A 54,419-nucleotide genomic window follows, 5' to 3' on the forward strand; every position below is an offset into this window, starting at 1 on the left:
GATGCGTTCCTCGATGCCGACCAGGCCGAAGGAGCCGACCTTGTTGCGGCTGCTCTCGCGCAGGCCGACGCCGTTGTCGCTGATGGTCATGCTGAGCATGCCGCCGGCCTGGCGCAGCTCCACCCGCACCAGGCTGGCGCGAGCGTGCTGGATGATGTTGCTCAGCGATTCCTGCAGCACGCGGAAGAAGGCGGTGGCGCAGCGGTCGTCGATGCGGATGTCGCTCTGGTGCTCGATCAGTTCGCAGACCATGCCGGAGCGCTGGCGGAACTGCGCGATCTGCCACTCCACCGCCGCGTTCAAGCCCAGGTCCAGCACCGTCGGCCGCAGGTCGTTGATGATGTGGCGCACGCTCTTGATGGTGCTGTCGATCTGCTTGAGCGTGCTGCACGCGCGCGCGTGCAGGCGCGGGTGGTTCTGGCGGGTGCGCGAGGCCAGCAGGTCGGCCTCGATCCGCAGCACCAGCAGGTTCTGCCCCAGGTCGTCGTGGATTTCGCGCGCGATGCGCTTGCGCTCCTGTTCTTTGATCTGGTCGGCGTGGGCCGCCAGCTGGCGCAGCTTGTGGTGCGACTGCTGCAGCTTGGCCTGGCTGTCGCGCAATTCCTTGGTCATCGCCTTGGCCATCTTGATGGCGCGCAGGCGCGAGGACGACAGCGTGTGGAACAGCAGGTAGAACAGCAGCGAGCCGACGAAGCCGCAGGCCATCGACAGCCACGGCAGGAAGGCGTCGAAGCGGCTGTACCACACCGACTTGGGCGCGCTGAAATGGGCCGACCACTGGCGGCCGTTGAAGTCCAGCGGCAGCACGATGGTGAAGTGCTCGCCGGCGCGCGGCGAACGCCTGGCGCCGCTGCGGTTGTCGTACAGCAGCGTTTGCGGCGCGTTGCTGCCGTCGGCGTTCCTGCCTTCGTCGTACAGCATCAGGTGGACGTCGCGCACCTGCATCTGGTCCATGGCCGCGCGCACCAGTCGCGGCACGCTGAAGCCTATGCCCACCGAGCCGATGTAGGCGGCGCGCCGCTGCGCCACGTCGTTCAGCGGCATGTCCTTGCGGTACAGCGGCAGGCGCATCGCCAGCGCCCAGCCCTGGGCGTCGCGGGTGTTTTCGATCGGCATGCCGGAGGTGATCAGCTTGCCGGTGTCGCGCGCCGCCGCGATCGCGCGCGCCGCCTGCTCCCTGGCGCTGATGTCGACCCCGAGCCGGTGGCGGAACGGCGCCACAGGCTCGATCATGGTCAGCACCGAGTATTCGTCGCGTTGGCCCGGCGGCGTGATGGAGAAGTTCGGATAGCCGTCCGGGCGGCCGTCGCCGCTGCGGGCCGCCTCGCGCTCGAAGGCGGGGCGCTGGGCGGCCGTCACGTACTGCGTGAAATTGACGTTGTCGAGCGCCGGGAATTGCCGCTCCAGGTCCAGGCCGTTGACGTAGCGGTGAAAGCTGGCGCGGGTGACGTGGTCGCTGGCGTCGAAGAAGCTGGCGGTGCCGCGCAGCACGTCGGTGTAGGCGTTGATGCGCGAGGTGATGTTGTACTGGGCGTTGCGCGCCTGCTGCGTGAAGCGCGCGGCGGCGTCGTGTTCGATGGTCTTGTAGACCGGCACGTAGAATAGCGCGCTGATCCCGAGCGACAGCAGGACACCGGCCCACCAGACGGGCTTGGTCGGCGAGAACAACTGTTTTTGCGCGAGTAACGCTGTCATATTGATTGCTTGACGCAACTCCTGGCACCGGGTGTAGGCCGAATATAGGAAATTTTTGCGATGCTAGTCAAGTAATTTTATAAATTTGCTATTTGTCCTGGACGTTCAGCCCGCTGCGCGTCCAAACAAAAGGCCGGCGCCTCCGGGGGGGAGGGCGCCGGCCTGGTCGCTGGTCTAACTGTTGCGCTTACTTGGCGACCCAGCTGTCCTTCAAGGTGACGATGCGGTTGAACACCGGCTTGCCCGGCGTGGAATCGACGCGGTCTGCGACGAAATAGCCGTGGCGCTCGAACTGGAAGCGCTGGTCCGGCGCGGCCGCGCTCATGCCCGGCTCCAGGTAGGCGGTGACGACTTCCTTGGCGTTCGGGTTCAGCAGCGCGAGGAAGTCCTTGCCGCCGGCGTCCGGGTTGGCGTCGGTGAACAGGCGGTCGTACAGGCGCACCTCGGCCTCCAGCGCGGTGGCGGCGGAGACCCAGTGGATGTTGCCCTTGACCTTGTAGTTGTCCGAGCCCGGCGTGCCCGACTTCGAATCCGGGAAGTAGTTGACGTGCACCGCCACCACTTTGCCGTTCTCGTCCTTGTCGTAGCCGGTGCACTCGGTCACGTAGCCGTGGCGCAGGCGCACGCGGCTGCCCGGCTTGTCGTCGACCGGCGGATAGTAGCGGAAGTAACCCTTGCTCGGCACTTCCATGAAGTCCTCCTCCTCGATCCACAGCTCGCGCGTGATCGGGAAGGTGCGTACGCCCATTTCCGGGTGGTGCGGGTGGACCGGCGAGGTGCATTCCTCGGTCAGGCCTTCAGGGTAGTTGTCGATGATCAGCTTCAACGGACGCAGCACGGCGGTGGCGCGCGGCGCCTTCGGATCGAGATCCTCGCGGATGCAGCCTTCGAGCGTGCTCATGTCGATCCAGCCGTCGGCCTTGGTCACGCCGATGCGTTCGCAGAACAGCTTGATCGCCTCCGGCGTGTAGCCGCGGCGGCGCAGGCCGACGATGGTCGGCATGCGCGGGTCGTCCCAGCCGTCGACGATGTTCTCTTCCACCAACTGGCGCAGCTTGCGCTTGCTGGTGACCACGTAGGTCAGGTTCAGGCGCGAGAACTCGTACTGGCGCGGCACCGGCAGCTTGAAGAAGCCGCCCTCGGACAAGGTGGCCAGCAGCCAGTCGTAGAACGGCCGGTGGTCCTGGAACTCCAGCGTGCAGATCGAGTGGGTGATGTTTTCCAGCGCGTCCGAGATCGGGTGCGTGTAGTCGTACATCGGGTAGATGCACCAGGCGTCGCCGGTCCGCACGTGGTGGGCGTGGCGGATGCGGTAGATGGCCGGGTCGCGCAGGTTCATGTTGGGCGAGGACATCGCGTCCTCGCTGGTCTTGGCGCGCAGGATGTGCTCGCCGTCGGCGTATTTGCCGGCCTTCATGTCGCGGAAGATCTGCAGCGATTCGGCGGCCGGACGGTCGCGGAACGGCGAGTTCTTGCCCGGCGTGTTGAAATTGCCGCGGTTGGCCGCCATATCGTCGGCCGACTGGCTGTCGACGTAGGCGTAGCCTTTTTCGATCAGGTACTCGGCCATCGCGTACAGCTGGTCGAAGTAGTCGGACGCGTAGTGCAGGTGGTGCTCGACGCCGCCGTTCGCGGCCGGGTAGTCGTAGTCAAAGCCCAGCCATTTGACGCTGTCGATGATGGTGTCGACGTATTCCTGCTCTTCCTTGGCCGGGTTGGTGTCGTCGAAGCGCAGGTTGCAGCGGCCCTGGTAGTCGCGCGCCAGGCCGAAGTTCAGGCAGATCGATTTGGCGTGGCCGATGTGCAGGTAGCCGTTCGGCTCCGGCGGGAAGCGGGTGATCACGCTCGGCATGCCCTCACGGACGTGGGTGCCGGCCGCCAGGTCGGATTCGACGATGGCGCGCAGGAAGTTGGAGGTCAGGACGGGCGCTGGGCTGTTTTTGTCGTTGCTCATCTGAAAAGTTGGCTTTGCAAAAGTTCGAGTGAAGGGCATTTTACCGTATCCCCTCTATGACAGCGGCGGAAATGCTGCGTTGCGGCGGCCTTCGGGGAAATTGCACTGCTCACACGGGTATAATTCGTCTTTAATTGTTTCGGCATCACGGCCCGGAGTTTCCAAAATGGAAAATTACTACAACACACTGGGTATCGCGCCTAACGCCACCGACGACGAGATCAAGAAGGTGTACCGCTCGCTGGCGATGCGCTTCCACCCGGACCGCAACCAGGCGCCCGGCGCGGAGGCGCGCTTCAAGGCCATCACCAAGGCCTATGAAATCCTGTCGGACCCGGTCAAGCGCGAGGAATACAACCAGAGCGTGAACCACCGCATCATCATCGACCCGGAAGCGGAAGCGTACCAGTTGTGGCGTTCGGTGTTCAACCTGCACGGCACCGTGCTGCCACCGGCCTGAGCCGGTCACACATCAGAAAAAGAAAGCAAGCAATGTCGAGAAAAGTACACCCTGAGTTCGCCTATCAATCGCGCGAGCTCGAAGGCCAGATCGAGGGCATCCTGGGCGACCCTCCGGACCGCAAGAACTACCAGCGCATGATCGACGCGCTGGTCTCCGAGTACGCCAGCGGCGGCGGCATCGAGGACGTCAACATGCTGGCCTTCGCGCTGGTCGACCACCTGGAGTTCAACAATCCGAAAGGCCTGCTGGCCGAGGCCGAGGACTATGAGTTCGGCGACGCCGGCCGCGTGTTCGCCATGGCCTCGTGCAAGGGCGAGGAGGCGGCGCGCATGTACGCGGCGCTGGAAGAGAACCTGCCGGACCTGGCGCGCCAGGCCATCATCACCGCTTTCCTGTACAAGAATCCGCGCAAGTGGGACGACGACGACCAGTCGCTGGACCAGCTGTCGGCCAACGACGACGGCGACGATGTCGAGGACGAAGACCAGGCGACCGACGACTTCGCCCAGATGTTCGACCAGGATGGAGACTGACCATGACCGAGAAAAGTAATCTGCCGGCGCTGAGCAAGCAAGTGACCGAGCTGGTGCTGGCCGGCTCGCTGAGCCACGCCGAACAAGCCTTCGCCGAGGCGGCCGACCAGTTCGGCGACCTGGCGGTGGTGGAAGTGCTCAACAACATCCCGCCGCAGGTGACGGCGCTGCACATGGCCGGTTTCGACGGCGGCAAGATGTCGCTGGCGACCTTGCTGGTGCCGCCCAAGGCCTGGGCCGACAGCCTGGCCTTCTTCGCCGCGACCTGGCCGGACGACCTGATCGAGGACGACCCGGAGCGCATCGCCGAATCGCTGTTCGCGCACATCCACGGCGTGGTGTTCTCGACCGACGACGAGGAGCGCCGCCACGAGCTGCTGGCGGCCGCCTCGGCCACCGACCACGGCGCGACCGCGTTCGCGATCCTGTTCTCGATGGCGCCGAAGGAAATCCTGGAAGTGGCCGGCGAGATCATCTCCAAGGGTCCGTACCTGACCGGCCAGACCTCGTCCGACAACGACGTGGTTCCGCTGGCGATCGCGCTGGCGCAGGCGTCGGAAGACGGCTGGGACCGCGCGCTGTTCGAGTTGTTCCCGGAGTTCCGCCACAGCGCCGACCTGGCCGACGCCGAGTTCAGCGACGACCCGGACGACGAGCCGACCTTCCTGCAGCGCTCGACCAAGGAACTGCTGTACCGCTTGCGCAAGCAGGTGCCGTCCACGCGCAGCGCCGCCAAGCCCGGCTCGCGCCGCAGCCTGGGCACCGGTATTTTCTCGTGATGGGTGTCTGATACATGCTGCCAGCAATTGTCGTAGAAAATTTACCGCGCCTGACCCGCGCCATCCAGCAACTGGCCACCCATCCCGACGATGACGCCGCCTACGCATTGGCCGACGAACTGACCGGCATCACCGCCATGGTGGCCGAGAAGTTCACCAACGACCGCACCGCCGACGGCATCCAGAAGGCCATGCAGCTGACGGTGGGCGGCGTGTCGCTGGGGCTGGACCACGCGCTGATGCACGAGGGCGACCTCGCGGCCTTGGACTTCCTGGTCGAGCACGGCGCCGAGCACGCGTTCCAGATCGGCTTCCGGCTGATCAAGGAGCTGTCGGCGCTGCCGGAGGATGCGCTGGTCGGCGAGTACGATACCGATCCGGTGTACTCGGCGCGCCGCCTGCGCGACCTGTTCATCGACCTGTGCCAGACCGATCCGAATGAAAACTGGAACGGCCTGGAGCGCTACGAGGTCATGCTCAAGCAGCGCAAGGAAGTGCAGGCCGTGGTGCGCCTGGCCGGCTGGCTGCGCCGCCACCACAGCGAAGGCCCGGTCAGCGACACCGACCTCAACGCCGAGGGCGTGATCGCGCTGGCCGTCATCTTCGCCATCGAGGGCGGCGGGCGCGTGGTGGCGCGCACCGGGCAGAAGGAATTCGAGCGCTTCGTCAAGGCGGTGCGCAAGGCCAAGCCGGACTACGAGGAGGGCTGGGCCGCGCTGGTGGCCAAGGTGCCGGTGCAGCATCATCCGGTGCTGCTGGACCGTATCGCCAGCTACCGCAACAGCTGCACGGTGATCCAGAACATCAAGGGCCGCACGGCCATGAAGACCTTGTTCGCCGAGCTGGAGAACTACGCCGGCTCCGAGCTGGACGCGGACTACAACTAAGCGGCGGCGGCTTCGGTCGCCACCGCGAGGAAGGCCGCCACCAAAGGCGAGATCTCGTCCTTGCGCTGCGCCAGCAGCAGGGTGGTGGTGGCTTCCGGATCGGCCAGCGGGCGGTAGCAGACACCGCCCATCCGCATGATGCCGAACGAGGCCGGCAGCACCGAGATGCCGCAGCCGGCCGCCACCAGGCCGATGATGGTCGACGCTTCGTTCGCCTCCATCGCGATGGTCGGCATGAAGCCCGCCGCCCGGCACAGCCGGAAAATCTGATGGTAGATCCCGGTGCCGGCCGTCTTCGGATACATCACGAACGGCAGTCCCCGCAGGTCGCCGATGGCGACCGCCTTCTTTTTCGCCAGCGGATGGGCGATCGGCAGCACCAGCGTCAGCGGGTCGTGCCGCAGCACCGTCATGCTGACCGCGTCGGTCACCGCCACTTCGGGCGGGCGCACCAGTCCCAGATCCAGTTCCCGGTTGGCGATGGCCTCGATTTGCGGCACCGTCGACATCTCGCGCAGGGTCAGCGTCACGCCCGGATAGCGCTGGCGGTAGCGGTTGACCACGGTCGCGAACAGCGGCGTCAACGGCGTGGAGAAGGTGAAGCCCACGCGCAGCTCGCCGGCCTCGCCGCGCTCGGCCCGGCGCGCGGTCCGCACCGCCTGCTCGGACAGCGACAGCACGCGGCGGGCGTCGTCCAGGAACAGCTTGCCCGCCTCCGTCAGGCGCACCCAGCGCTTGCTGCGCTCCAGCAGCTGCGCGCCCACTTCGGCCTCCAGCATCTGGATCTGATGGCTCAGCGGAGGCTGGCCGATGTGCAGGCGTTCGGCCGCGCGCGTGAAGCTGAGCTCCTCGGCGACGGCGACGAAGTAGCGCAGGTGGCGGAGTTCCATTATCTTTTTTAAGTATGAGTAACGGCTTAAATATATATTGGACAGTGATTCGGCGCAATCCTAAGATGAAGACATCGTACCTCCCAAGAGATAGTCATCATGTCGTTGAGCGCCGCCGCACTACCCGCCACTTCCGCCCCTTGCCGTAGCGTGCCGCATATCGCCGCCGGCAGTGCCGAATTCAAACGCAGCAGCCGGGCGCTGTTCTTCGGCGGCTTCTCGGCGTTTGCTTTGTTGTACAGCGTGCAGCCGTTGATGCCGGTGCTGTCGCATGAGTTCGCACTGAGCGCGGCGCAGAGCAGCATGGTGCTGTCGGTGTCGACCGGGGCGCTGGCGGTGTCGCTGGTGGCGTCGAGCGCGGTGTCGGAGCGCATGGGGCGCAAGCCGCTGATGGTGGCGGCGATGGTGATCTCGGCGCTGCTGACCATCCTGTGCGCGTTCGCGCAGAGCTACCCGCAGCTGCTGGCGATGCGCGCCATGCTGGGCGTGGCGCTGGGCGGCATGCCGGCCATCGCCATGGCCTACCTGGGCGAGGAGATGGAGCCGACCTCGCTGGGCTTGTCGATGGGGCTGTACATCAGCGGCAGCGCGTTTGGCGGCATGTCGGGGCGGGTGATTGCTTCGGTGTTGAGCGACCACTTTTCGTGGCGGCTGGCGCTGGCGGCGGTGGGCGTGGCGGGGCTGCTGGCGGCGTGGGAGTTCTGGCGGTCCTTGCCGGCGTCGCGGCATTTCGTGCCGGTGCGCAGCGCGTGGCGCACCTTCCCGGCCGGCTTCAAACTGCATCTGTCCGACGCGGGTTTGCCTTGGCTGTTTTCGCTGTCCTTCCTGCTGATGGGGAGTTTCATCAGCCTGTACAACTACATCGCCTACCGCCTGCTGGCCGCGCCGTTCAACCTGAGCCAGAGCGTGGTGGGGGCGGTGTCCTTCATGTACTTGCTGGGGATTTATGGCTCGGTGTGGGCGGGGCGCCTGGCCGACCGCTACGGCCGCCGCCGCGTGCTGTGGGCGGTGATGACGATCATGATCGCGGGCTTGCTGCTGACCTTGTCCGATTGGATGCCGCTGCTGGTGCTGGGCATGGCGCTGTTCACCTACGGCTTCTTCGCTTCGCATTCGATCGCCAGCAGCTGGGTCGGGAGGCGCGCCGCCAGCAACAAGGCGCTGGCGTCGGCCTTGTACCTGTTCTTCTACTATCTCGGTTCCAGCGTCGTGGGATCGGCCACCGGCGTCATGTGGGGACGCGGCGGCTGGCCAGGCGTGGTGCTGGTGCTGGGTTGCGCGCTGACGCTGGCGATGCTGGTGGCGCTGCGCCTGCGCAGCCTGCCGCCGCTGGCGCAGGCCGAGCGTTAGTCACTTCGGACAGTTGGTGTAGGACTTCTTGCCGTCTGCATGGATGATGATGCAGTAGGTGACGAGGGCGGTGACGATCTTGTAGGTGCGTGTCTTGTTCTCGCCATCGGGTGTGCTCAGTTCTATTATTTTTGCGGGCTGGTACCACTTCGGTGGCACCGCGTCGTGGGCCGCGTCGATGCCGCGCTCCAGGCGCGCTTGCTTGCTGTCCGGTGGCGGCGCCGGTGCGCGCTCGGGGTAGGCGGCGCGCAATTCCTTGTCGATCTTTCTCACGTCCAGTCTGGCCTGGCTCAGGACGTCGCTGGCGCTTGGCGGACGCGGCGCAGCTGGTGCCTGGGCGAACGGATCGTCGGCAGGGCTGGCTGCGGGCGCCGTCGGCATTGCGGGCGTTTCCGGCGTTGTCGCGGGCGGGACTGGAATGTCGGCCGGCTTGGGCGGTGTGATGGATTTCGGCGCGGCCGCGTTGAGCTGCGGCGCGGGCTTGACCACCGGCTTGGGTTGGCTCTTGGCGTTTGGCTGCGTTATCGGCAGCAGCCACTGCATCGCCTCGCGCGGCGCGTCTGCTGGATGCTGGCGCTGCATGAAGGCGTAGATGATCGCCACGTGCAGCAGTCCTGTGATGAGCAATCCCGGCAGGTGGCGTGGTCGATGTTTGATCATGCCGGGAGAATAGCTTGCAAATTGGATATCTGTTGGTTTTGTCACAAGTCCTTACAAAGGCTGTAAGTTTGCCGGCTGCGGCGCGACCAAGGTGCATCGTTCATCACCCTGGAGTCGTCGTGAAGCATCTCATCCTGAGCGTGGCCGTTGCGGCCGCGCTGAATATTCCGCCGGCGTTGGCTGCGGGTTGCAGCGCGCAGAGTCCGGCTTACCGCATCGCCTTGCTGGAGTTGTACACCTCGGAGGGATGCAGCAGCTGCCCTCCAGCCGATCAGTACGTCAGCGGCCTGCGCGCCGACGGCATCACGGCGCAGCAGGCGGTGGTGTTGTCCGAGCATGTCGACTACTGGAACTACATCGGCTGGAAGGATCCCTTTTCCAGCAAGACCTTCACCGACCGCCAGCGTTGGCTGAGCGACCTGGCTGGCTCGCGCACGATCTACACGCCGGAGATTTTTGTCGGCGGCAAGGAGCAGCGCGGCTGGCCGCGCGGCGTGGCCGATGCGGTCAAGCGCACCAATGGCCTGGCGGCGCAGGCCGATATCGGCATCGCGCTGGATGCTGCTGGCGCTGGTGGGCTGGCGGTCAGCGTGACGGCCAAGTCGGCGCGTGAAGGCAAGCTGTTCGTCGCATTGGTCGAGAGCGGTGTGGCCAGTCAGGTGAAGGCGGGCGAGAACAGCGGGCGTCTGCTGCGCCATGACTTCGTGGTGCGCGAGTGGCTGGCGCCGGTGCCGCTGGTATCGGGCGGCGCGGTGGTCAGCAGGACGCTGGCCTTGCCCGCCGGCGCGGCGGCCGGCAAGCTGGGCATCAGCGCCTTCGTGCAGACCGACAAGGGCGAGGTGTTGCAGGCGCTGGTGCTGCCGGTCTGCGGCGGCTAAATTCGACGGCGCGCTGATCTGCATCAGCGCGCCTTTGTTTTGCGCGCGCGCCGCTGAAACTGGCGGCGGCCTCCACTGTCGAATCTGCACTGGCACGCCTGTGCCTGATCAACGGAGGAGGGCTACATCATGCTGCACGCGAACGATATCGAGCATCGGTTTCATTTATTGGAGCAAGCGATAGGGCAGGCTTCGCAAGCCTGCTCGGCGGAGCGCAACGTTCCCGGCGAACTGCGAGACAGCGTCCGGCGGCTGGACCTGCATTCGGATACGGCGAAGGAGGTGCTGCTGTCGCAGGACCAGCCGCGCATCAACAAGCTGATGCACGACATGGAGCGGCTGTCGGAGCGGGCTCGGCAGGTATGCATCAACGTGCCGCATCTGTCCGCGCACATGCGCGGCGCGGTGAGCTATATGCACGGACAGCTTATGGAACTTAAGCGGGATTTGCGTATCAATAATTAACAACTCAGAGGCGGGCCGACTTCGCCGCCGGCCCGTGATGACTATGGACCATAAGCAAGTTACAAGAAATCAAGTTGTTCGCCTGCTGTACAGCATCGTGTTCTTCCTGATCTTGACTACGACTGCCGTGTCGATGGATCTATTCTCGCAATGGATAAAGACTTTTGGGGTGGCGGAGTTCACGTATGACTTGATCGCATGGAGTGCACATGCCATGCTGGCGTTGGACATGCTACTATTTTTTATCTACCTGCTCTTTGCAGGCTGGGAGTTTGTGAAGGGGCTTCGAAAATGAATGATCCTGCGAACACTAAAGAAGAAAGCTACGCACGGCGCATGTTTCGGGAAAGTCTGCGCCGTTACTTCGCTCCGTTGACTGGAGCCATCCGGGCCATCAAGGCGGAAATGATCCGCTCCGAGCGGGAGCGGAAACGTTTAAAAGACTGAGTCCTTCGGTATCACATGCCTGAACGTCGGCTCGATGTTTTTGGCGTGCAGGTGGTGGATGATGTCTTCCAGCGTCGCGTCCTTCAACAGCAGGCCGGCCGGGCTGGCATGTGCCGCAGGCGCCGCCGCTTTGTGCGGGCGCTCCTTGCCTTGTGGCGGATGCATGATGTTGATCGCTTGCGTGAACTGCTTGTCGTCGATGCTTTGCAGCCCTTCCAGAAACGCTGCCTGCGCGGCGTAGGGCGGCATCATCTCCAATCCAATCTCATCGGCGAACGAGGCGCCCATGCCGGGATTGATGAACGCGGCCCACGTGTTGCTGGCCACGTGCAGACACGGCGGCAGCTCGGCCGTGGTGCTGGTCAGCGTGTCGGGGCGCAGGCCGATTTCCTCGTTCGGAATGTCCGGGAAGTAGGTCCTGCGCAGCAGGTGGAGGAAGTGCTGCGCCTGGTTCAGCGGCACCGGCGTCTCCAGCGACAGCCACAGCGAATAACCCGCGCCGCCGCTGATGCTCACCGCAGGCGCAGGCAAGCCCAGCTGATCCTGCAGCGCGTTGGCCACGCCGCATAACCGGTCCCAATGCTGCAGCGCAGGCGCGTCGCCCATGCGGTTGAAGTCGATGATCAGCGCGCGCACCAGGCCGTTGTCCGACACCAGGTTGATGGCGCTGGTCTTCTCGCCGCCCAGGTGCTGCGCCAGGATGTCCGGCGTCAGCGCGCCGGCGGGGAAACACTCCTGGTCGACCAGCAGGTACAGCCGTTTCAGTTCCGCGATCAGCTTGTCCATCACAGCACCCCCTGTGCGCGCAGCGCGGCGATGTCGTCGTCGCTTTGGCCCAGCAGGCCGCGCAGGATCTCGTCGGTATGCTGACCCAGCAGCGGCGGGGCGACCGCGTTGTCGGTCGGCGTCAGCGACATCTTCATTGGACTGCGCACCAGCTTCGTGCTGCCGGCGGTTGGATGCGGCACATCCATCACCAGCTCGCGCGCCAGCACCTGCGGATTCTTGTAGACGTCGTCGAGGTTGTTGATCGGGCCGCATGGCACGCCGACCGCTTCCAGTTTCTCGATCCAGAAGTCGCGCGGCTGCGCCAGCACCATGCCCGCCAGGATCGGCACCAGCTCGTCGCGGTGCTTCACGCGCAGCGGGTTGGTGGCGTAGCGCTCGTGCGTGGCGAGGTCGGCGCGGCCGCCCACTTCGACAAACTTCTGGTACTGGCCGTCGTTGCCGGTGGCGACGATGATGTAGCCGTCCGCGCACTGGAAGGTCTGGTACGGCACGATGTTCGGATGCGCGTTGCCCCAGCGCTTGGGCGGCTTGCCGCTGTTGAGGTAGTTGCTGCCCATGTTGGCCAGCATCGCCACCTGCACGTCCAGCAGCGCCATGTCGATGTACTGGCCTTCGCCGCTGCGGTCGCGGTGGGTGAGCGCGGCCAGGATGGCGATGGTGGCGTACATGCCGGTCATCAAATCGGTCAGCGCCACGCCGGCTTTCTGCGGACCGCCGCCGGGCAGGTCGTCGCGCTCGCCGGTGACGGACATCAGGCCGCCCATGCCCTGGATCAGGAAGTCGTAGCCGGCGCGGTGCGCGTACGGGCCGTCCTGGCCGAAGCCGGTCACCGAGCAGTAGACCAGGTCGGGCTTGATGGCCTTCAGCGATTCATAGTCGAGGCCGTAGCGCTTGAGCTGGCCCACCTTGAAGTTCTCCAGCACCACGTCGCAATGGCTGGCCAGCTCGCGGATCAGCGCCTGGCCGTCGGCGCTGGCGATGTCGATCGTGACCGAGCGCTTGCCGCGGTTGGCGGCCAGGTAGTAGGCCGCCTCGGTGGTGTCGTGGCCGGCGGCGTCCTTGGCGTAGGGCGGGCCCCAGGCGCGGGTGTCGTCGCCGCTGCCGGGCCGTTCGATCTTGATGACGTCGGCGCCGAGGTCGGCCAGATTCTGCGAGCACCACGGTCCCGCCAACACGCGGCTCAGGTCGAGGACGCGGATATGGCCTAGCGCTTTTGGAGCTGTCATGATGTGTGTAACCTTTTGAGTAATCCGATCAGGCCGCTAGTGTAGTGGCTCGGTCGGCGCTTGCACATAATTTTTTTGCAAGGCGGCGGCCAGTTCGCGCGCGGCCTGCCAGCGCAATTGCGGCGACGGGTAGTCGGGCTTGCTGCGGCGGGGCGAGACGCTGCCCCGGTATATCTTCTTGAAGTAGCCCGCCAGTTGCGCCGCCGGCCAGCCCGCCCGCCAGGCCAGCAGCATGCCCTCGCGGTCGGCTTCGACCTCCTGCTCGTAGTTGGTGGGCGCCAGTTGATCCATCAGGCCGCTGTCGTTGTCGACCGCGTGCTCCAGTTCCAGGAAGGGGCGGCCGGCCCAGCGCGGGTCCAGCCGCAGCGCCTGCTGGTATTCCCTCAGGTTGTGGCGCAGCGCGGCGTGTTCGATCTCGTGCGCCAGCAGCATGGCCAGTTCGGCGTCGTTCAGTTCCAGCCGCTGGACATAGGCCAGGCTGACCAGGATTTTGCCGCCGGCCATGCAGTCGGCGTTCTGGTCGGGGGTGTTGGTGGTGTGGACCTCCCAGGCCCAGTCCGCCGTTTCCGGGTAGTCGCGCCGGGCGCGGGCGATCAGCGTGGCGGCGATGGCGTTGACGCGGGCGGTGAAGCGGGCGTCGCCGTCGAGCACGTGGTCGTTCAGGCGCGCGGCGTACACCTCGGCGGCGCGGGCGATGACCATCTGCTGCGTCAAGGCGGCGGCATCCTGCGCGACGGCGGGCGCGGCGGCGAGCAGCGCGAGCAGCAGCAGGCTGCCTGCCCAGCTATTTGACGCGCCCCGCATTCGTGGTAGTGTTGACATCGTTTCCATAACAGCTTTCGAGGCATCCACCATGTGGCCCTACCCAAAAATCGTTGCACACCGCGGCGGCGGCACGCTGGCGCCGGAAAACACCATCGCCGGACTGCGCGCCGGCCTGGCCTACGGCTTCCACGCGGTCGAGTTCGACGTCATGCTGTCGCGCGACGGCATCGGCATGGTGATGCACGATCCCGACTTCGGCCGCACGGTGGCGGGGCAGGGCAGCGTGGCGACCACCGACGCCATCGACCTGTCCGGCATGGACGCGGGCAGCTGGTTCGGACCGCAATTCCGCGACGAGCCGGTGCCATTCTTCACCCAGTTCATCGATTATTGCAAGCAGCAGCGTATCTGGATGAACGTGGAAATCAAGCCGGCCGACGGTTTCGAGCGCGAAACCGGCAGCTGGGTTGCAAAAATCACACGCGAGCACTACGCCACCGAAATCGCCGCCGGCGACCCGGCCGCCATGCCCCTGCTGTCCTCGTTCAGCTTCGAGGCGCTGGCCGCCGCCCGCGACGCGGCGCCCGAGCTGCCGCGCGGCTATTTGCTGGACACCATCCCCGCCGACTGGCAGGCGCAGGCGCGCGAACTGGGCGCGGTGGCCATCCACACCAACCAGAAGCACCTGACGCGCGAGATGGCGGCGCAGGTCAAGGCGGCCGGCTACGGGCTGTTTTGCTACACCGTCAACGATCCCGAACGCGGCAGGGAGATCCTGTCCTGGGGCGTGGACGGCTTCTGCACCGACCGTATCGATTTGATCGGCCCCACTTTCGCCTGAAGCCCTTTGGGCCGCGTGGTCATATATAATCAACCCTTTGCATCTGCCAGCTACCACTGCTTACGACATGAAATCATCTGAAATCCGCGACAAATTCCTCAAGTTTTTTGAATCCAAGGGTCATTCGATTGTCCGTTCCAGCTCCCTGGTGCCTGGCAACGACCCGACCCTGCTGCTGACCAACAGCGGCATGGTGCAGTTCAAGGACGTGTTCACCGGTACCGACAGCCGTCCGTACACCCGCGCCACCTCCGTGCAGCGCTGTGTGCGCGCCGGCGGCAAGCACAACGACCTGGAAAACGTCGGCTACACCGCGCGCCACCACACCTTCTTCGAAATGCTGGGCAACTTCAGCTTCGGCGACTACTTCAAGCGCGACGCCATCAGCTTCGCATGGGAACTGCTGACCAAGGTCTACGGCCTGCCGGTCGAGAAGCTGACCGTGACCGTCTACCAGGAAGACGACGAGGCCTACGACATCTGGGCCAAGGAAATCGGCGTGCCGACCGAGCGCATCATCCGCATCGGCGACAACAAGGGCGCGCGCTACGCGTCGGACAACTTCTGGCAGATGGCCGACACCGGCCCATGCGGCCCGTGCACCGAGATCTTCTACGACCACGGCGCGGACATTCCAGGCGGCCCTCCAGGCTCGCCCGACGAAGATGGCGACCGCTTCATCGAAATCTGGAACCTGGTGTTCATGCAGTTCAACCGCGACGAAGCGGGCGTGATGCACAAGCTGCCGAAGCCATGCGTCGACACCGGCATGGGCATGGAACGCCTGGCCGCTGTGCTGCAGCACGTGCATTCGAACTACGAGATCGACCTGTTCCAGCACCTGATCAAGGCCGCCGCGCGCGAAACCGGCGCCACCGACCTGGAAAACAAGTCGCTGCGCGTGATCGCCGACCACATCCGCGCCGCCGCGTTCATGATCGTCGACGGTGTGATCCCGGGCAGCGAAGGCCGCGCCTACGTCCTGCGCCGCATCATCCGCCGCGCGCTGCGCCACGGCCACAAGCTGGGCCAGACCAAGCCGTTCTTCTACAAGCTGGTGGCCGACCTGGCGATCGAGATGGGCGCCGCCTATCCCGAGCTGGAGGAAGCCAAGGACCGCGTGGCCCAGATGCTCAAGGCCGAGGAAGAGCGCTTCGGCGAGACGCTGGAGACCGGCATGAAGGTGCTGGAAGCCCAGCTGGCCAAGGACGGCAAGGGCATCGACGGCGCCACCGCCTTCACCTTGTACGAAACCTACGGCTTTCCGCCGGACCTGACCGCCGACATCTGCCGCGAACGCAATATCGAGTTCGACCAGGTGGGCTACGACGCCGCGCTGAAGGAAAGCCAGGAGCTGTCGCGCAAGGGCGGCAAGACCACCAAGGATGCCAAGGTCGAGTACTCGGGCGAGAAAAACAAATTCGTCGGCTACGACAACCTGACCCACAGCAGCAAGGTCGTGGCGTTGTACGCGGCCGGCACGCCGGTGCAGGAACTGAAGACTGGCCAGGCCGGCATCGTGGTGCTGGACACCACGCCGTTCTACGCCGAATCCGGCGGCCAGGTGGGCGACCAGGGCGTGATCAGCTCGGGCGCGGCGCAGTTCAGCGTCAGCGACACGCTCAAGATTCAAGCCGACGTGTTCGGCCATCACGGCGTGCTGGAATCCGGTTCGCTGAAGGTGGGCGACGCGGTCAGCGCCAACGTGGACGAAGCCAAGCGCGCGCGCACCATCCGCAACCACTCGGCCACCCACCTGATGCACAAGGCATTGCGTGAAGTGCTGGGCTCGCACGTGGCGCAGAAGGGCTCGCTGGTCGATCCCGACAAGACCCGTTTCGACTTCAGCCACAACGCGCCGCTGACGGCCGAGCAGATCGCCGAAGTGGAAGCCAAGGTCAACAAAGAGATCCTGGAAAACCAGGCGACCAAGGCGCAGCACATGTCCTTCGACGACGCGGTCAAGCACGGCGCGATGGCGCTGTTCGGCGAGAAGTACGGCGACGAGGTGCGCGTGCTGGACATCGGCTCGTCGAAAGAGCTGTGCGGCGGCGTGCACGTGCACCGCACCGGCGACATCGGCCTGTTCAAGATCACCGGTGAAGGCGGCGTCGCAGCGGGTATCCGCCGCGTCGAGGCCGTGACGGGCGAGGGCGCGCTGGCGCTGGTGCAATCGATGAACCGTCGCCTGCTGGACGCGTCGGCCGCGCTGAAGTCGACGCCGGAGGAATTGACCGCGCGTATCGGCCAGGTGCAGGACCACGTCAAGGCGCTGGAGAAGGAACTGGCCGCGCTGAAATCGAAACTGGCTTCGGGCCAGGGCGACGAGCTGGCCACGCAGGCGGTGGACGTCAACGGCATCAAGGTGCTGGCGGCGGTGCTGGAAGGCGCCGACGTGGCGCGCCTGCGCGAAACCATGGACAAGCTGAAGGACAAGCTGAAGACCGCCGCCATCGTGCTGGCCAGCGTGGCCGACGGCAAAGTCAGCCTGATCGCGGGCGTGACGGCGGACGCCACGTCCAAGGTCAAGGCCGGCGAACTGGTGAACTTCGTTGCACAACAAGTGGGCGGAAAAGGCGGCGGACGCCCCGATATGGCGCAGGCCGGCGGCACCGATCCTAGCGGTTTGCCAGCGGCACTGGCGGCGGTTCCGGCATGGGTGGGCGAACGCGCTTAAGTTGTCAGAAAGCCTTGTAATGCAGTAACTATGCGGCCTGCGTGTCTCACGCAGGCCGTTGTCGTCTGGGGATTGCTGTTGTATACTTGCCAGTTCCCGTTGCAAACTTGCAACGCACTACGAACTATTTTGGTGCAGCGCGTCATGCGATCCGTTTTGGAGTAGTATGACGACAGTCCTAACAAAACATGCGGGTTCTTGATGAGCGACACGATACTTGAAAACGAAATCATGGAATTCCACAAAGAACTCGACGCGCGCGGCCTGAACTGTCCGCTGCCGATTCTCAAGGCCAAGAAAGCCTTGTCCGAGTTGCAAAGTGGCGAAGTCCTGCGCATCATGGCGACCGACCCGGGTTCCGTGCGCGATTTCCAGGCATTTGCCAAGCAGACCGGCAACGCCCTGTTGTCGCATGTCCAGATCGGCCGCGAATTCGTGTTTTTGATGCGGCGCAAATAATCCCTCCGCGTCTTTTTTCCTAGAAACATCGTCTAACAGATTTATTTTTTAGACGATTTCTACTAGCTAAAAAACGCACGATCGTGCTTTATTTTCTTGTGCGCGCTGAATTTCTCATATAATCTAGCCCACATAATTTAGTCCCGAATTCTTACTTTTTCCAAAGGCATAGCTATGAAAGTCTTGGTACCCGTCAAACGCGTGGTCGACTACAACGTCAAGGTGCGCGTCAAGTCCGACGGCACGGGCGTTGATATTGCCAACGTCAAAATGTCGATGAACCCATTCGATGAGATCGCGCTGGAAGAAGCGATGCGCCTCAAAGAAGCCGGCAAAGTGACCGAGGTGGTCGCCGTATCGTGCGGCGTGACCCAGTGCCAGGAAACCCTGCGCACCGGCATGGCCATCGGCGCCGACCGTGGCATCCTGGTGGAGACCGCCGTTGAACTGGAACCGCTGGCCGTGGCCAAGCTGCTCAAGGCGTTGGCCGACAAAGAGCAACCGCAGCTGATCATCCTGGGCAAGCAGGCGATCGACGACGACTCCAACCAGACCGGCCAGATGCTGGCGGCGCTGCTGGGCTGGCCGCAAGCGACGTTCGCGTCGAAAGTGGTGCTGGAAGACGGCAAAGTCACCGTGACCCGCGAAGTGGACGGCGGCCTGGAAACCCTGGCGCTGACCCTGCCTGCCATCGTCACCACCGACCTGCGCCTGAACGAGCCGCGCTATGTGACGCTGCCGAACATCATGAAGGCCAAGAAAAAGCCGCTGGATGTGACCAAGCCAGAAGACCTGGGCGTCGATGTGACCCCGCGTCTGAAAACCCTGAAAGTCGTCGAGCCTGCCAAGCGCTCGGCCGGCATCAAGGTACCGGACGTTGCAACCCTGGTCGCGAAACTGCGCACCGAAGCCAAAGTCATCTAAAGGAACAATCATGGTCGCATTAGTTATTGCAGAACACGACAACGCTAGCCTGAAAGGCAGCACCCTCCACACCGTGACCGCCGCAGCCCAATGCGGTGGCGACGTGCACGTCCTGGTCGCTGGCTCGAACGCCGGCGCCGCCGCTGCCGCCGCCGCGCAAATCGCCGGCGTGTCCAAAGTGATCGTCGCCGACGCGCCGTACTTCGCCGACGGCCTGGCCGAGAACATCGCCGAGCAAGTGCTGGCGCTGGCCGGTTCGTACAGCCACATCCTGGCTCCGGCCACCGCCTACGGCAAGAACATCCTGCCGCGCGTGGCCGCCAAGCTGGACGTGGCGCAGATCTCGGAAATCACCAAGGTCGATTCGCCTGACACCTTCGAGCGTCCTATCTACGCCGGCAACGCGATCGCCTACGTGCAATCGTCGGACAAGGTCAAGGTCATCACCGTGCGCTCGACCGGCTTCGACGCCGCCGCCACCACCGGTGGTTCGGCCGCGACCGAGACCGTCGCCGCTGTCGCCGACCTGGGCAAGTCGGCCTTCGTTGGCCGCGAGCTGGCCAAGTCGGACCGTCCTGAGCTGACCGCCGCCAAGATCATCGTTTCCGGCGGCCGCGGCATGGGCTCGGGCGAAGCGTTCAAGATCCTGGAACCGCTGGCGGACAAGCTGAACGCCGCCATGGGCGCATCGCGCGCAGCGGTCGACGCCGGCTACGTGCCGAACGACTGGCAGGTTGGCCAGACCGGCAAGATCGTCGCGCCGTCGCTGTACATCGCGGTCGGCATCTCCGGCGCGATCCAGCACCTGGCCGGCATGAAGGATTCCAAAGTGATCGTCGCGGTCAACAAGGATCCCGAAGCGCCGATCTTCTCCGTTGCCGACTACGGCATCGTGGGCGATCTGTTCGAAATCGTGCCGCAACTGGTTGCAGAACTGGGCTAATTCACCCGTTATGAACACAGGGCCACGCTGATCCGGATGACCGGATTGCCGTGGCCTTTTTCTTGGAGACATAAGATGCCGTATCAAGCACCCCTGAAAGACATGCTGTTCGTGATGAACGAACTGGCCGACCTGGCCGGCGTGAACGCGCTGCCGGGCAATGAGGACGCGACCCCGGACACGGCCGAGGCCGTGCTGGAAGAAAACGCCAAGTTCGTCGCCAACGTGGTGGCGCCGCTGAACAATCCGAGCGACAAGGAGCCGAGCTGGTGGCACGACGGCCAGGTCACCACCTCCAAGGGCTTCAAGGACGCCTTCAAGGCCTTTGCCGAGGCTGGCTGGCAGGGTGTGCAGCATCCGGTGGAGTTCGGCGGCCAGGGCCTGCCCAAGCTGCTGGCGACGCCATGCATCGAAATGCTCAACGCCGGCAGCATCTCGTTCGCGCTGTGCCCGCTGTTGTCGGACGGCGCGATCGAAGCGTTGCTGACCGCCGGCAGCGACGAGCAGAAGGCCATCTACCTGGAGAACCTGGTGTCGGGCAAATGGACCGGCACCATGAACCTGACCGAGCCGCAAGCCGGCTCCGACCTGGCCGCCGTACGCACCCGCGCCGTGCCGCAGGGCGACGGCACCTACAAGGTGTTCGGCACCAAGATCTTCATCACCTACGGCGAGCACGACTTCACCGAGAACATCGTCCACCTGGTGCTGGCGCGCACGCCGGACGCGCCCGCTGGCGTGAAGGGGATTTCGCTGTTCATCGTGCCGAAGTTCCTGGTCAACGCCGACGGCTCGCTGGGCGCGCGCAACGACGCGCATTGCGTGTCGATCGAGCACAAGCTGGGCATCAAGGCCAGCCCGACCGCCGTGCTGCAATTCGGCGACCACGGCGGCGCCATCGGCACGCTGGTGGGCGAGGAGAACCGCGGCCTGGAGTACATGTTCATCATGATGAACGCGGCCCGTTTCGGTGTCGGCATGCAGGGCATCGGCCTGGCCGAGCGCGCCTACCAGAAGGCCGTGGCCTTCGCCAAGGACCGCGTGCAGTCGCGCGACCTGGCCGGTTCGGCCGGTCCGGTCTCGATCATTCATCATCCGGACGTGCGCCGCATGCTGATGTCCATGCGTTCGCAGACCGAGGCGGCGCGCGCGCTGGCCTACGTCGGCGCCGGCATCAGCGACGTGGCGCACAGCCACGCCGATGCCGAGGTGCGCAAGGCCAACCTGGCGGTGTACGAGTATCTGGTGCCGGTGATCAAGGGCTGGTCGACCGAGATGTCGCAGGACGTCACGCGCGACGGCGTGCAGGTGCATGGCGGCATGGGCTTCATTGAAGAGACCGGCGCTGCGCAGCACTATCGCGACTCGAAGATCCTGACGATCTACGAAGGCACGACCGCGATCCAGGCCAACGACCTGGTCGGCCGCAAGACCGTGCGCGACGGCGGCGCCGTGGCCAAGGGCATCATCGCCCAGGTGCGCGCGACCGAGGCGCAGTTGGCTGCGGCTGGTGGCGCGGACTTCAAGGCCATCCTGGCGCAGCTGTCGTCCGGCAGCAAGGATCTGGAGGCGGTGGTGGACTTCGTGGTGGCCAACATGAAGAGCGACATCAAGGGCGTGTTCGCCGGCAGCGTGCTGTACCTGAAGCTGGCCGGCCTGGTGCTGGGCGGCTGGCAGATGGCGCGCGCCGCGCTGGTGGCGCAGCAGAAGCTGGACGCCAACGAAGGCGACGCCAGCTTCTACAAGGCCAAGATCGCCACCGCGCGCTTCTTCGCCGACCACATCCTGTCGCAGTCGTCGAGCCTGCGCATCGCCATCATCGACGGCAGCGCCGGCGTGCTGGCCTTGAGCGAAGACCAGTTCTAAACCGGCCTTCCGTTTCCTTAAAAAGCAGTCTTGCAGGCTGCTTTTTTTTCGCCGGGGTTTAAGCGTTTCGTAGTCCGACCGTCGTCATTTCGTCATCCTTTACGTTGACGACGTTCGGGATACGCTAAGATGAAAACCCGGGAATTGATTGAATTATTGCTTGCGAATGGCTGGTTTCAGGTCCGGATGAAGGGCAGCCATCGGCAATTCCATCACAAGACATTGCCAGGCACAGTTACTGTGGCGGGCAAGCTAAATGTTGACGTCCCCGCTGGCACGCTCAACTCGGTCTTGAAGCAAGCCAGAATCGGAAAATAGGGAGGAGTGATGAAATTCCTGGTCATTGTTGAGGAAGGACCGAAATCCTTCGGTGCCTATGTGCCGGATTTGCCTGGTTGCGTTGCAGTGGGCGCCACCCGAAGCGAGGTCGTGGCGCTTATCCAGGAAGCCATCGAGTTTCATCTTGAAGGGATGAGGGCGGACGGCAAACCGATGCCGCGACCTAACTCGTCGGCGACGTCGGTTGAAGTAGAGCTTGCGTAGTCAGTTCCAGGCGCCATCGTCGAGGTTGGCTTTGACTTGCAGTAGCAGGCTGCGCAGCGTTTGCTGCTGCTCGGCGCTCAGGCCCTTCATGGCTTGCGTGTTCAGCGCTTCGGCCTGGCGCTTGATCTTTTGCTGGACGGTGCGGCCGGCGTCGGTCAGCGACAGGCAGGTGTTGCGGCGGTCGGCGGCGTCGGCTTCGCCTTGCAGCAGGCCGCGCTCGCGCAGGCCGGCGATCAGGCGCGTCAGCTGCGCCTTGTCCTTGCCGGTGCGCTTGGCCAGGTCGCTTTGCGTGCTGCCCGGATGGCGCGCGAAAAATCCCAGTACCCGTCCTTCCATCGGCGTCATCTCATGCTGGCCCTCGCGCAGGGCCTGGAATTGCTGCGAACGGAACTGGTGCATGATCGTATGCACGAGATCGAGCACGCCATCCAGGTTCGGATCGCGAGAATGGTTGACTTTGTCATTTGATTTCGGAATAATAGGTGACATTATCAATTATCTGGTCAGGGAAAGACATGAGTATAGACGCTCCAATCAGCCGTGTGCAGCGGGTTCGCCATGAACTCAAGGTTCGCGAGGTGGCGGTGGCCTCGGTGCAGGATATCGGCGCGCACTTTCGCCGCGTCACTTTCCGTGGCCCGGCCTTGCACGATTTTCACAGCGCGTCGTTCGACGATCACGTCAAATTCATCCTGGGGCAGGGCGAGGACGCGGTCAAGCGCGACTACACGCCGCGCAGCTTCGATCCGGTCGCCGGCGAGCTGTGCCTGGAGTTCGCGCTGCATGGCGATGGTCCCGCCGCGCGCTGGGCGGCGCAGGCGGCGCCGGGCCAGCGCGTGATCGTGGGCGGGCCGCGCGGCTCGTTCATCATTCCGGCCGATTACGACTGGCAGTTGCTGATCGGCGACGAGAGCGCCTTGCCGGCGATTGCGCGGCGTCTTGAGGAATTGCCGGTGGGCGTGCGGGTGATCGTGATCGCGAAGGTGGACGATGTGGCCGACCGGCGCGCGTTGGCCAGCGGTGCGCAGGTCGATCTGCGCTGGGTCGGCAGCGATGACGAGATGATCGCCGCAGTGCGCGCGCTCGCGCTGCCGGACGGTGACGGCTACGCCTGGTGCGCCGGCGAGGCGTCGGCGATGGCGGCGGTGCGGCAGGAGCTGGTCGGCGTGAAGGGCTTGGGCAAGCACCAGATCCGCGCCGCCGCCTACTGGAAGCGCGGCGGCAGCAACTTCCACGCCACGCTGGACGAATAAACGGGTGGGGTCAGATACCGTCTTGAATGGCAAGCCCTTTCGATAAGTAATTAGGATCGAAAGGCTTGTCATTGTGTATCACCCCATAAATCAGGTGAGCCAGTTTGTGCATGACTGCACCGATCACGGCTTTCTGTGCCATGCCAGTCGCTGCAAGCCGCTCGGCGAATTGGCGCAGGATGGGGTTATGACGGCGCGCCACCAGGCTAGGCATATACAGCGCAGCGCGCAATGATGTATTGCCTGTTCGACTGATGGTCGTTCGTCCCCTCACTGAGCTTCCGGAGCTGCGTTGCTTGGGCGTTACGCCAAGGAAGGCGGCGAAGGCTTTCGCACTGCCAAAGCGGCGGATATCGCCCAAACTCCCCAATACTTTGGCCGCCGTGGTCATCCCTACGCCGGGGATTGTGGTGAGCAACTCCGCATCGTGCTTCAGGCCAGGATGGCGATCGATGTGATCGTCGATGTCGCTTTCAAGCTTCTCAATTTCTGCGCTGAGCCAGGTGATATGCTGCCGCACGTGCTGCACCACCTCGTCCATTCCACCGATGGCTAACGCCTCCAGCCGGTTCTCTTCCTGCTGGCGGATATCCTTCAAGGCTTGAACGCGCTGTGTCCATGCCCGCAACTGGCGCTGTTCCAGCGGCGGCGGACTCCAGGGCGCAGGCCGCATTGCTGCGCAGTAGCGAGCGATCAGGCCGGCGTCGATGGCATCGTTCTTGTTGCGAATATTCTCGCTGTGGCCAAAGCCTTTGATGCAGGCCGGATTCTCCACGCTCACCATCAGGCCGGCCTGGTGCAACGCAAGCGCCACCGGCTCGGAATACACCCCGGTCGCCTCCATGCAAACGTGCAAGGCCGATAACGGCACCTTGGATTTGCCCAGCCAATCGAGCAGCGCTCGGTGACCTTCGATGGAGTTTTCCAGCACCTTGGTCTTGGTTTTTCCGTTGACCAGCAGTGCAATATCTAATTTTCTCTTACTGACATCAATACCTACTGCTGCGTATATCGCATCCATTTTTTGACCTTCCTCGTATGCAGGCTTACGCATTGACGCGATGGCCCAAGATACCGTTCGGACTTATCAAATGAAACAGGCAGAGGCACCTATCTGACCCACGTGCTCCATGGCACTAAGTCTGATCAGCGTCACTCCGCCCGGCCGCACTTACTTCGTTATTATCCGATGGAGATGCGGTACGCTCAATATACGAAGTCTGACATTCGGACACGAGCTCTGCGGTAGGCGCCAGCTACCGCAGAGCTCGTGTCCGAATGTCAGACTTGACCCCAATCTTGCATTACGTCGATGATGGCCTGGTAGACGCGCACCGGTTCTTCGGCGATGCGGTTGAGCACGTAGAGGAAGTGCTCGTCGCCGAACACGGCGTATTCGCGGGTGGGGAAGCCGCGTGCGTGCAGTTCGGCGATCTGCTCGGTGCCCAGGCCGATCAGCGATTCGAATTCGAACCAGCGCGGGTCGATCCGCTCCTCCAAAATCAGCGCGCTGAGCTCTTGCTGGATGCCGCGGTCGTGCGTGGCGATCGAGCACTTGTGCCCGCTCAGCAGCAGCTCCCGCGCGTGGCGGCGGTAGGCTTCCGCCAGCTCGGGGCTGTTGCGGTGGTAGGAAATCTCTTCCGGTTCCAGAAACGCGCCCTTCACCAGGCGGATGCGGCCGGGGAGCTTCATCAGCGAGGGCAGGTCCTGCGCGGTGCGGTGGCGCTTGGCCGGCACGGTGATGCCGACGTTGTGCAGGCCATCCTCCTTGTGCAGTCGCGCGTAGATGGCGTAGATGTCGTCGGCGCGGTCGGCGCCTTCCATCGAGATCATCGCTTCGCGGTTGATCTCGGCGGCGGCCAGCGCGATGCGGCGGGCGTTGCGGTAGCCTAGTTCCTTGTCCACCGTCAGGCCCACGTGCGACAGGTCGAACGATACCGAGCAGTTCAGGTTGCGCTGGCCGATGGCGCGGGTCAGTTCCATGAACACTTCCGTCTCGGCCATCGCGAAGCCTTCGTCGCGCACGCTCTCGCCCATGTACTCGGCCGAGGCCGCATGGCCCTGGGCGATGATGTGCTCGACCCGCCGCAGCGCGTCGCCCACGGTGCGCCCGGCCACGTAGCGCTGCGACACCTTGTGCATGTACGGCCGCAGCTGCGGGTCGTTGCAGAACTTTTCCTTGGCGCGCTCGTCGAGCGCGAGCGCGCGCAGGGTGGTGGCGGCCTGGTCGACCAGCGGCTGCCATTGGGCGGGGAAGGCGGGGTGGTGCACGGATTCTCCAGTGATAAAAAAACAGCCCGGAGGCTGTTTCGATGTGGGCCTAGTTGCGGACCAGGTTGCCGTTGTCGTTGCGGACCCGGTCGCCGCTGAGCATGCGCGGGTCGTGGTCGAAGTTGAAGCTGGCCTGCTTGCCGTCCTCGTATTGCACGTGCACGGTCCACTGCTTGGTGGACTTGGCGTTCTCTTCGATCTTCTTGCCGGCGTAGGCGCCGCCGGCCGCGCCGGCCACCGTGGCCAGTTCGCGGCCGTGGCCGCTGCCGACCTGGTTGCCCAGCAGGGCGCCGGCCACGCCGCCGGCGATCAGGCCCAGCGCGCTGCCTTCGCCCGCCTTGTCGGTGACCACGACCGAGGTCACCTTGCCGCATTCCATGCAGCTGCCCGGCTTGGCCGGGCTGGCCTTGAGCTGGGCCTTGGCCAGCGCCATCGATTTGTCGTATTCGGTCTTGGCGTCGCGCGTGCATTGCATGCGCGCGGCCGATTCGCCTTCCTCCGAGCACAGCTTCTTGTCTTCCGCGTAGCGCGTGGCGATGCGCTTCGATTCCGCGTTGAATTGCTCTTTGGGTGTTTGCGCCTGGGCGGCGGTGGCCAGGCCGGCCAGTGCCAGCGCCATCAGAATAGAACGGTTCATGCTTTGTTCTCCTTGTTAACCGTAGGAACCACCAGTGTACAACAAGTCAAACAGGCGGGAAATCGTGGCGATCAGGCTGCCGGCGCCCACCATCATGCTGGCCACCAGCACCACGGCCAGCGGCCAGTGGGTGTCCGACTGCCTGCCGGAGCCGGGGTTGAAGCGGGCGTCCCACTTTTCGTCGGACATCAGACCCAGCACCAGCGCCTCCAGGAAGCCGGCCAGGCCGGACACCATGATGGGCAGCAGCTTGTAGAAGCCGTCGGCGTCCGGCCACGCGGCGGACACGGCGGCCGCGGCCGGCAGGGCGGCCAGGTGCAGCCACAGCCAGGGGTCGCGGGCGCCGCGCAGGTACAGGCGCTGGAGGCCGAGGCCGCCGAACAGGAAGGCCAGCAGGGTGGCGAAGGTCTTGTTTTTGTGGGGAGTGTGGTGCGAAACAGTCATGTTTGTTCAGCAGTGGCCGGAAAACATGCAGTATCGGTCATAATACGGCCCCCGGCGGACCTTTTTTATGGTCGTGGCTATTGCCCCGCACGCCGGTTCGGGGGATAATCTTCGATTACCCCAACATTGCCCGATTATTTCATTAACGCTTGCTGCTTCGCGGCAAAGCGCGCTATAATTTGCGGCTTTTTCCGTCCTAGCACACTTTTTGGAAATATTATGGTCGTTATTCGTTTAGCTCGTGGAGGCGCCAAGAAGCGTCCGTTCTTCAACATCGTTGCAACCGACTCGCGCAATCGCCGCGATGGCCGTTTCATCGAGCGCATCGGTTTCTACAACCCGATGGCATCCGGTGGTGAAGTCGCTCTGCGCATCACCGCTGACCGTCTGGCTCACTGGCAGTCGGTTGGCGCGCAGCTGTCGCCTACCGTGGCTCGCCTGGTCGCTTCGAACAAAGCCGCCTAAGTCTGGTTGCTGGTTTGACCGATAAGAATGCATCCGGGGTGCAAGTCCCCGACGATCTGGCACAGGTAGGCTTTGTCTTCGGTGCCTACGGCGTCGCTGGCTGGGTGAGGATACGTCCTTTCTCGGAAGATGCGGATGCACTCCTCGCGGTGAAAACCTGGTGGATCGACAAGCCAGGCTTGCACGATGTCGATGTCAAGCAGTGCAAACTGCATGGTGGCGACGTGGTGGCGCAGCTGGTGGGAGTGACCGACCGGAACGTCGCAGAAGCGCTCAAGGGCGCCGCTGTCTCGATTCCGCGCAGTCGTTTCCCGGCCTTGTCCGACGATGAGTTTTACTGGGCCGAGTTGATCGGTCTGGATGTAGAGAATTTGCAAGGTGAGCACCTCGGTACGGTGACTGACATGATGAGCAATGGTCCGCAGTCGATCTTGCGCATACAGCCAGCCGCTCTGCCCGATGCCGACCCCGAGGTTGCGGCGCAGGAGCGCCTGATTCCATTTGTGGACGCGTTTATCATCAAGGTAGACAAGGCCGCCAAGAAGATCACTGTCGACTGGGGCCTTGATTATTAAAGAACATAAGGGCGGCCCGCCATGCAATTCGATGTCGTGACCCTGTTCCCTGAAATGTTCGCCGCACTGACGCAGTCGGGTGTCACCCGGCGCGCGTTTGAACAGAATAAATGTGGCTTGTCGTTGTGGAATCCGCGTGATTTCACCACGGACAATCACCGCACCGTGGATGACCGCCCGTATGGCGGCGGCCCCGGCATGGTGATGCTGGCCAAACCCCTGGAAGCGACGCTCAACGCGGCGAAGCAGCGCCAGACCGATGCCGGTCTGCCCGCGCCCCGCGTGGTGTTCATGTCGCCCCAGGGCAGGCAGTTGACGCATGAGCGTGTGATGCAGCTGAAGCAGGAGCCCGGTCTGGTGATCCTGTGCGGCCGTTACGAGGCGGTGGACCAGCGTTTGCTGGACCGCTGCGTCGACGAGGAAATCAGCCTGGGCGATTTCGTGCTGTCCGGCGGCGAGCTGCCGGCGATGGCCTTGATGGATGCCGTGATCCGCCAGATTCCCGGCGTGCTGAACACGGATGCGTCGGCGGTCGAGGACAGCTTCGTCAACGGCCTGCTGGATTCGCCGCACTACACGCGGCCGGAAACGTACGAGGGTGTGGGCGTGCCGCCGGTGCTGGTGGGCGGCAACCACGCCGAGATCGAGAAATGGCGCCGTCAGCGCATGCTGGAGGCGACCGCGCGCAAGCGCCCGGATTTGCTGGTCAAGGCGCGTGAGGCGGGGCTGCTCACCAAGCTTGACGAAAAGTTTTTGGCAGGTTTGTAAACCTGTTGTAGTAGCTAGCGGGCATGTCGCCCGCGTGTTTTAACCCCATCCTCTACTGGGCAACGAGCCTCGGCTCACAGCGCGCCAGCATGATGGTTTATGGAGTCATTAAAAATGAATCTGATTCAACAACTCGAGCAAGAAGAAATCGCTCGCCTGGGCAAGAGCATCCCTGACTTTGCACCTGGCGATACCGTGATCGTCAACGTTAACGTAGTCGAAGGCACCCGCAAGCGCGCCCAGGCTTACGAAGGCGTGGTCATCTCCCGTCGCAACCGTGGCCTGAACTCGAACTTCATCGTTCGTAAGATCTCGTCCGGCGAAGGCGTCGAGCGTACCTTCCAGCTGTACTCCCCGCTGATCGCTTCGATCGAAGTGAAACGCCGCGGTGACGTACGTCGCGCTAAACTGTACTACCTGCGTGATCGTTCCGGTAAATCGGCACGTATCAAGGAAAAACTGCCAAACCGTCGCCCAGTGGCGAAAGCAACCGCTGCTTAATAGCCGCGTTTGTGTTTGGATGGAAGGGGCGCCGTTGGTGCCCCTTTTTTGTATCTGGAGGGAGTATCTTGGCTAAGCCCCTGTTCAATCCGAAAGAACTTCCCGTAGACGCCATCGCCGGCGAGCCGGCCGTGTCGCCTGAGCGCCTGACGCCCGCGTGGCTGCGCGGCCGTTTCACGGCGCCGCCGTTGTGGACGCCCGAGGGCGCCGAAGAATCGCTGGGCAGCCTGTCGCAGCGGCCGACGCCGACGCCGGCCTCGGTGCTGATCCCGCTGGTGCCGCGCGCGGACGGCCTGACCATCCTGCTGACCCAGCGCACCGAGCACCTGACCGACCACGCCGGCCAGATCAGCTTTCCCGGCGGCCGCGCCGAGGACTACGACAGCGACGCGGTCGACACCGCGCTGCGCGAGTCGGAGGAGGAGATCGGGCTGGCGCGCCGCCATGTGGACGTGCTGGGCACCTTGCCGCGCTACCTGACCGGCACCGGCTATTGCGTGACGCCGGTGGTGGGCCTGGTGGCGCCGCCGTTCGAGCTGACCGCCGATCCGTCCGAGGTGGCGGAAATCTTCGAGGTGCCGCTGGCCTTCCTGATGGATGGGCTGAACCACCAGCGCCTGTCGGTGCAGTTGCCGGGCGGGCGGCGCAGCTTTTACGCGATGCCGTACGGCGACTATTACATCTGGGGCGCAACAGCGGGCATGCTGCGCAACCTGTTCCATTTCTTGCGCGCATAGAGACACTACGTTATCGTAGCGGGCATCAAGGCATCGCCGACTTAAAGGATCACTAATGACTTTTCTTTCCATTCTATGCGCGCTGCTGATCGAGCAGATGAAGCCGCTGCGCGCAGACAATCCGATCTACGCCGAAATCAAGCGCCTGGCGTTGCGGATGGAGACCTGGTTCAACGCCGGCGACTCGACCCACGGCCGCCTGGGCTGGTTCGTGATGATGGCGATCCTGATGGTGCCCACGGCCGTGATCTACTGGCTGCTGCGCCGCTACGGCTGGTTCGGCATGCCCTTCCTGTGGAACGTGCTGATCGTCTACCTGACGCTGGGCTTCCGCCACTACAGCCACTATTTCACCTCGATCCAGCTGGCCCTCAACGCCGGCGACGACGCCACCGCGCGCGCGCTGCTGGCCGAGTGGACCAAGCAGGACACGGTCGGCATGGAGACCTCCGAGATCGCCCGCATCGCGGTCGAGAAGTCGCTGATCACCACGCACCGCAATGTGTTCGGGGTGTTCTTCTGGTTCCTGATGCCGCTGGGTCCGGCCTGCGCGGTGATGTACCGCGTGGCCGAGCACCTGGCGCGCGCGTGGAACGAGCCCGAGCACATGCGCAACGAGGCCTTCGGCCAGTTCGCCGCGCGCGCCTTCTACTGGATCGACTGGATCCCGGTGCGCCTGACCGCCGTGGCCTTCGCCGTGGTGGGCAACTTCGAGGATGCGATCTACGCCTGGCGCAACTTCGCCCACCGTTGGGCGGACGAGGCGATCGGCATCATCCTGTCGGCCGGCGGCGGCGCCATGGGCGTGCGCCTGGGCACGCCGGCGGAGAACGCGGCCAAGCTGCTGCCGGCGGACGCCGCCACGGTGGACCTCGGCGACGAGGAGCCGGACATGCTGCCGGGCGAGGAGCCGAGCGTGCGCGCGCTGCAGAGCACGGTGGGCCTGGTGTGGCGCGCCTTGCTGCTGTGGATGATGTTGTTATTGCTGCTGTCCGGCGCGGTGTGGCTCGGAGCGACCCCTTAAGCGGGTACAATAGCGGCATTGCTGTGGTGCGGAAAGATGATCTTTCTGCACCAAAGTGGTTAATCGCGCTGAAAACCGGATAGAAATCAATGACTTACGTATTCAGGTCTTCTATAAGATATAATACGTAAGATTCTTACAGAATGATATCCGCCCGAGCGACCAGTCGGGATTATTCACGCATTCTTGTTACCAACAAGTATCTACTCCTAAGCAGCCGCCCATGGCAGAGTCAGCCCTCAAACCGTCAGAACAGCTGGATTCGTTCTTCATCCTTGGCCGCACCAGCAATGGCAGGCAGTTCCGTCCCAGCGACTGGGCCGAGCGCCTGTGCGGTGTGATGTCCTGCTTCAAGCCGGAAGGTTACGGCGGCGGCCGCGACTCCCATCTGCAGTTCTCGCCCTACGTGACGCCGACCGTGATCGACGGCGTCAAGTCGGTGGTGGTGAACGGCAAGCTGCGCCAGCTGGAGCCGCTGGCCTACCACTTCGTCATCTCCTTCGCCAAGGACAACGACCTGCAAATGGTCGACGCCTGCATCCTGCCCGAAAAGGCTTGATCTCCGTCATTTAAAATTCGCTTAATCCGCCACCCACGAGGGCGGGGTAGGGCGTATGCTGCCTGTTCCTCATTTTTTTTCGCGAGAGATCATGAACAACAGCCGCTTGAAACACGCCGCCGCCGCCAGCCTGATGCTGTGCGGCCTGTCCTTTGTCGCCACCGGCAGCGCGTGGGCGCAGGCCTTGCCGGCCGGCGTGGCCAAGGGACCGTCGGTCGAGGGCATCAGCGAGTACCGGCTGCCGAACGGCTTGAAGGTGCTGCTGTTCCCCGACGCCTCCAAGCCCACCGTGACGGTCAACGTCACCTACCTGGTCGGATCGCGGCACGAGAACTACGGCGAGACCGGCATGGCCCACCTGCTGGAGCACATGATGTTCAAGGGCGCGCCCAAGAACCGCAGCATCCCGCAGGAATTCGCCAACCGCGGCATGGAGTTCAACGGCACCACCTCCTACGACCGCACCAACTACTACGAGGTGTTCCAGGCCAGCCAGGACAACCTGAAGTGGGCGCTGGACATGGAGGCCGACCGCATGGTCCATTCCTTCATCGCCCGCAAGGACCTCGATTCCGAGATGACGGTGGTGCGCAACGAGTACGAGAGCGGCGAGAACGATCCCTTCTCGGTGCTGCTCAAGCGCATGCAGAGCGTGGCGTATGACTGGCACTCGTATGGCCGCTCCACCATCGGCAACCGCAGCGACATCGAGAACGTCCGCATCGAGAACCTGCAGGCCTTCTACCGCACCTACTATCAGCCGGACAACGCGGTGCTGCTGGTGGCGGGCAAATTCGATCCATCGCAGACGCTGGCCTGGATCAGCAAATCGTTCGGCGTGATCCCGAAACCCAAGCGCAGCCTGCCGCCGTTCTGGACGGTCGAGCCGACGCAGGACGGGGAGCGCAGCTTCGTGGTGCGGCGCAAGGGCGACATGCAGGTGATCGCGCTGGGCTACAAGATTCCGTCGGCCTTGCAGCAGGATAGCGACGCGCTCAGTTTCATGTCGGAGATCCTGGGCGACACGCCGACCGGCCGCCTGCACAAGGCGCTGGTGGAAAGCGGCAAGGCGGCGCAGGTGTTCAGCTTCGGCCAGACCGGCTACGCGCCGGGCCTGCAGATCATCGGCGCGGTGGTGAAGGCGGGCGAGCCGCTGGAGCCGGTGCGCGACGCGCTGATCGCGACGGTGGAGGGCTTCGCCAGCACGCCGCCGACGGCCGAGGAGATGGAACGCGCGCGGCGCAACTTCGCCAACGGCATCGAGAAGTCGCTCAACGATCCGCAGCGGGTGGGCGTGAGCCTGTCGGAGGAGATCGCGCTGGGCGACTGGCGCCTGCTGTTCGAGGGCCGCGACAAGCTGCCGAGCATCACGCCCGAGCAGGTGGCGGCTGCGGCGGGGCGCTACCTGAAGCGGGACAACCGCGTGGTGGGCAGCTTCGTGCCGGAGGATGCGCCGCAGCGCGCAGAGATTCCGGCCGCGCCTTCGGTGGCGGAGGTGATGAAGGATTTCAAGGGCAAGGACAGCGTGCTGACGTCGGAGGTGTTCGACCCGAGCCAGGCCAACATCAACGCGCGCACCGAGATCAAGACCATCGGCGGATTGAAGGTCGCGCTGCTGAACAAGAAGAATCGCGGCGAGGCGGTGTCGGTGGACCTGCAACTGCACTGGGGCGACGAGAAGAACCTGTTCAACACGGCCATCGTGTCGAACGCCGCCAACGAGATGCTGATGCGCGGCACCAGCAAGTACACACGCGAACAGTTGGCCGACGCCTTCGCCAAGCTGAAAATCTCGGGCAGCCTGTATCGCTTCGACACCACCGGTCCGAACCTGGACGCGGCGCTGCGGCTGGTGGCGCATGTGCTGAAGGAGGCCAGCTTCCCGGCGGCGGAGTTCGAGCAGTTGCGCCAGCAGTGGCTGGTGGCGATCGAGGCGTCGCGCAACGAGCCGCAGTCGCTGGCGCGCACGGAGGTGGACCTGTATTTCAACCACTATCCGAAGGGCGACGTGCGCGCGCCGATGTCGGTTGACGAGCAGCTGGCGGCGGTGAAGGCGCTCAAGCTGGAGGACGTGGTCGCGTTCCATCGCGACTACTACGGCGCCAATCACGGCGAGCTGGCGATCGTCGGCGATTTCGACAAGGCGGCGATCGGCAAGACCATCGCCGACAGCTTCGCCGGCTGGGACAGCAAGGTGGCCTATGCACCGGTCAAGTCGACCAACGAGGACAAGGCGCCGCTGTACAAGACCATCAACGCGCCGGACAAGGAGAACGGCTTCTACACCGCGCGCATGAACCTGGACCTGAACGTCGACGATCCCGATTATCCGCTGCTGGACCTGGCCAACTACATCTTCGGCGAAGGCGGTCTGAAATCGCGGCTGATGGACCGCATCCGCCAGAAGGATGGCTTGTCGTACGGCGGCGGTTCGGGCCTGCAGCCGGGCGAGATCGACCGCGCCGGCAGCTTCGGCATCGACGCCATCGCCGCGCCGCAGAACCTGCGGAAGCTGGAGGCGGCGATCCGCCAGGAGCTGGAGCGGGCGGTGAAGGACGGCTTCACGGCGGCTGAACTGGCGGGCGCGAAATCGGGCCTGTTGCAGCAGCGGGTGCAGAACCGGTCGAAGGACAATGTGCTGGCCGCAGGCTGGACGCGCAACCTGTACATGAACCGCACCTACAGCTGGAGCAAGGAGTACGAGGACAAGCTGAAGGCGGCCACGCTGGCGCAGGTCAACGCGGCCTTCCGCAAGGCGATCGATCCGGCCAGGCTGACGGTGGTGACGGCGGGCGACGAGGCCAAGGCGAAAGGCGCGGCGCCTGTCGTGAGCGCAAAATAATCTGCCGGGGGATGCCCCGGCGACGTCAGTGGATGTCGTCCAGCTGGTCGTGCGCGCGGCGGTAGCGCGGCAGGCGGCGTTCCAGCGTGTTCTGCGACTGGTGGTTGGCGTGTTCGACCAGCGTCAGCGCAGTGCTCAATGCGGCGCTCATCGCTTTGGCGGCGGCTGCCATCGCCTCCGCCGGCGTCAGGGGCGCCTTGGCTGCCAGTTCGTTCTGGCGGGCGCGCAATTGGGCGGCCTTGGTCCAGTTCTTCTCGCCGGGGAAACGTATCCAGAGCTCCAGCCAGGCGTTGCGGGCGTCGCCGCAGGTTTGTTGTACCATCTGATTCGGTGAGACCGCCTCGCCGCGGAAGATGAGGTCGTCGCCGATCACGTCGGCGCTCTGCCAGGTGTCGCCGCTGTGCACGCGCAGGCGCGTGCCGTCGGGCAGGAACAGCTGCTTCCATTGATAGCCGCGCACCGGGGCCGCGTCTTCGCGGCTCTTCGCTATCCATAGCTTGATGGCGCCGGCGATGGCTTCGGCGGGTGTCAGCGGGCTGCCGCTCTGGTGCAGGAAATCGCAGAGCTCGTCGTATGCGGCGGGAGGGACCTTGGGGGACGTTTTTTGAGACCTTGTGGTATTCATTACTGATTCTCCTGTCTGGTTTTTGCTGTCGCCTTCTATTTCTCTCTGTTGGACCAGCGCCCAAAAAAAGAGTTCGGAAATGACGAAAATAGAGCAAAGCAGAGAGCCAATTCAGTGAGGTCTGTCCAAGGGCCGTGCAGATAGGACCCCACCCTGTATTCTGTTGGAAATTTTGGAGGTGTCGTGATTCGACTGATGATAGAGGGACGTGTGCAGGGTGTCGGCTATCGCGCTTCGTTTGCGGAGCGGGCGAAGGCGCTGGGTTTGGCCGGCTGGGTGCGCAATCGGCGCGATGGGGCGGTGGAGGCGGCGGTGGAGGGCGAGGCGAAAGCCGTGGAGGCCATCATCGCCTGGGCCAGGCGCGGGCCTCCGGCCGCCATGGTGACGGATGTCGCCGTCGAGGAGACGATGGAGCGGGCCTCTCCGGATGGCGGCTTCAAGATCATGCCGACGCTGTAGGCCGGCCGCGCGGCGCTATTCGCTTGCCGCCAGCACGGCCTTCAGGATGTTTTCGGAGCGCAGTTGGCCGTAGCCTTTGCCGTAGGCGCTGGAGGTGACCACCACCACCGACCGCAGCGCGGGAACGATATAAATCTTATTGCCGCCGTTGCCGGATGCGAAGTACACAGGGATCTGGCGGCCGCCCACGGACTGGGTTTTGGCGTACCAGAAATAGCCATAGCGATCGGCGTAGCGGTCCCCCGGGCCGATGTCCACATGCGGGGCCAGCATGGCTTCGATCCAGGCGGCGCTGAGCACCCTGCGGCCTTGATATAAGCCTTGGTCCAACACCATCTGACCTATCGCGCCCAGGTCGCGCGTGCGCAGCGACAGGTTGCCTTGTCCCTTGACGTGGCCGGCCGCGTCGCGCCCCCAGCGCCAGTCTTGTATGCCGAGCGGAGCGAACAGGTTCGCGCGCGCGAATTGTTCGAGGTCCGTGCCGGTCGCATGTTCGACGGTCAGGCCGGCGAGGTAGGCGGTCATGGAGTTGTAGCGGTATTGCGTGCCCGGCGTGGTCTTCATTGGCGTGGCCAGGGTGAAGGCAACGGGATCGGCCGCTTCGTCCATCTTGTCTTCATTGCCGGACGAGGCGGGGTCGTCGTCGAACGCGTCCAATCCCGAGCGCATGGTCAGCACGTTATCGAGCGTCACGCCGGCGAAGGCCGATTGGCCGGCGGCCTTCCAGTACTGGGATACCTTGTCGGCCGGCGCGCCGATCTTGTGCTGGTCGACCGCGGCGCCCACCAGCAGCGCCGTGATGCTCTTGCCCGCCGACCGGACATCGTGCAGGGTGTCGGCGGTCTCGCCGTTGTAATAGCGCTCGGCGACGATGGCGCCGTTGCGCATCACCAGGATGCTGCGCAGGTCCGGGTGTTCGTCGTGGTCCCATGCCGCCAGGACGTTCGCGGGCAGCTGCTGCGCCGCCGCCTCGGCGGACAGGATGGCGGCCAGTACCAGCAAGGCGCCCAGGTGCTTATTCAGGTTCATCGACTGCTCCAGTGGGCGCTTGCGGGCGCGCGTTGTGCAATACGCCTTGCTTATGCGCGGGGATGTGGGCCGACGGGTCCTGTGCCGGATCGAACACGTAGTGCTGGAAGATCGCGCCCCATGCGGCGCGCAGTTCGGGCGGCTGGTGCTTCATGCTTTGCAGCGTGGCGATCAGCGCCTCGAAGGTGGTGCCGACGTCCGGCGCCGGCTGCTCGTTCTTCCACCAGTAGTTGACCATCATGTTCAGAATGCCGTTCGATTGCACGTGGTGCCACCACAGAGGGGGGATGAACAGCGCGTCGCCCGGCAGCAGGTCGGCCACCAGCGCGGCCTCCATCGCCTGCTTGAAGCGCGGGTGGCGCGCGTAATCCGGCGCGCGGAAGTCGACCATGCTGATGGGCGTGGGCGTCGGCGCGAAATCCAGCGGGCCGATATACAGGTTGCCGACCTGTTCGGGCGGGAACAGCGTGAAGCGCCGCTCGCCGCTGACCACGCAGGCCAGGTTGTACGATTCGTCGAAGTGCGCCGGCGTGGTGATGGTGTTGCCCAGCCAGAGGCGCGGCCGCACCGACGGCGGCAGCGCCGGCGCCACGTTGTGCGCCTCGAATCCCGGCAGGCATTCGTCGACCAGCGCGCTCTGGATCGCCACCGACGGCGGCGCCTCGAACTGCGAGTAGCGCGCCAGCTGCTCGATCACCTTCGATACCGGCACCTTGTTGCGCACGAAGTTGAAGCCCTCCATGTCCGGCTTGTAGAACAGCCGCCCGCGCTGGTCCGGCGGCGTCATCACCGCGTCCACCTCATGGCCGCTGTCGAACTCCATCAGGTACCGGCACAGCGCTTCCGGCGCCTGGCGCGCCTTGTGCACGGCCGGCCAGTGGCGCACGAAGCCGCGCAGGATGGCGGGCCGGTAGCCGCCGGCGATCTCGCTGTAAAAGCGCGCCGGGTCGAGGTCCAGGTATTCGGTGATCTGGTTCATGATTCGTATGATGGCATAAAAAAAACCCGCCAGGGCCGGGAGCGGCCGTGGCGGGAACAGACTACACAATGAAACGGTTACGAATTAATACTTGATGTGCAGGCCAGCGTAGTACTGCGCGCCGTTGGCGTAGAAGCGCGCCGGCTGGTCCTTGTTGTAGATGTAGTTTTTCAGGATCGGGTTGTTCAGGTTCTGGCCACTGAGCGTCAGCACGATGTTCTTGCTGATGTTGTAGTTGAACGAGGCCGACACCGTGCCCGAAGCGTCCTGGTACAGCGGCGTGCCGCGGTCCTGGGCAGCCAGGAAGGCCGAACGCCATGCGTAGCTCAGGCGGACGTTGAACTTGTCGTTTTCGTAGTACACGCCGGCGTTGGCCGTGGTCTTCGAAGCGCCCAGCATGTCGCACGGATCGCCGGAGGTCGAGGTCTGCATCGCCGGGCAGGAGCCGAAGTCCAGGTGCGAGTCGGCGAAGGTGGCGTTGGCGTCGAAGCCGTAGCCCATGCCCACCGGTACCTGCGCCGCCAGTTCCAGACCCTTGACCTTGGCGCCGACGTTGATCGGCGAGGTGATGCTGTAGGTCGCGAACACGGGCTTCTTCTGTTCCTGCGAGGCGCGGCTGTCGATGAAGGTGCCGGTGCTGACGCCGTAGCCGACGTAGTCGTGCAGGTCCATGTAGAACACGCCGGCCGACAGCAGGGCGCGCGGCGCGAAGTACCATTGCAGGCTGGCGTCCAGGTTGTTCGACTTGACCGGTTTGAGCGCCGCGTTGCCGCCGTTGCCGGTGTGGGTCTCGTCGGTCAGCAGCACCGCGCCGCCCAGCGCGCCGTAGTCGGGACGGGTCATGGTGCGCGACAGGCCGACGCGGGCCACCAGGTCGGAGCGCAGGTCGAACTTCAGGTTCAGGCTAGGCAGCGGGATGGTGCTGTTGTTGTCGATCGCCGTCTTCTGGACGAAACCGCCCCACGGATAGGCCGGCAGCGTGCCGCCGGCCGGCTGGTTCTGCAGGATCTGGTAGCCGTTCGAGGTGCCCTCGGTACGCACGACGCGCAGGCCGACGTTGCCGCTCCAGCCTTCGCCCTCCATCTCGCCCTGGACGTAGATCGCCTTGGTGTTTTCCTTCAGGTCGAACATGTCCTGGTAGTAGGTGCGCGAGACGTCGCGGTTCGAGTGCAGGTCGCCCCAGGCGTTGAGGATCGCCGGGTCCAGGATCCAGACGTTTTTAGGGAAGTCGCCGCCCAGGTCCTTGCCGAAGTTGCCCGGATAGGTGGTGCCGCTCCAGGCCGGGTTGGTGGTGTTTCCGCCGACGTCGGTGTTGGACCAGTTCGGGCCTTGCGCCACTTCGAAGTTGGCGCGGGTGTGGTGCGAGCCGCGCACGCCGAACTTGATCTCGCGGAACACGCCGCTGTCGAGCGAGAAGGCGGCGTCGATCTGGCCGTAGGTTTCCTTGTCGTCGGTGGTGGCCGGCGAGACGCCGAACACCCAGTCCAGCGGGGTACCGGTGAACTTGGAGACGTCGATGTTGGGGAACTTGACGTTGGCCGGACTGCCCAGGCCATTCAACTGGTAGCTGGCGCCGGAGTTGTTGACGTCGCCCTCGAACACGCCCTGGCTGGGCGTGACGCCCTTGCCCTTGGTCGAGCCGGCCTTGGCGGTGAACACCAGCTTGTCGGTGGCGCGCCATTTGGCGTCCAGGTCGAAGAACTCGGTCTGGGCGTAGGCGCCTTCGCGCACGATGTCGTCGACGATGCCGTAGCGCAGCGGCTTGGCGGCCGTGCCCTTGTTGGCGAACGAGGCCGACACCAGCGTGCCGTTGCGGATCACGTAGCCGGGATCGGGCGCGACGCCCGAGCCGAGCATGCCGGAGCCGTTCATGTCGGTCATGTAGTTGGTGTTGAAGTTGGACGCGTCCATCTTCGAACGGAAGTAGGTGGCCTCCAGGCTCAGGTCGCGGCTGGGCTTGAACTGCAGGTCGATCAGGCCGCCCTTGCGCTTGCGCTCCTGCTGGAACAGCGAGGAGCCGATCAGGCGCGGGAACCAGACGTTGGCCAGGTCGGGATTGGTCTTGACGGCGGCGTTGGTCGGCGCCACCTGGGTCCACTGCAGCAGCTCCTGGCCGTCGCGGCGCAGGCTGCGCTTCTCCGAGAAGCCTTGCACCATCAGGCCCAGCGTGCCGGCCTCGTTCTTCCAGTTGAACAGCGCGCTCACCTGCGGATCGGTCTTCTCCGGCAACGTGGCGTACACCGCCTGCACCGTGGCCTCCATCGAGATCGGCTGCTTGAAGTCCAGCGGATGACGGGTGCGGATGTCGATCGAGCCGCTCGAGCCGCCTTCGATCTGGTCGGCGGTCGGCGATTTGTAGACCACCACCTGGCCGACGATCTCGGACGGCAGCAGCGAGTACGAGGCCGAGCGGCCGACGGCGCCGCCCACCTGGTCCAGCACGAACCAGTCGCCCGAGGCGACGGCGTGGCCGTTGATCAGGGTCTGGGTCAGCGAAGGGGCGGTGCCGCGCATCGAGACGCGGTCGTTCTCGTCAAAGCCGCCCGAGCCCGCGCCCGAGGTCGAGATGTTCACGCCCGGCACGCGCTGCAGCGAGTCGGCGACGTTCTTGTCCGGCATCTTGCCGACGTCTTCGGCGGTGATCACGTCGACGTTGCTCGACGCGTTGCGCTTGACCGACAGCGATTGCTGCAGCGAACCGCGGATGCCGCTGACGACGACGACCTCCGGCTCCTTCTCCGCCGCGGCCTGTTGCGCCTGGGCGTTCATCGCGACGCTCAGTGTCAGGATGGCCGCAGCCGTCGCGATAGGCGTCAGCTTGGACATTTTGGTGTTATTTGAATTGTGATACATGTACCCTCCCGTTGATGAAGGCTCCGCCGAGCCAACTGATTGTTGATGTGTAATTCTTTTTTACTTCTTACCAAACCACCTACAAAACCAATCCAACGCCAATATACCCGTCTTTTAATACCAGATCACTACCACTTTAAAATTCTTTTTTGTTATGTTGTATGCGGCATACACAACGTGGCCTGGAAGGCAATCGAATACCGGCCATGTGGTGGTATGGCGGCCGCTTGTGTCAGGCTGCAACAGCCTGAAAGCCAGCATCCATGCGGGTTTGCGGCGGATGGTGCAAAATATTCGCGGTGCGCGCCGCGTGCGGTGGCGGCACGCTGGTCTTTTTTTGGTATTATCGATTGACAACGACAAAACAGGATGGCCACTTCGTCATGAGCAGCGATTCCACCACCGCACTGGTACACATCCGGGCGCACCTCAGTGAGACCAGTAACCTGCCGCTGTACCAGCGCCTGCAGCGGGCGCTGCGCTCGGCCATCGAGCAGCACCTGCTCAAGCCGGAGGACGCGCTGCCGGCCGAGCGTCAGCTGGCGGCCGACCTGGCGATCTCGCGCATCACGGTGCGCAAGGCCATCGACGGGCTGGTGGGCGAGGGCGTGCTGGTGCGCCGGCCCGGCTCGGGCAACTTCATCAACACCCGCATCGAGAAGAACTTCGCCAAGCTGACCTCGTTCTCCGAGGACATGCGGGCGCGCGGGCGCACGCCGCGCAGCGTGTGGCTCAAGCGCTCCGAGGGCACGGTCACGCCGGACGAGGCGATGCGGCTGCGGCTCAGCCCCGGCGCGGCGGTGTACCGCTTCCACCGCATGCGCTACGCCGACGACGTGCCGATGTGCCTGGAGTACGCGACCATCGTGGCGTCCTGCCTGCCGTCGCTGGAGGCGGTCGACGTGTCGATGTACGACGCGCTGGAGAAGGCCGGCAACCGCCCGGTGCGCGCGCTGCAGCGGCTGTCCGCGTTGCTGCTCAACGCCGAGCAGGCCGCGCTGCTGCAGGCGAAGGAGGGCGACGCCGGCCTGGCGGTCGAGCGCCTGGGCTTTCTGCGCGACGGTCGCGCGGTGGAGTTCTGCCGCTCCTACTTCCGCGGCGACATGTACGACTTCGTGGCGGAACTGAACGCCGGCTAACCTTGCAAGGAACTATGAACTCCCATCGCCTCAAACGCTGGACCCTGGCGGCCGCGCTGGCCGCCGCGCTGCCGGCCATCGCCACCGCCGCCGGCGCGCCGGAAATCGTCGGCTACTACCCCGGCTGGAAGTCGGACGCCTTTCCCGTCACCGCCGCCAACGTCGACGCCGGCCGGCTGACGATGGCCTTGTACGCCTTCCTCGACGTCTGCTGGAACGGCAAGCATGGCAATCCCGAACCCTCGGTCAACTACGTGGCGCCATGCCAGGACGCGGCCGGCGACGCGCAGTCGGCCAACGGCGCGCTGGTGTTCCGCGACGCCGCCAAGGACGGCGCCAACCTGCGCGCACTGGTGGCGATGAAGCGGCGGCATCCGCAATTCAAGGTGGTGGTGTCGGTGGGCGGGTGGGACTGGTCGAACCAGTTCTCCAACGTGGCCGACAGCGCCGGGGCGCGCGCCAACTTCGTCGCCTCGTCGGTGAAGCTGATGCGGCGCTTCGGCCTGGACGGCGTCGACATCGACTGGGAATACCCGACCGAGGCCGGCGTGCCTTGCGTGGCGGGCGCCGTGTGCGCGCGGCCGGCCGACAAGCGCAACTTCATCACGCTGGCGCGCGAACTGCGCGCGGCCTTCGACGCGGCGGGGCGGCAGGACCGCAGACACTACAGCATCACCATCGCCGCCGGCGGCAACGCCAACTACGTCAACGACGGCGCGGCGGGCGGCGGCTGGATCGCGGAGCTGGCGCAAAGCCTGGACTGGATCAACATCATGGCCTACGACTTCCACATGCCGTGGGAGAAGCGCAGCGGCCACCATGCCGCGCTGTTCGCCGACCCCGCCGACCCGGCGACGGCCGACGGCTTGTACGCGGCGGCGTCGGTGCGGCGCTACCTGCGGGCGGGCGTGGCGGCGGACAAGCTGGTGATGGGCGTGCCGTTCTACGGCTACGGATGGAAGGGCTGCGCGCCCGGCGCAGGCGGCGACGGCCAGTACCAGGACTGCGACGGCGGCGCCGCCGGCGGCGTGGACGGCGGCAACGCGTACGGCTACGGCCTGCTGCTCAAGCTGGGATACCTGACGCCGGGCCACGAGGGCGGGCAGGGCTTCAGGCGCCACTGGAACGGCGCGGCCAAGGCGCCGTACCTGTACCGCGCGGCGGACGGCGTCTGGATCACGTACGAGGACCCGGCCTCGCTCAAGGAGAAGGCCCGCCACGTCAAGGCGCTGGGCCTGCGCGGCGCGATGTTCTGGGAGCTGAGCGCCGACGGCGGCCAGCGGATGCTGCGCGCCCTGTCGGCGGCGATGCGCAAATAAAAAAACCGGCGCGAGGCCGGTTTTTGCTGGATTACTTGGCTTCCGGCTGTGGCGCCGGCGGGTTCTGGAACATGATCCAGTAGCGCGCCAGGTCGCCGCGGCCGTCGTTGCCGGTGATGGTCTCGAGCAGCTTGACCGATTCGTCCTTCTTGCCGGCGATGGCCAGCGCGTAGGCCAGGCGCAGCTTGGCGTCCTCGGGATTCTTGGCCACGCCCTTGGCGACGCCTTGCTTCATCAACTCGATGCCCTTGTCCTTCTGGCCCAGGGTCACGTAGTTGTAGCCCAGGTTGACCAGGCCGACGCCGTCCTTGGACTTCTGCGCGGACTCGATGCCCTTGTCGATGTTCTTGGCGTCGTCGGCGGCGCCCTTGTTGGCGCTGTCGCGGATCTTCTGCAGCGCGGCCTTGTTCTTGTCGGCCGGGATGGCGCCCGGGTAGCCCTTGTCCATGGCGATCTTGGCCTCGGTGAAGAAGCCGCCCAGCACCGCCAGCTCGGCGATTTCGGCGTAGTCTTCGGGTTCCATCTTGGACGGCGCGGCCAGCGCCTTCAGGCGGGCGATGTCCAGGTCCAGGCGCGGCGCGTAGCTCTTCTTGCCGCGGGTGCGGTTGAGCAGGTCGAACCAGTATTCCTCGGTCGCATAGTAGCGGGTCAGCTCCTCGACCGCCTGCAGATACAGCTCGGTGTCCTTGGTCTTGATGCCGACGTTGCCCAGCAGGTTCAGCTCATCCTTGGGTGGGGCGACGCCGGTTTTCTTGGCCGCCTCGATGTCCTTCAGCGCCTCGGCTTTGGCGGTGGCGAAGTCGTTCTTGAAGAAGTAGGAGCGCACGATGAACTGGCGCTGCTTGAGCGTGTCGCCCGACTCGGTGCCGTAGCGGGTGAACCAGGCGATGGCCTGATCGTAGTCCTTGATGTTGCTGTAGTAGATGCCGCCGACGGCGTCGATGAAGCGCAGCTTGTCCTCCGGCTTGAGGCGGCCGGAGTCGATCATCTCGCCCAGCGCCTTGACGGTGGCCGGATAGTCGCCGGTGGCCTGGCCCAGCTGCACGCGCATCTGGTTCAGCACGAAGGCCTCGTACGGCGTCACGTTCGGCATGGCGGCAGAGGTGTCGATGCGGTTCTTGAATTCGGTGTAGTTCTTGGCCGCCAGCAGTTCCTTGGTCTGGGCCGGATCGATCAGCTTGTAGATCTCGGGACGCACGGCATCCTTCGGCGGCTCGGCCGGTTTGGCGGCTTCGGCGGCGTGGACGGGCGACATGCCCAACACGGCCGGTACGGCGTTCAGGCCGATGGCGGCCAGGATCAGGCTAATACGAGCGAGACGAATGTGGGACATGAATTATCCTTCTATCAGACAAATTAGAGGGCCGGCGGGTAAGCCATGCCATCGCGACAGTGTAAACCCGCGTATTGTTACATAAAACGGGGCGAAACCACGAATTCAAGCGTGTAGCGGGGCGCGCGCCAGCGCCCGGCCTTCGGCGTCGAACAGCAGGCAGCGCGCCGGCGGCAGATGCACGCGCGCGCGGCCGCCGGCGTGCAGCGGCGGCGCCTCCGCCCCCTGTTTGACGGCGATCATTTCGCCCACGCCGGCCAGCGTGGCGTAGACGATGGACTGGTCGCCCAGGTATTCGACGTGGCCGACGCCGACGTCGATCACGTTGGCCTGCTGGTCGCCGGCGATGGACAGATGCTCGGCGCGCACGCCCAGCGTGACGCGGTCGCCCGGCGCGGCGCGGCCGGCATGCGCCGGGCCGGCGTCGACGTCGACGATGGCGCCGCCGGGCAGCAGCACGCTGGCGTGGTCCGCCGACGCGGCGATGATTTCACCGGCGATGAAGTTCATCCTCGGCGTGCCGAGAAAGCCCGCCACGAACAGGTTGGCCGGATGGTTGTACAGTTCATGCGGCGTGCCGACCTGCTCGATGCGGCCGGCGTTGAACACGGCGATGCGCTGGCCCAGGGTCATCGCCTCGACCTGGTCGTGGGTGACGTAGATCATGGTGGTCTTCAGTTCCTGGTGCAGGCGGCTGATCTCCACCCGCATCTGCACGCGCAGGCTGGCGTCCAGGTTGGAGAGCGGCTCGTCGAACAGGAACACCTCCGGCGTGCGTACGATGGCGCGGCCGATGGCGACGCGCTGGCGCTGGCCGCCTGACAGCTCCTTCGGCCGGCGCTTGAGCAGCGGCGCGATCTGCAGGATGGCCGCCGCGCGCTCCACCGCCGCCGCCACCTCGGCCGGCTTGCGCCCGGCCAGCTTGAGCGCGAAGGCCATGTTCTCGTACACCGTCATGTGCGGATACAGCGCGTAGGACTGGAACACCATGGCCAGCTTGCGCTGCGCCGGCGCGACGTCGTTGGCCAGCGCGCCGCCGATGTGCAGCGTGCCGCCGCCGATGTCCTCCAGGCCCGCTATCATGCGCAGCAGCGTGGACTTGCCGCAGCCGGACGGGCCGACGAAGACCATGAATTCGCCGTCGGCGATATCGAGGTCGACGCCGTGGATGACCGGCGTCTTGTCGTAGCTCTTGACGATCTGTTTGAGGCTGACGCTGGCCATCCGCTCAACCCGCGCGCACGGCTTGCGGCGCCGGCGCTTCCTCGGGCTGCGGGCGCGCGGTCATCGGAATGAGCTGCGACAGCACCGCCACCGGGATCGCGCACAGCATCACCCACACGAAGAAGTGCTGGTAGCCGAGCGACAGCTGGATGTCGCCGCTGAACAGTTTAAACAGCACAAAGCCCAGCTGCATGATGCCGGTCGAGAAGGCGTAGTGCGCGGTCTGGTATTTACCCGGCGCGACCACCTGCATCATGTACAAAATCAGGCCGACGAAGCCGAAGCCGTAGCCGAACATCTCCACGCTGAGCGCCACGCCGATCACCGACAGCTCGGTGGGCTGGAACACGGACAGCAGGTAGAACGCGACGTTGGGCAGGTTGACCGCGAGGATCAGCCACAGGATGGCGCGCTTGAGGCTGAGCCACGAGGTGAAGTAGCCGCCGGCGATGCTGCCCACCACGAAGGCCACGGTGCCGACGGTGCCGTACACCGCGCCCACTTCGGCGGTGGTCAGCCCCAGGCCGCCGAGGTGGCGCGCCTCGCGCAGGAACAAGGGACCGATCGACTGCACCTGCGCCTCGCCGGCGCGGAACAGGATGATGAACACGATCGACACCCAGATGCCGGGCTTTTTGAAGAATTCGACGATCACCTCCCACAGCGTGCGGGCGATGGCGCCGGCGTTGGTGTCGGCGGTGACGGCGTTGCGCGCCGTCGGCAGCGCCCAGCTGTTGTACAGGCCCAGCGCCACCATGATGGCGGCCAGGATGCAGAAGCTGATGGTCCATGCCGGCACCACGCCCAGCGTCTTCTCGAAGTGGCCGGCCAAGAGCAGCAGGCCGCCGGTGGTGAAGAACTTGCCGGCGTTGAAGAAGGTGCCGGTCCAGCCGGCGTACTTGGCCTGGCCTTTTTCATCGAGGCTGGCGATGTACAAGCCGTCGCACGAGATGTCGTGCGTGGCCGACGAGATGCCCACCAGCGCGAGCATCGCCATGCAGGTCGCGAACCAGAACGGCGCGTGCAGCGCCAGCGCCACGCCGCCCAGGCACAAGCCGCCGAAGATCTGGAAGCCGACCACCACCAGCTTCTTGCTGCTGGCCAGTTCCAGGAAGGGGCTCCACAGCGGCTTGAACACCCAGGCGAAGCCGATCAAGCCGGTCCAGTGATTGAGCTCGTCGTTGGGCACGCCCATGCTCTTCAACATCTGGTTGGCGACGATCGCCACCGCGAAGAACGGCAGGCCCTGCGCCAGGTACAGGCTGGGTACCCAGAACCTCGGGTCGCGTATTTTTTTGTTGTCCATCATTTTGCCTCCTCCCCGATTGAATTGTTATGCGAAGCCGGGAACCGGCGCGCAGCCGGTGGCTTCCAGCTCGCCGCACAGCCAGCTGTTGACCGCGTCCAGCGCCGGCTGGGCGAAGCCGTAGGTCATCAGCGACGGCGACTGGATGTCCAGCGCCTGGTACGGATTCCACAGCGCCAGGTGCAGGTCCGGCTTCCACGTCGCGCGCGCGTGCTCGCCGTAGCGCAGGCGCGAGGTCGAGGCCAGGATGGTGAAGCGGCCGTCCTGCGGCAGCGCGTTCCAGTCGAAGGTGTCGGCGTCGGCGAAGGTGGTCAGTTCGACGTCGTACAGGCGGCGCAGCGAGGCCGCCACGCCCTCGGCCGGCACGCCGGCCTCGGACACGCCGTCGCTGACCACGTCCTGGCGCACCACCAAGCGCACCTTGGCGCCCGGCGCCGGACGCACCGGCGCGCGGTGGGCGGTCAGGCTGCGGCGCCAGCCCTCGGCCATCAGTTCGCGGTCTGCCGCGTCCTCCTTGTAGGAGCGCGGCTTGCACGGATAGGCCAGCGCCAGCGCGGACAGGCGCGCCAGCCGCTGCTCGATCTCCGCCATCGGCACCTCGCCCGAGGCGATGGCGGCGGCGATGGCGTCCAGCGTTTCATTCTGCGTTTCGGTGGTGCCGAGCGCCATCACCATGTCGGCGCCGGCGGCCAGCGCTCGCACGGCGGCTTTGCCCACGCCGTAGCGGCCGGCGATGGCGTGCATGTCCATGCCGTCGGTGATGACGATGCCCTTGTACTGCCACTCGTCGCGCAGAAGGCCGGTGAGGATGCGGCGCGACATGGTGGCCGGATAGTCAGGGTCCAGCGTCGGATAGACGATGTGCGCGGTCATCATCGCCGGCGCCGCGCCGGAGGCGATGCGGAACGGCGCCAGCTCCATGCGGTCCAGTTCCTCGACCGGCTTGTTCACGGTCGGCAGGTCGCGGTGCGAATCGACGTTGGTGTCGCCGTGGCCGGGGAAGTGCTTGACGCAGCAGGCCACGCCTTCCGCGTGGCTGCCGGCCATCCACGCCATCGCCAGCTCGGCGGCGCGCAGCGGCTCGGCGCCGAAGGAGCGCTCGGCGATCACCGGGTTGTGCGGGTTGTTGTTCAGGTCCAGCACCGGCGCGAAGTTCCAGTTGATGCCCAGCGCCTTGACCGCGCGCGCCACGGCGGCGCCGGTGCGGCGGGCCAGGTCGGTGTCGTCGGCGGCGCCCAGGCCCATGGCGGCCGGCGGCGCCGGCACCCAGGTCGAGCGCACCACGGCGCCGCCTTCCTGGTCGATGGCGATCAGCGATTCGGGGCCCATCACGGCGCGCAGGTCGGCGGTCAGCTTGGCCAGCTGTTCGGAGTCGGTCATGTTCCCGCGGAACAGGCAGACGGCGCGGATGCCGTTGGCCCGGATGAAGTCCGCGGTGGCGGCATCGAGCACGGTGCCGGGGAAGCGGATCATGATCAGTTGTCCGGCGAGTTTTCTGAGGTCGTTTTGGGTTGGGGTCATTTCACAGCTCCGTCCATGCCACGCATGAAGAATCGTTGGGTAAATAGGAAGGCTGCCAGCGTGGGCAGGATGGTCAAGATGGTGCCGGCGGCGATCACGCGCGTGCTGCTGCCGAAGGTGCCGCGCAAATACAGCACGCCCACCGACAGCGGGAATTCGTCCGGCTTGCTCATCACGATGGATGGCCAGATGTATTCGTTCCAGGCCTCGACCGCCGTCAGGATGCCGACCGTGGCCAGCCACGGCGCGATCAGCGGCAGCATGATCCTGCTGAAGATGGTCCACTCGGAGGCGCCGTCGACGCGGGCGGCGTCGATCAGGTCCTGCGGCACTTCCTCGAAGGCCTGCTTGAGCAGCAGGATGGCGACCGCCGTCACCACGTTGGGCAGGATCACGCCGGTGTAGGTGTCGACCAGGCTCAGTTTCGTCACGGTGATGAAGTTGACCAGGAAGTTCACTTCCGACGGCAGCACCAGCGTGGCGAGGATCAGGCCGAACACCAGCTTGCGGCCCTTGAAGCGCATGCGCGCCAGCGGGTAGGCGGCGGCGGAGCATAGCGCCAGCTTCCAGAACACGGTGCAGGCGGCGATGAGGACCGAGTTGCGGAAGAAGGACCAGATCGGAATCGCCTTGAACACTTCGACGAAGTTCTCGAACGACGGCTGCTTCGGCCAGAAGGTCGGCGGGAAGGCGAAGATGTTGCCCTCGGTGGAGATGGCCGTCACCAGCGTCCACCAGAACGGGAACACGCAGACCACCGCGATGGCGCAGAGCAGCAGGTAGTGGGCGGCGGTCTTCATCGGTGCTTGGGTTTTATGTAGCGCAGGCAGAGCAGGGCGATGCCGATGCAGAAGAGGGACATGACGAAGCTGGCGGCCAGCGCGCGCGGCAGCTTGAGGTGCTTGAGGCCCTGGTCGTAGGCGTAGTACAAGCCGGTGAAGGTGGAGTTCATCGGGCCGCCCTGGGTCAGCACGTCCACTTCCTGGTAGGCCTTGAGCGCGGCCAGCACGGACAGGATGGAGCAGACCATGATGGTGGGGCGCAGCATCGGCACGGTGATCCGCCAGAAACGCTGCCAGCGGTTGGCGCCATCGAGGATGGCCGCCTCCTGCATGTCGGCGGGGACGGCCTGCAGCGCGGCCAGGTACATCACCATGTACCAGCCAAGGCCGCGCCACAGTGTGACGAACATGATGGCGAACAGCGCCAGGCTGTCGTTGGAGAGCCAGCCGACCGGCGCGCCGACCAGCCGCATCGTCATCAGCACGTAATTGAGCGCGCCCTGTTCGTGGAACATGAAGCCCCACATGATGCCGACCACCGAGACCGTGGTCACCACCGGCACGTAGAAGGCGGCGCGGAAGTAGCGGATGCCGGGCAGCTGGTTGTTGACCAGCACCGCCAGGCCCAGCGCGCCGATCTGCACGAAGGGCACCATCAGCAGGAAGACCAGCGAGTTTTTCAGGCCGGTGACGAACATCTCGTTGTCGAAGATGTAGCGGAAGTTGTCCAGGCCGACCCAGTGCGTTTCGCGTATCAGGCTGTAGTCGGTGAAGGCCAGGAAGGAGCCGAAGGCCACCGGCCAGAAGGAGAACACGGCCAGCAGCGCCAGTGCGGGGGCGAGGAACAGCCAGGCGGTGAGGTTCGCGCGGCGCGCGGACGCGGGCTTGGCGGCGGGCGTCGTGGCGAGCGCGTTGGCCTGGGCCGGGGCGGGGTGGGCGTCGCGCATGTCAGTGGCTCCGCTGCGCGGCGAGTCTCTTGTTCCAGATCGCCACCGCCTGGTCCAGCGCCTGCTTCACGTCCTGCTTGCCGGTGACGCCGGCTTCGACGGCCTTCACCAGGTAGCGGCGCAGTTCATCGTAGTCGGTGATGCCGGCCACGTACAGCGTGTGCGAGTGCGGCATCGACACGGCGCCCGCGGATACGGCCTTTTCGGCGGCGCCGGCGCCCGGCGGCACGGTGGTGAAGAACGGATCGTTGGCCGCCTGCGCCATCGCCGGATACACGCTGGCCTGCTTGGCGAAGGCCAGCTGGTTGGCGTCGTTGGTGAGATAACGGGCGAACTTGCCGACCGCCGGCAGCAGCTTGGCGTCGACGTTCTTCGGCACGGCGAAGTGGATCAGCCAGCCGCCGTCGGCGATGCCGGTGGGGCCGAGCGGCGCGGGGGCGACGTCGGTGATGGCGTAGATGTCTTTGGCGTCGGTCTCGATGCGCTTGACGGCCGTCGGTGGCGCCAGCAGCATGCCGAGGCGGCCGCCCTTGTAGGCGTCGATCGCGGCGGGGAAGTTATCCTCGGCGAACAGCGCGTCCTTCAGCAGGCCGCCGGCCTTGTAGGTCTCGGCCAGTTTGGCGATCAGCGCGATGTGGGCAGGGGAGTTGAACACCGCCTTGCCGTCGCGGATCACGGCCAGGCCTTGCTGCATCATCAGGCCGTCGATCTTGGACAGCGCGGGACACAGGCCGGCCTTGCCGGTGCGGGCGGCGATCTGGCGCGCGAACAGCAGCTGCTCGTCGAGATCGCGCGGCGCGTGCGTGATGCCGGCGGCTTTGAAAATCTGCGTGTTGTAGGCGATGACGGCGACGTTGCTGTACATCGGGAAGCCGTAGGTCTTGCCGCCGAAGCGCAGGTCTTCCAGCGTGCTGGGAAGGTAGCGCGGGCGGGCGTCGCCGAGCAGCGCGTCGACCGGCGCGAGCAGGCCGTCGCGGGCGAATTCGTCGGCCCAGGGCACGTTCAGGTTGACCAATGCGGGCGGGGTGCCGGCGACGATGCGCGTCACCAGCTTGGTCTGGATCACGTCCCACGGGAAGTCGACCCACTCCACTTTCACGCCCGGATTGCCGGCTTCGTAGTTTTTCACCAGCGTCTCAAAGTAGGGAGTGAACTTGGGCTTCATGCTGAAGGTCCAGAATTCGATTTTCTCGGGCGCCGCCGCGAGGGTGGCGCCACCCAGCAAGGCCTGCACCATCAATGCCGTCAGCAATATGCGATTCTTCATTGATGGTGCCGCTGCTTAGTTGGTCTTGGTGACTTTGCTCAGATGGCGCGGCGCGTCCGGGTCCATGCCGCGCGCGGCCGACAGCTGGGCCGCCATCACGTAGAAGGCCTGGATCGCCACGATCGGGTCCAGGTCCGGCGTGGCGGCGACCGGCAAGGTCAGGTCGCGCTCGGCCACGTCGGCCGGCGCGGCCAGCAGCACGCGCGCGCCACGGCCGCGCATCTCGGACGCCAGCTGCAGCAGGCTCGCCTGCGTCGGGCCACGGGTGGCGAAGATCACCAGCGGGTAGCCTTCCTCGATCAGCGCCATCGGGCCGTGCTTGATCTCCGCGCCGCTGAAGGCTTCCGCCTGCAGCGCCGAGGTCTCCTTGAACTTCAGCGACGCCTCCAGCGCCACCGGGAAGCTGATGCCGCGTCCCACCACCATGATGTTGCGGGCCGGCGCCAGCACTTCGATGGCCGAGGTCCAGTCCTCCTTGGTGGCCGCGCGCAGCGAATCGGGCAGGGCCTCCAGGCCGGCCAGCAGCTCCGGATCGTTCTGCCACGCGGCCACCAGGCGCGCGCCGGCCACCATGCTGGTGATGAAGCTCTTGGTGGCGGCCACGCTCTGCTCTTTGCCGGCGCGCAGCGGGATCGCCCATTCGGCGGCATGCGCCAGCGGCGAGTCGATGTCGTTGACCAGCGCGATGGTGGTGGCGCCGCCGTCGCGGAAGTACTTGATCGGCTCGACCACGTCAGGGCTCTGGCCCGACTGCGAGATCGAGATCGCCAAGGTGTCGCGGGTGATCAGCGGCGACTTGTTCAGGGTGACCAGCGACATCGGCAGCGACGCCACCACGCGGCCCAGGCGCGCCATGATCAGGTAGGCCGCGTAGGCGCAGGCGTGGTCCGAGCTGCCGCGCGCGATGGTCAGCGCGGTCGAGAAGGACGTGCTCCTCAATTTGCGGCCCAGCTCCGCGTAACGGTCTCCATCGCTGGCCAGCTGCAGGGCTACGCAATCAGCGGCGGACAGGGCTTCTTTCAACATCATTGAGGTCACAACAATTCTCCTTCGATATAGACGGCTTTGAGATTCAGGTCACGGTCGAGCACCACGAAGTCGGCGTAGGCGCCGGGGGCCAGGCGGCCCCGCTCTTGCAGGCCGAGATAATCGGCCGCATACGTTGAGACCCGTGCCGAGGCGTCCGCCAGATCGAGGCCGAGTCCGACCAGGTTGCGCAGCGCCTGGTCCATGGTGAGGGTGCTGCCGGCCAGCGTGCCGTCGGGCAGGCGCACGCCGCCCATGCACTTCATGACGGTGTGGCGGCCCAGCATGTACTCGCCGTCCGGCATGCCGGTGGCGGCGGTCGAATCGGTCACGCAGTACAGCTGCGGGATGCAGCGCAGCGCGGTGCGGATGGCGCCGGGGTGCACGTGCAGCAGGTCGGGAATGAATTCGGCGTACTGCGCATGGGCCAGCGCGGCGCCGACCATGCCGGGCTCGCGGTGGTGCAGGCCGGTCATGGCGTTGAACAGGTGGGTGAAGCCGTGCGCGCCGTGCGCCAGCGCGGCCACGCCGTCCTCGTAGCTGCCGAGGGTGTGGCCGATCTGCACGCGCATGCCGGCGTCGGACAGCTCGCGCACCAGTTCCAGGTGGCCGCCGATTTCCGGCGCCACGGTGATCAGTTTGATCGGCGCGATCGCCTCCAGGCGCTCGACGTCGGCCAGCTTGGCGGTGCGCGCGAACGGCGGCTGCGCCCCCAGCTTGCCGGAGTTGATGAACGGTCCTTCCAGATGCACGCCCAGCACGCGCGCCTCGCCCTTGCCGCGCTGGGCGGCGGCCTTGCCGATGCCCAGCAGCGCGAGGTCGATGTCCTCCGGCGGCGCGGTCATCGTGGTGGCCAGCATGCTGGTGGTGCCGTGCTTCGCGTGGATGGCGGCGATGGTGCGGACAGCGTCGCCGCCCTCCATCACGTCCTTGCCGCCGCCGCCGTGCACGTGCAGGTCGATAAAGCCAGGCAGGATATAGGCTTCTTCGTTTTTCGACGGGTCGGTGCTGCTGCCGTGGATGGCGGCGATGCGGTCGCTGAAGGTGATCTCGCCGCGGACCCAGCCCGCCGACGTCAGGATATTGCCTTGGATTGCACTGCTCATCTGCGCGACTCCGCTACGAATTCATAATAATCACTGCGGCAATACGAGTGGGTCAGTTCCACCGCCGCGCCGTTGTCGAGATAACTGACGCGGGTGATGTGCAGCATGGCGGCACCCGCGGGGATATTGGCCAGGCGCGCCTGCTCGGCGCTGGCGTTGACGGCGCGGATGTGCTGCAGCGCGCGCATCGGGATGGTGCCGTTGGCTTCCAAATAGCCGTACAGCGAATCGGTCACGCTGTGCGGATTGGGCATGTACTGGGCCGGGATGGTGGTGGTCTCGATCGCCATCACCACGTCGTCGGCGGTGCGCAGGCGCTTCAGGCGCGCCACCGGCATGTTGGGCGACAGGCCGAGCGAGAGCAGCTCCACCGGCGAGGCGATGCCGATGTCGCGCTGCAGCCAGCGCGAGCCGGCCGTGAAGCCGCGCTCGCGCAGCTCTTCGGAAAAGCTGGTCAGGCGCGACAAGGGCTGCTCCAGCTTGGGCGTGATGTAGGTGCCGGAGCCGCGCTTGCGGGTCAGCATGCCGCGCTCGCACAGCATGTCGATCGCCTTGCGGGCGGTCACGCGCGAGATGTGCAGCATGTCCGACAGCACGCGCTCGGACGGCAGGGCCTCGTTGGCGCGCCAGTCGCCGGCGGCGATCCCGTCGGACAGCTTGTTGGCAAGCTGCATGTACAGCGGGGTGTCGCTGTCGGCATCGGGCTGGAAATCGCTCAACTGGGCTAGCACGGGCTTACTCCTTCAGGCGTTGTTGGATCAGCCGCAGCGCGCCTGCCGCGGAATCGCCCTGCGGCGTGACGATCCGCTTCAACATCGAGACCGGCAGGTAGGGGCGCAACGGCGCCGCCAGCCCGCCGCACAGCGCGATCGGCAGCTGGCCGCCGGCGTCGAGCGCGTTGCCCATCAATTCCACCTGGTGTCCGGCCTCCTGCAGGATGGCGCGCGCGGTGTCGTTCGACTCGCCGTGCTGCAGCACGATGCGCGCCAGCTGCGCGTATTGCGTCTGCGTGGCCTTGGCCAGCCAGTTCTGCAGCGCGTCGCGGCCGCCGCCGCAGGCCTGCGCCAGGTCGGCGCTGAAGGCGTTGGCCGGCACGCGACCGTCGAGCACCTGCTGCACGTGGTTGACGGCGCGCAGGCCGATCCAGGCGCCGCCGGCCTCGTCGCCGGCCGGGAAGCCCCAGCCGCCGACCTCGACGTGGACGCCGTCCATGCGCTTGATCTCGCCGACGCTGCCGGTGCCCAGCGCGATGATGGCGCCGGGCTGGCCGCGATGGGCGCCGAGCACGGTGGTGTGGCCGTCGGTCTCCAGCGCCACGCGGGCGTAGCCGGGATTGGCCGCGACGAACTCGGCGGCCCAGGCGCGGTTGTGCACGCCGGCCAGGCCGAGGCCGA

The 54,419-nt window shown here is 65.2% G+C and carries 56 protein-coding genes (1 of these 56 running past the window's edge); 29 read left to right on the top strand and 27 right to left on the bottom strand.

Translation table 11 applies throughout. The features are described from left to right. Together HUX88_RS20925 and HUX88_RS20930 are read right to left on the bottom strand one after the other, a co-directional pair. Positions 1 to 1,695, bottom strand: a 1,695-nt coding sequence (locus HUX88_RS20925; protein WP_176363013.1) for a CHASE domain-containing protein, incomplete at its 3' end; no start/stop codon positions are given. A 187-nt stretch (positions 1,696 to 1,882) separates the two neighbouring features. Further along, the gene (locus tag HUX88_RS20930) at positions 1,883 to 3,649 is read right to left on the bottom strand and encodes a glutamine--tRNA ligase/YqeY domain fusion protein (RefSeq protein ID WP_176363014.1); all 1,767 of its coding nucleotides are present in this window, start codon (positions 3,647 to 3,649) and stop codon (positions 1,883 to 1,885) included. 166 nt (positions 3,650 to 3,815) lie between these two features. Here HUX88_RS20930 and HUX88_RS20935 point away from each other — a divergent pair, with 166 nt between their 5' ends. The 4 genes from HUX88_RS20935 to HUX88_RS20950 are packed head-to-tail and all read left to right on the top strand — an operon-like array spanning position 3,816 to position 6,311. Then, positions 3,816 to 4,109 (top strand): DnaJ domain-containing protein, encoded by a 294-nt coding sequence (locus HUX88_RS20935; RefSeq protein WP_117015446.1) that lies wholly within the window; start codon positions 3,816 to 3,818, stop codon positions 4,107 to 4,109. Positions 4,110 to 4,141: 32 nt separating this feature from the next. After that, complete coding sequence (locus HUX88_RS20940) at positions 4,142 to 4,645, top strand: hypothetical protein (protein WP_176363015.1); 504 nt, start codon at positions 4,142 to 4,144, stop codon at positions 4,643 to 4,645. A gap of 2 nt (positions 4,646 to 4,647) precedes the next feature. Further along, positions 4,648 to 5,424 (top strand): hypothetical protein, encoded by a 777-nt coding sequence (locus tag HUX88_RS20945; protein WP_117015448.1) that lies wholly within the window; start codon positions 4,648 to 4,650, stop codon positions 5,422 to 5,424. A gap of 14 nt (positions 5,425 to 5,438) precedes the next feature. Beyond that, complete coding sequence (locus tag HUX88_RS20950) at positions 5,439 to 6,311, top strand: hypothetical protein (RefSeq protein WP_117015449.1); 873 nt, start codon at positions 5,439 to 5,441, stop codon at positions 6,309 to 6,311. Here the strand turns inward: HUX88_RS20950 and HUX88_RS20955 are convergent. Next, positions 6,308 to 7,201: a LysR family transcriptional regulator gene (locus HUX88_RS20955; protein WP_176363016.1), complete on the bottom strand. Its 894-nt coding sequence runs from the start codon at positions 7,199 to 7,201 to the stop codon at positions 6,308 to 6,310. The two genes, HUX88_RS20950 and HUX88_RS20955, sit on opposite strands and share 4 nt — an antisense overlap. 99 nt (positions 7,202 to 7,300) lie before the next feature. On the opposite strand from HUX88_RS20955, the gene HUX88_RS20960 reads away from it, so the two are divergent. Beyond that, positions 7,301 to 8,551: an MFS transporter gene (locus tag HUX88_RS20960; RefSeq protein WP_176363017.1), complete on the top strand. Its 1,251-nt coding sequence runs from the start codon at positions 7,301 to 7,303 to the stop codon at positions 8,549 to 8,551. On the opposite strand, the gene HUX88_RS20965 is transcribed toward HUX88_RS20960, so the two are convergent. Beyond that, entirely contained in the window at positions 8,552 to 9,211 is a 660-nt protein-coding gene (locus HUX88_RS20965; RefSeq protein ID WP_176363018.1) for a hypothetical protein, read from the bottom strand. It abuts the gene before it with no gap. Between the two features lie 119 nt (positions 9,212 to 9,330). Between HUX88_RS20965 and HUX88_RS20970 the strand changes: the two genes are divergently transcribed. The 4 genes from HUX88_RS20970 to HUX88_RS20985 all read left to right on the top strand — a co-directional run bounded on the left by HUX88_RS20970 (position 9,331) and on the right by HUX88_RS20985 (position 11,001). Next, positions 9,331 to 10,089: a DUF1223 domain-containing protein gene (locus tag HUX88_RS20970; protein ID WP_373886820.1), complete on the top strand. Its 759-nt coding sequence runs from the start codon at positions 9,331 to 9,333 to the stop codon at positions 10,087 to 10,089. Between the two features lie 129 nt (positions 10,090 to 10,218). Then, a complete protein-coding gene (locus tag HUX88_RS20975; protein ID WP_117015454.1) occupies positions 10,219 to 10,554 on the top strand; it encodes a hypothetical protein in 336 nt (111 codons plus the stop codon). A 37-nt stretch (positions 10,555 to 10,591) separates the two neighbouring features. Continuing rightward, positions 10,592 to 10,849, top strand: a complete 258-nt coding sequence (locus HUX88_RS20980) for a hypothetical protein (protein ID WP_117015455.1) — start codon at positions 10,592 to 10,594, stop codon at positions 10,847 to 10,849. Continuing rightward, positions 10,846 to 11,001 (top strand): hypothetical protein, encoded by a 156-nt coding sequence (locus tag HUX88_RS20985; protein ID WP_176363019.1) that lies wholly within the window; start codon positions 10,846 to 10,848, stop codon positions 10,999 to 11,001. Before HUX88_RS20980 ends, HUX88_RS20985 begins: the two co-directional genes overlap by 4 nt. Here HUX88_RS20985 and HUX88_RS20990 read toward each other — a convergent pair. From HUX88_RS20990 to HUX88_RS21000, 3 genes are read right to left on the bottom strand one after another with little or no spacing between them, the layout of a single operon-like run. Then, on the bottom strand, positions 10,990 to 11,787 hold the full coding sequence (locus tag HUX88_RS20990) for a hypothetical protein (protein ID WP_117015456.1): 798 nt from the start codon (positions 11,785 to 11,787) through the stop codon (positions 10,990 to 10,992). The two genes, HUX88_RS20985 and HUX88_RS20990, sit on opposite strands and share 12 nt — an antisense overlap. Beyond that, on the bottom strand, positions 11,787 to 13,016 hold the full coding sequence (locus HUX88_RS20995) for a CaiB/BaiF CoA-transferase family protein (RefSeq protein WP_176363020.1): 1,230 nt from the start codon (positions 13,014 to 13,016) through the stop codon (positions 11,787 to 11,789). The genes HUX88_RS20990 and HUX88_RS20995 overlap by 1 nt, the downstream gene beginning before the upstream one ends. A gap of 36 nt (positions 13,017 to 13,052) precedes the next feature. Continuing rightward, complete coding sequence (locus HUX88_RS21000; RefSeq protein ID WP_176363021.1) at positions 13,053 to 13,838, bottom strand: M48 family metalloprotease; 786 nt, start codon at positions 13,836 to 13,838, stop codon at positions 13,053 to 13,055. 31 nt (positions 13,839 to 13,869) lie between these two features. On the opposite strand from HUX88_RS21000, the gene ugpQ reads away from it, so the two are divergent. The 8 genes from ugpQ (at position 13,870) to HUX88_RS21040 (ending at position 22,034) form a co-directional block, all read left to right on the top strand. Continuing rightward, positions 13,870 to 14,622 carry a glycerophosphodiester phosphodiesterase gene (gene ugpQ / locus HUX88_RS21005; RefSeq protein ID WP_176363022.1) on the top strand — a complete coding sequence of 251 codons (753 nt, stop codon included), beginning with the start codon at positions 13,870 to 13,872 and terminating at the stop codon, positions 14,620 to 14,622. A 67-nt stretch (positions 14,623 to 14,689) separates the two neighbouring features. After that, entirely contained in the window at positions 14,690 to 17,299 is a 2,610-nt protein-coding gene (gene alaS / locus HUX88_RS21010; protein ID WP_176363023.1) for an alanine--tRNA ligase, read from the top strand. Between the two features lie 201 nt (positions 17,300 to 17,500). After that, a complete protein-coding gene (locus tag HUX88_RS21015; RefSeq protein WP_229219459.1) occupies positions 17,501 to 17,758 on the top strand; it encodes a sulfurtransferase TusA family protein in 258 nt (85 codons plus the stop codon). 174 nt (positions 17,759 to 17,932) lie between these two features. After that, positions 17,933 to 18,682 carry an electron transfer flavoprotein subunit beta/FixA family protein gene (locus tag HUX88_RS21020; RefSeq protein ID WP_008445986.1) on the top strand — a complete coding sequence of 250 codons (750 nt, stop codon included), beginning with the start codon at positions 17,933 to 17,935 and terminating at the stop codon, positions 18,680 to 18,682. Between the two features lie 10 nt (positions 18,683 to 18,692). Then, positions 18,693 to 19,625, top strand: coding sequence for an electron transfer flavoprotein subunit alpha/FixB family protein (locus HUX88_RS21025; protein ID WP_176363024.1), 933 nt, complete (start codon positions 18,693 to 18,695; stop codon positions 19,623 to 19,625). Between the two features lie 75 nt (positions 19,626 to 19,700). Continuing rightward, positions 19,701 to 21,491, top strand: a complete 1,791-nt coding sequence (locus HUX88_RS21030) for an acyl-CoA dehydrogenase (protein WP_176363025.1) — start codon at positions 19,701 to 19,703, stop codon at positions 21,489 to 21,491. 129 nt (positions 21,492 to 21,620) lie between these two features. Continuing rightward, positions 21,621 to 21,809, top strand: coding sequence for a type II toxin-antitoxin system HicA family toxin (locus tag HUX88_RS21035; protein ID WP_117015464.1), 189 nt, complete (start codon positions 21,621 to 21,623; stop codon positions 21,807 to 21,809). A gap of 9 nt (positions 21,810 to 21,818) precedes the next feature. Beyond that, complete coding sequence (locus HUX88_RS21040; RefSeq protein WP_176363026.1) at positions 21,819 to 22,034, top strand: type II toxin-antitoxin system HicB family antitoxin; 216 nt, start codon at positions 21,819 to 21,821, stop codon at positions 22,032 to 22,034. Here the strand turns inward: HUX88_RS21040 and HUX88_RS21045 are convergent, their stop codons facing one another. Next, entirely contained in the window at positions 22,035 to 22,523 is a 489-nt protein-coding gene (locus HUX88_RS21045; protein WP_176363027.1) for a MarR family winged helix-turn-helix transcriptional regulator, read from the bottom strand. It abuts the gene before it with no gap. Positions 22,524 to 22,549: 26 nt separating this feature from the next. Here HUX88_RS21045 and HUX88_RS21050 point away from each other — a divergent pair, with 26 nt between their 5' ends. Beyond that, positions 22,550 to 23,287, top strand: coding sequence for a siderophore-interacting protein (locus HUX88_RS21050; RefSeq protein ID WP_176363028.1), 738 nt, complete (start codon positions 22,550 to 22,552; stop codon positions 23,285 to 23,287). A gap of 10 nt (positions 23,288 to 23,297) precedes the next feature. Here the strand turns inward: HUX88_RS21050 and HUX88_RS21055 are convergent, their stop codons facing one another. From HUX88_RS21055 to HUX88_RS21070, 4 genes are all read right to left on the bottom strand, one after another. Next, positions 23,298 to 24,341, bottom strand: a complete 1,044-nt coding sequence (locus tag HUX88_RS21055; protein ID WP_229219230.1) for an IS110 family transposase — start codon at positions 24,339 to 24,341, stop codon at positions 23,298 to 23,300. A gap of 227 nt (positions 24,342 to 24,568) precedes the next feature. Continuing rightward, a complete protein-coding gene (locus HUX88_RS21060; protein WP_176363029.1) occupies positions 24,569 to 25,558 on the bottom strand; it encodes a proline dehydrogenase family protein in 990 nt (329 codons plus the stop codon). A 49-nt stretch (positions 25,559 to 25,607) separates the two neighbouring features. After that, positions 25,608 to 26,195 (bottom strand): glycine zipper 2TM domain-containing protein, encoded by a 588-nt coding sequence (locus HUX88_RS21065; protein ID WP_117015469.1) that lies wholly within the window; start codon positions 26,193 to 26,195, stop codon positions 25,608 to 25,610. Between the two features lie 15 nt (positions 26,196 to 26,210). Then, positions 26,211 to 26,639 carry a hypothetical protein gene (locus HUX88_RS21070; protein ID WP_176363030.1) on the bottom strand — a complete coding sequence of 143 codons (429 nt, stop codon included), beginning with the start codon at positions 26,637 to 26,639 and terminating at the stop codon, positions 26,211 to 26,213. Positions 26,640 to 26,858: 219 nt separating this feature from the next. On the opposite strand from HUX88_RS21070, the gene rpsP reads away from it, so the two are divergent. The 8 genes from rpsP (at position 26,859) to HUX88_RS21110 (ending at position 34,110) form a co-directional block, all read left to right on the top strand. Next, a complete protein-coding gene (rpsP, locus tag HUX88_RS21075; RefSeq protein ID WP_117015471.1) occupies positions 26,859 to 27,104 on the top strand; it encodes a 30S ribosomal protein S16 in 246 nt (81 codons plus the stop codon). A gap of 14 nt (positions 27,105 to 27,118) precedes the next feature. Beyond that, entirely contained in the window at positions 27,119 to 27,679 is a 561-nt protein-coding gene (gene rimM, locus HUX88_RS21080; protein ID WP_176363031.1) for a ribosome maturation factor RimM, read from the top strand. A 21-nt stretch (positions 27,680 to 27,700) separates the two neighbouring features. Then, positions 27,701 to 28,447, top strand: coding sequence for a tRNA (guanosine(37)-N1)-methyltransferase TrmD (gene trmD / locus HUX88_RS21085; RefSeq protein ID WP_176363032.1), 747 nt, complete (start codon positions 27,701 to 27,703; stop codon positions 28,445 to 28,447). 114 nt (positions 28,448 to 28,561) lie between these two features. Next, positions 28,562 to 28,948 carry a 50S ribosomal protein L19 gene (gene rplS, locus HUX88_RS21090; protein ID WP_008446022.1) on the top strand — a complete coding sequence of 129 codons (387 nt, stop codon included), beginning with the start codon at positions 28,562 to 28,564 and terminating at the stop codon, positions 28,946 to 28,948. A gap of 68 nt (positions 28,949 to 29,016) precedes the next feature. After that, on the top strand, positions 29,017 to 29,685 hold the full coding sequence (locus tag HUX88_RS21095) for a CoA pyrophosphatase (protein ID WP_176363033.1): 669 nt from the start codon (positions 29,017 to 29,019) through the stop codon (positions 29,683 to 29,685). Between the two features lie 55 nt (positions 29,686 to 29,740). Beyond that, complete coding sequence (locus HUX88_RS21100) at positions 29,741 to 30,709, top strand: CobD/CbiB family protein (protein WP_117015475.1); 969 nt, start codon at positions 29,741 to 29,743, stop codon at positions 30,707 to 30,709. A gap of 223 nt (positions 30,710 to 30,932) precedes the next feature. Further along, positions 30,933 to 31,268, top strand: a complete 336-nt coding sequence (locus HUX88_RS21105; protein WP_117015476.1) for a DUF3579 domain-containing protein — start codon at positions 30,933 to 30,935, stop codon at positions 31,266 to 31,268. 91 nt (positions 31,269 to 31,359) lie between these two features. Then, the gene (locus HUX88_RS21110; RefSeq protein ID WP_176363034.1) at positions 31,360 to 34,110 is read left to right on the top strand and encodes a pitrilysin family protein; all 2,751 of its coding nucleotides are present in this window, start codon (positions 31,360 to 31,362) and stop codon (positions 34,108 to 34,110) included. 25 nt (positions 34,111 to 34,135) lie between these two features. Here the strand turns inward: HUX88_RS21110 and HUX88_RS21115 are convergent, their stop codons facing one another. Further along, positions 34,136 to 34,735 carry a hypothetical protein gene (locus HUX88_RS21115; protein ID WP_176363035.1) on the bottom strand — a complete coding sequence of 200 codons (600 nt, stop codon included), beginning with the start codon at positions 34,733 to 34,735 and terminating at the stop codon, positions 34,136 to 34,138. 195 nt (positions 34,736 to 34,930) lie between these two features. On the opposite strand from HUX88_RS21115, the gene HUX88_RS21120 reads away from it, so the two are divergent. Next, positions 34,931 to 35,194: an acylphosphatase gene (locus HUX88_RS21120; RefSeq protein ID WP_117015479.1), complete on the top strand. Its 264-nt coding sequence runs from the start codon at positions 34,931 to 34,933 to the stop codon at positions 35,192 to 35,194. Between the two features lie 15 nt (positions 35,195 to 35,209). Here the strand turns inward: HUX88_RS21120 and HUX88_RS21125 are convergent, their stop codons facing one another. From HUX88_RS21125 to HUX88_RS21135, 3 genes are all read right to left on the bottom strand, one after another. Next, positions 35,210 to 36,223, bottom strand: coding sequence for a serine hydrolase (locus tag HUX88_RS21125; RefSeq protein ID WP_176363036.1), 1,014 nt, complete (start codon positions 36,221 to 36,223; stop codon positions 35,210 to 35,212). Then, positions 36,210 to 37,202, bottom strand: a complete 993-nt coding sequence (locus HUX88_RS21130) for a cupin-like domain-containing protein (protein WP_176363037.1) — start codon at positions 37,200 to 37,202, stop codon at positions 36,210 to 36,212. The genes HUX88_RS21125 and HUX88_RS21130 overlap by 14 nt, the downstream gene beginning before the upstream one ends. An 84-nt stretch (positions 37,203 to 37,286) precedes the next feature. After that, the gene (locus HUX88_RS21135) at positions 37,287 to 40,028 is read right to left on the bottom strand and encodes a TonB-dependent receptor (RefSeq protein ID WP_176363038.1); all 2,742 of its coding nucleotides are present in this window, start codon (positions 40,026 to 40,028) and stop codon (positions 37,287 to 37,289) included. Between the two features lie 410 nt (positions 40,029 to 40,438). On the opposite strand from HUX88_RS21135, the gene HUX88_RS21140 reads away from it, so the two are divergent. Next, entirely contained in the window at positions 40,439 to 41,194 is a 756-nt protein-coding gene (locus HUX88_RS21140) for a GntR family transcriptional regulator (protein WP_117015483.1), read from the top strand. Between the two features lie 14 nt (positions 41,195 to 41,208). Beyond that, positions 41,209 to 42,513, top strand: a complete 1,305-nt coding sequence (locus tag HUX88_RS21145) for a glycoside hydrolase family 18 protein (protein WP_176363039.1) — start codon at positions 41,209 to 41,211, stop codon at positions 42,511 to 42,513. Positions 42,514 to 42,544: 31 nt separating this feature from the next. On the opposite strand, the gene HUX88_RS21150 is transcribed toward HUX88_RS21145, so the two are convergent. The 11 genes from HUX88_RS21150 to HUX88_RS21200 all read right to left on the bottom strand — a co-directional run. Next, positions 42,545 to 43,846 (bottom strand): hypothetical protein, encoded by a 1,302-nt coding sequence (locus HUX88_RS21150; RefSeq protein WP_176363040.1) that lies wholly within the window; start codon positions 43,844 to 43,846, stop codon positions 42,545 to 42,547. A 105-nt stretch (positions 43,847 to 43,951) separates the two neighbouring features. After that, complete coding sequence (locus tag HUX88_RS21155; protein WP_176363041.1) at positions 43,952 to 45,070, bottom strand: ABC transporter ATP-binding protein; 1,119 nt, start codon at positions 45,068 to 45,070, stop codon at positions 43,952 to 43,954. 4 nt (positions 45,071 to 45,074) lie between these two features. Then, on the bottom strand, positions 45,075 to 46,376 hold the full coding sequence (locus HUX88_RS21160; protein ID WP_176363113.1) for an MFS transporter: 1,302 nt from the start codon (positions 46,374 to 46,376) through the stop codon (positions 45,075 to 45,077). A 27-nt stretch (positions 46,377 to 46,403) separates the two neighbouring features. After that, a complete protein-coding gene (gene nagZ / locus HUX88_RS21165) occupies positions 46,404 to 47,897 on the bottom strand; it encodes a beta-N-acetylhexosaminidase (protein WP_176363042.1) in 1,494 nt (497 codons plus the stop codon). Further along, positions 47,894 to 48,697, bottom strand: a complete 804-nt coding sequence (locus HUX88_RS21170) for a carbohydrate ABC transporter permease (protein ID WP_176363043.1) — start codon at positions 48,695 to 48,697, stop codon at positions 47,894 to 47,896. The genes nagZ and HUX88_RS21170 overlap by 4 nt, the downstream gene beginning before the upstream one ends. Next, on the bottom strand, positions 48,694 to 49,626 hold the full coding sequence (locus HUX88_RS21175; protein ID WP_229219442.1) for a carbohydrate ABC transporter permease: 933 nt from the start codon (positions 49,624 to 49,626) through the stop codon (positions 48,694 to 48,696). Before HUX88_RS21175 ends, HUX88_RS21170 begins: the two co-directional genes overlap by 4 nt. Position 49,627: 1 nt before the next feature. After that, positions 49,628 to 50,893, bottom strand: coding sequence for an ABC transporter substrate-binding protein (locus HUX88_RS21180; protein WP_229219443.1), 1,266 nt, complete (start codon positions 50,891 to 50,893; stop codon positions 49,628 to 49,630). Positions 50,894 to 50,908: 15 nt separating this feature from the next. Further along, a complete protein-coding gene (locus HUX88_RS21185) occupies positions 50,909 to 51,922 on the bottom strand; it encodes an SIS domain-containing protein (protein ID WP_161095944.1) in 1,014 nt (337 codons plus the stop codon). 5 nt (positions 51,923 to 51,927) lie between these two features. Continuing rightward, complete coding sequence (gene nagA / locus HUX88_RS21190) at positions 51,928 to 53,025, bottom strand: N-acetylglucosamine-6-phosphate deacetylase (protein ID WP_176363044.1); 1,098 nt, start codon at positions 53,023 to 53,025, stop codon at positions 51,928 to 51,930. Continuing rightward, on the bottom strand, positions 53,022 to 53,756 hold the full coding sequence (locus HUX88_RS21195) for a GntR family transcriptional regulator (protein ID WP_117015492.1): 735 nt from the start codon (positions 53,754 to 53,756) through the stop codon (positions 53,022 to 53,024). Before HUX88_RS21195 ends, nagA begins: the two co-directional genes overlap by 4 nt. Positions 53,757 to 53,760: 4 nt before the next feature. Beyond that, positions 53,761 to 54,419 carry the 3' portion of a BadF/BadG/BcrA/BcrD ATPase family protein gene (locus HUX88_RS21200; protein WP_176363045.1) on the bottom strand. The gene runs 211 nt beyond the window's last position, so the window shows 659 of its 870 coding nt (coding positions 212-870); its start codon lies beyond the right edge, outside the window — the gene reads right to left on this strand; the stop codon is at positions 53,761 to 53,763.

The sequence above is a fragment of the Duganella sp. BJB1802 genome (genome assembly GCF_013369445.1).
GTDB classification, from domain to species: Bacteria; Pseudomonadota; Gammaproteobacteria; order Burkholderiales; family Burkholderiaceae_D; genus Rugamonas; species Rugamonas vulcania_A.

What these genes read in the sequence shown, in the direction of transcription:
- trmD (WP_176363032.1), top strand. Translation starts at nt 27,701, where the DNA reads ATGCAATTCGATGTCGTGACCCTGTTCCCTGAAATGTTCGCCGCACTG.
- rpsP (WP_117015471.1), top strand. Translation starts at nt 26,859, where the DNA reads ATGGTCGTTATTCGTTTAGCTCGTGGAGGCGCCAAGAAGCGTCCGTTC.
- nagA (WP_176363044.1), bottom strand. Translation starts at nt 53,025, where the DNA reads ATGAGCAGTGCAATCCAAGGCAATATCCTGACGTCGGCGGGCTGGGTC.
- HUX88_RS21150 (WP_176363040.1), bottom strand. Translation starts at nt 43,846, where the DNA reads ATGTCCCACATTCGTCTCGCTCGTATTAGCCTGATCCTGGCCGCCATC.
- rplS (WP_008446022.1), top strand. Translation starts at nt 28,562, where the DNA reads ATGAATCTGATTCAACAACTCGAGCAAGAAGAAATCGCTCGCCTGGGC.
- nagZ (WP_176363042.1), bottom strand. Translation starts at nt 47,897, where the DNA reads ATGACCCCAACCCAAAACGACCTCAGAAAACTCGCCGGACAACTGATC.
- HUX88_RS21020 (WP_008445986.1), top strand. Translation starts at nt 17,933, where the DNA reads ATGAAAGTCTTGGTACCCGTCAAACGCGTGGTCGACTACAACGTCAAG.
- HUX88_RS21120 (WP_117015479.1), top strand. Translation starts at nt 34,931, where the DNA reads ATGATAGAGGGACGTGTGCAGGGTGTCGGCTATCGCGCTTCGTTTGCG.
- HUX88_RS21185 (WP_161095944.1), bottom strand. Translation starts at nt 51,922, where the DNA reads ATGATGTTGAAAGAAGCCCTGTCCGCCGCTGATTGCGTAGCCCTGCAG.
- HUX88_RS21155 (WP_176363041.1), bottom strand. Translation starts at nt 45,070, where the DNA reads ATGGCCAGCGTCAGCCTCAAACAGATCGTCAAGAGCTACGACAAGACG.
- HUX88_RS21070 (WP_176363030.1), bottom strand. Translation starts at nt 26,639, where the DNA reads ATGACTGTTTCGCACCACACTCCCCACAAAAACAAGACCTTCGCCACC.
- HUX88_RS21055 (WP_229219230.1), bottom strand. Translation starts at nt 24,341, where the DNA reads ATGCGTAAGCCTGCATACGAGGAAGGTCAAAAAATGGATGCGATATAC.
- HUX88_RS21180 (WP_229219443.1), bottom strand. Translation starts at nt 50,893, where the DNA reads ATGAAGAATCGCATATTGCTGACGGCATTGATGGTGCAGGCCTTGCTG.
- HUX88_RS21105 (WP_117015476.1), top strand. Translation starts at nt 30,933, where the DNA reads ATGGCAGAGTCAGCCCTCAAACCGTCAGAACAGCTGGATTCGTTCTTC.
- HUX88_RS21035 (WP_117015464.1), top strand. Translation starts at nt 21,621, where the DNA reads ATGAAAACCCGGGAATTGATTGAATTATTGCTTGCGAATGGCTGGTTT.
- HUX88_RS21140 (WP_117015483.1), top strand. Translation starts at nt 40,439, where the DNA reads ATGAGCAGCGATTCCACCACCGCACTGGTACACATCCGGGCGCACCTC.
- HUX88_RS20940 (WP_176363015.1), top strand. Translation starts at nt 4,142, where the DNA reads ATGTCGAGAAAAGTACACCCTGAGTTCGCCTATCAATCGCGCGAGCTC.
- HUX88_RS21015 (WP_229219459.1), top strand. Translation starts at nt 17,501, where the DNA reads ATGAGCGACACGATACTTGAAAACGAAATCATGGAATTCCACAAAGAA.
- HUX88_RS21170 (WP_176363043.1), bottom strand. Translation starts at nt 48,697, where the DNA reads ATGAAGACCGCCGCCCACTACCTGCTGCTCTGCGCCATCGCGGTGGTC.
- alaS (WP_176363023.1), top strand. Translation starts at nt 14,690, where the DNA reads ATGAAATCATCTGAAATCCGCGACAAATTCCTCAAGTTTTTTGAATCC.
- HUX88_RS21100 (WP_117015475.1), top strand. Translation starts at nt 29,741, where the DNA reads ATGACTTTTCTTTCCATTCTATGCGCGCTGCTGATCGAGCAGATGAAG.
- HUX88_RS21175 (WP_229219442.1), bottom strand. Translation starts at nt 49,626, where the DNA reads ATGCGCGACGCCCACCCCGCCCCGGCCCAGGCCAACGCGCTCGCCACG.
- HUX88_RS20960 (WP_176363017.1), top strand. Translation starts at nt 7,301, where the DNA reads ATGTCGTTGAGCGCCGCCGCACTACCCGCCACTTCCGCCCCTTGCCGT.
- HUX88_RS21145 (WP_176363039.1), top strand. Translation starts at nt 41,209, where the DNA reads ATGAACTCCCATCGCCTCAAACGCTGGACCCTGGCGGCCGCGCTGGCC.
- HUX88_RS21025 (WP_176363024.1), top strand. Translation starts at nt 18,693, where the DNA reads ATGGTCGCATTAGTTATTGCAGAACACGACAACGCTAGCCTGAAAGGC.
- HUX88_RS20990 (WP_117015456.1), bottom strand. Translation starts at nt 11,787, where the DNA reads ATGGACAAGCTGATCGCGGAACTGAAACGGCTGTACCTGCTGGTCGAC.
- HUX88_RS20950 (WP_117015449.1), top strand. Translation starts at nt 5,439, where the DNA reads ATGCTGCCAGCAATTGTCGTAGAAAATTTACCGCGCCTGACCCGCGCC.
- HUX88_RS21045 (WP_176363027.1), bottom strand. Translation starts at nt 22,523, where the DNA reads ATGTCACCTATTATTCCGAAATCAAATGACAAAGTCAACCATTCTCGC.
- HUX88_RS21040 (WP_176363026.1), top strand. Translation starts at nt 21,819, where the DNA reads ATGAAATTCCTGGTCATTGTTGAGGAAGGACCGAAATCCTTCGGTGCC.
- HUX88_RS20985 (WP_176363019.1), top strand. Translation starts at nt 10,846, where the DNA reads ATGAATGATCCTGCGAACACTAAAGAAGAAAGCTACGCACGGCGCATG.
- HUX88_RS21000 (WP_176363021.1), bottom strand. Translation starts at nt 13,838, where the DNA reads ATGTCAACACTACCACGAATGCGGGGCGCGTCAAATAGCTGGGCAGGC.
- HUX88_RS21050 (WP_176363028.1), top strand. Translation starts at nt 22,550, where the DNA reads ATGAGTATAGACGCTCCAATCAGCCGTGTGCAGCGGGTTCGCCATGAA.
- HUX88_RS21125 (WP_176363036.1), bottom strand. Translation starts at nt 36,223, where the DNA reads ATGAACCTGAATAAGCACCTGGGCGCCTTGCTGGTACTGGCCGCCATC.
- HUX88_RS20955 (WP_176363016.1), bottom strand. Translation starts at nt 7,201, where the DNA reads ATGGAACTCCGCCACCTGCGCTACTTCGTCGCCGTCGCCGAGGAGCTC.
- HUX88_RS20930 (WP_176363014.1), bottom strand. Translation starts at nt 3,649, where the DNA reads ATGAGCAACGACAAAAACAGCCCAGCGCCCGTCCTGACCTCCAACTTC.
- HUX88_RS20980 (WP_117015455.1), top strand. Translation starts at nt 10,592, where the DNA reads ATGACTATGGACCATAAGCAAGTTACAAGAAATCAAGTTGTTCGCCTG.
- HUX88_RS21065 (WP_117015469.1), bottom strand. Translation starts at nt 26,195, where the DNA reads ATGAACCGTTCTATTCTGATGGCGCTGGCACTGGCCGGCCTGGCCACC.
- HUX88_RS21030 (WP_176363025.1), top strand. Translation starts at nt 19,701, where the DNA reads ATGCCGTATCAAGCACCCCTGAAAGACATGCTGTTCGTGATGAACGAA.
- HUX88_RS21160 (WP_176363113.1), bottom strand. Translation starts at nt 46,376, where the DNA reads ATGGACAACAAAAAAATACGCGACCCGAGGTTCTGGGTACCCAGCCTG.
- HUX88_RS20945 (WP_117015448.1), top strand. Translation starts at nt 4,648, where the DNA reads ATGACCGAGAAAAGTAATCTGCCGGCGCTGAGCAAGCAAGTGACCGAG.
- HUX88_RS21115 (WP_176363035.1), bottom strand. Translation starts at nt 34,735, where the DNA reads ATGAATACCACAAGGTCTCAAAAAACGTCCCCCAAGGTCCCTCCCGCC.
- HUX88_RS21110 (WP_176363034.1), top strand. Translation starts at nt 31,360, where the DNA reads ATGAACAACAGCCGCTTGAAACACGCCGCCGCCGCCAGCCTGATGCTG.
- HUX88_RS21135 (WP_176363038.1), bottom strand. Translation starts at nt 40,028, where the DNA reads ATGTCCAAGCTGACGCCTATCGCGACGGCTGCGGCCATCCTGACACTG.
- HUX88_RS21130 (WP_176363037.1), bottom strand. Translation starts at nt 37,202, where the DNA reads ATGAACCAGATCACCGAATACCTGGACCTCGACCCGGCGCGCTTTTAC.
- HUX88_RS20975 (WP_117015454.1), top strand. Translation starts at nt 10,219, where the DNA reads ATGCTGCACGCGAACGATATCGAGCATCGGTTTCATTTATTGGAGCAA.
- HUX88_RS20935 (WP_117015446.1), top strand. Translation starts at nt 3,816, where the DNA reads ATGGAAAATTACTACAACACACTGGGTATCGCGCCTAACGCCACCGAC.
- ugpQ (WP_176363022.1), top strand. Translation starts at nt 13,870, where the DNA reads ATGTGGCCCTACCCAAAAATCGTTGCACACCGCGGCGGCGGCACGCTG.
- HUX88_RS20965 (WP_176363018.1), bottom strand. Translation starts at nt 9,211, where the DNA reads ATGATCAAACATCGACCACGCCACCTGCCGGGATTGCTCATCACAGGA.
- HUX88_RS20995 (WP_176363020.1), bottom strand. Translation starts at nt 13,016, where the DNA reads ATGACAGCTCCAAAAGCGCTAGGCCATATCCGCGTCCTCGACCTGAGC.